The following is a 57,671-nucleotide window of genomic DNA, read 5'->3' on the forward strand; positions in this document are numbered from 1 at the left end:
CACCATTATCATGGGTAGGCAACAGGCAACCAGGATTAGCCAGTTTAATACCCCGTCGGGTTTCCGGGTTAATACTGAAAATAGTACACCCTGCGCCCAGATAATCGTGAATCACCAGATTGATCACTGAAATTTTAACAAAATCCAGATCACACTGATTAAGGATTTCAACAAATGCAAGACAACTCTTTGCCTCAAGAAGCTTATCAGACAGTGCAATAAAGTTATGATCCCACTTCGTGTCCACTTCATTAACAGGCAGCTGCGTCGACTTGTACTTCATTGATTACTTATATCCCAGGGCATGAATCATACCAGTTAAACAGCCAAGGCTGTTTAACTGGTATCGGGAATTGCCCTTAAACGCAGGCTGCTTTCCGCAACTTGGACTTCAGACCGCTGTACTCAACCTGTACATGGTTTTCAGCCCAGCCCTGATCAGCAATCCGCTCCACCTTCACCGCACAATACTTGTACTCAGGTGTACTGGAAATCGGGTCAAGATGCTCAATGGTCAGCTCATTACAAGCGCCTATCCACCACTGGTAGGTCATGTAAACCACACCCTTGTTAACCCGCTCATTCCAGGCAGCACGGCTGATCACCTTGCCACGGCGGGAAGATACCCAGACCAGTTGCTGATCACGGATACCCAGATCCCTGGCATCATCAGGATGCATCTGCACATAACCCGGCTCATCTGCCAGGGTTTGCAGGGCAGAGCAGTTACCGGTCATGGAACGACAGGAATAATGGCCCACTTCCCGGACGGTAGACAGCACCAGTGGGTACTCACTGTCCGGCTGCTCCAGGGGTGGACGCCATTCAGCAGCAATCAGCTTACCCTTACCCGTATCTGTGGTGAACTTATTACCCTTAAACAACCAGGAAGTACCTGGATGATCGTCAGTAGGGCAAGGCCACTGAACTGACTTCAACCCTTCCATCTTTTCGTAGGTTGCGCCTGCATACAGCGGACACAGCGCACGAATCTCATCCCAGATTTCCTTGGTATTGTTATACGACATGGAGTAACCCATTGCCTCGGACATCAGGCAGAAAATTTCCCAGTCAGTCTTGACGTTATCCGGTGGGTTAATCGCCTTACTGAAACGCTGGAAACCACGGTCTGCACTACTATAAACCCCTTCATGCTCACCCCAGCTGGTCGCCGGGAAGATCACATCCGCCATTTCTGCGGTCTGGGTCATAAAGATATCCTGAACAATCACCAACTCCATATCGGAGAGAGTCTTGCGCATAGCTGCCAGATCTGCCTCGGTCTGGGCAGGATCTTCACCAAAGATATAGAACGCCTTACATTCACCGTCGTGAACCTTATGGTTCAGGTTCGTGAGGCGATAGCCGGGCTTGGATGACAGAGGTACACCCCAGGCCTTCTCGAACTTGGCGCGGATAGCATCATCGGCAACGCTCTGGTAACCGGGATATTGATGGGGCAGCATCCCCATATCGCAGGTACCCTGAACGTTATTCTGACCACGAACCGGGCCGCAGCCCACACCCCGACGACCAAAATTACCGGTGAGTAGTGCCAGGCCTGCCAGCCCTCTCACCACATCCACCGCCTGGCCATACTGGGTTACGCCCATGCCCCACAGAATCATGGATTCAGAGGCGGCAGCATAAGTACGGATAGCCTTACGAATATCAGCCGCAGGAACACCGGTGATTTCTTCGGCATATTCCGGTGTGTACTTGGCCACAACCTTACGGAATTCATTAAAGCCTTCCGTATAGTTGGCTACATACTCACGGTCGTATAACCCTTCCTCAATCAGCACATTGGCAAAGGCATTCACCAGCGCCATATTAGTGCCATTCTTCAGCGCCAGCCACTGGTCGGCAGTCCGGGCAGTTTCAATCTTGCGCGGATCACAGACAATAATCTGGGCACCATTCTGACGGGCCTTGATAATATGTTTTGCCACAACCGGATGAGAATCAGCCGCATTGTAACCGAATACGAGCAGACACTTGGTGTCTTGAATTTCAGTAATGGAGTTGCTCATGGCTCCGTTACCTACAGTGGTCTCCAGACCGGAGACAGAAGGTGCGTGTCACACCCTTGCGCAGTGATCCACGTTATTGGTGCCGAGGGCGGCACGGGCAAACTTCTGCATAACGAAGTTAGCTTCATTACCGGGCCCACGGGCAGAGCCGGTGGTCATGATGGCATCGGGGCCGTAGGTGGCCTTAATGTTTTTCAGCTTACTGCTGGCAAAGTCAATGGCTTCTTTCCAGGATACCGGCTCCAGTTCACCACCCTTCTGACGACGGATCATGGGATTTTTCAACCGGGGTGTCAGCAGGTTGGTATCGTTCAGAAAGTCCCAGCCATAGTAACCCTTCAGGCACAACTCACCCTGATTGGTCCGGCCATTGGCAGGCTCTGCACCTACTACCTTGTCGTTTTCCACGAGCAGATCGAGCTTGCAACCTGTCCCGCAATACGGGCACACCGTATTTACTTTTTTCATCAATAATTCCTCAAATGCCTATAGCATCAGATCACGTCAGCCACTGCCAAAGCGGCAGCATCACGTTTTCTGGCATTTGCCTGCTCAACATCAGCAGCCGTTTCGATACGCAGGGCACCCGTAGGGCAAACCCTGACACAGGCAGGACCCTTCGGATTGTCGCTGCACAGATCACACTTGATGGCCTCTGCCCTGGTTTCCTTAACTGTCAGAAGACCCGTGCCTTTTGCAGTACTTTTTGTGACAATCTGCATGGCACCGTAAGGACAGGCAATGGCACAGGTCTTACAACCAATGCACTTTTCCTGCTGTACCTTGATCTGGTTATCTTCACGGTAGATTGCCTTGTTCGGACACACCTGAGCACAAGGTGCATCTTCACACTGACGACACATGACCGGAACAGTAACCTCGGCATTCCTTACCAGCTGCAACCGCGGCGTAAAACTGGCAGAATCAATAGCATTAACAGTATTTGCTGCCTGGTGCGAAACAACGCAGGCTACTTCACAGGTGCGACACCCAATACAGGACTGGGAGTCAGCAAAAATAAACGTATTCATCACCCTTTCCCTGTAGAACCCACAAGACCCAGTCTGTTCTGCTGCGATGGCAATCAATGAGCTGCAATGTCCTGCAACCCTCACCACAGACATCCGGGCCTAACAGATTCCTGTGACCACCTTTTCGGAATAAAACCTGATAAAAATCAAAGGTGGGTGATCAGAATAACCCGACAACAGCGTTGTCAGGCTTGAGTGAGTCATTTAATGCATTTAGCATGCCAATATTTTAAAAGGACGGAATAATCAGGGAAATAGACCTATTTCCCCTTGTCCCCAGCGCCCCCGCCGGGAGTACATACCGGATGCTTCTGAGTAACTTACCCTACAATTCTTAGTTCTACTGTATTGACCTTTTTAAAATCATCGTAAAAAACCCTCTTATTGGGATGAAAGTGACTCATAGATGTTCAACCGCGCGTAATCTGGGGCGCTTCCAGCTATTCCACTCCATCAAGTTTTCAAGTCATCACTTTGAATTAATAGTTGTATCCATTACTACAGCCATAGCTTCTCATGCCACCACCAAAGCTATACTCATGACCAAACTAATAACTTCTGCTCGATTTTCGTCAAAAATGACGAAAATCGTCACGCTCGTGACACACCTCAAAAATAGTAGGAAGTTATTACTCCATCTGGAGCCAGCGAACCTATCATCCAGTCCCTGAGGGAATACTTGATTTAATCTGTGACTACAAACTTAGGGGCTGTTTAACCGTATATATTGTTTCAAGTACACACAAAACAATAAAATAGTGCTATAATCGTGAGAAGTAGGCCAAATAAGACTTTTTAATCTGAAAACCAAGTTTAACCTGACAAGATACCAATAAAGCAATGATCATTGACTTCACTATCGAGAACTTTCGATCAATCAAGACTGAGCAACTACTTAGTCTATTCGCTGAAAATAAGCCTAAGCACCATGCGGGTAATATTGCTTATATTGGCAACGACAATCTAGGCATTCTTAGAACATGTACTATTTATGGCTCTAATGCAGCTGGTAAAACCAATATAATCAAGGCTTTTGAAGCATTGGTCTATCTGGTTTGTGACAGTGGTGACCTAAAAGAAGGGGATCTTATTACGGCCTACGATCCCTACTTATTATCAAACACAACCAAAGACGAACCTATTCGATTTGATATTGAGTTTTATGCTGGGGAGCAACGATATCGTTACCAAGTCACGTTTACCCAGCTAGAAATTTTATACGAAAAGCTTGAGTACTTCCCTAACACCCGTGCAGCAGTACTGTTCGAAAGAAACTCACCCAGTCAATGGAAGAGTGTAAAATTTGGAGAACACTATAAAGGTGGCACCAGGCAAGTACCCTTTTTCTCAAATAGCACCTATCTTGCTAAAGCAGGCAACAGACCAGATACTCCTAATTTAATTAGGGATGTATACGACTTCTTCAGAAAAAAAACGATGACCGTAAGCTTCAATAAGACTGTAGGTGTATTTGACTGGGATCAGGACAAGTCAATTTGTTCTATTATCAATACTTTTTTACAGAAAGCTGATCTTGGCATCAACCGATTTGAATTAGAAAAAAAGGAAGTAGGAGATCTTAGGTTTCCTGAAGGAATGCCGGAAGATATAAAAAAGAAGCTTATTCAGGAGTTTTCCAAAAATTCCTTTTTTCTTCATGAGATGGATAATGGTGAACTAGTCCGATTAGAGAATAAGCAAGAATCAAGCGGCACTCGTCGTTTATTTAAATTACTTCCATTTTTTATCAAAATTTTGCGTGATGGTGCAGTATTATTCATTGATGAAATTGAAAGTAGTTTTCACCCTCACCTAGCAGAACTTATCATCAAACTATTCAACGATCCCCTAGTTAATAAGCAATATGCGCAGCTAATTTTTACTACTCATGACTTAACGTTAATGTCCCCAAACACCATGCGCAAAGACCAAATCTATCTTGTGTCAAAAACCATACAAGAGGGAACAACGATCCAAAGCCTGGATGACTTTGAGTCTTCGTTGAAAGATCAAAGTCCATTTGCAAAGTGGTATAATGAGGGGCGATTAAGTAGTGTATAGATTGCTTTCGAATAATTTAACCATCCAGTCGGACAGTATTAGAAAATGAGATCATATACTCCTCTCCAAATGAAAAAAGCACCCGTTCAACTTCTTTTTCAAATTCCGCAAAGCTCTTGATTGACAAGAGGTTGAGCCATTCATACTTTATTTTCCTCCACAGGATTTCAATCAGGTTGAGCTCAGGTGAATATGTTGGCAGAAAGCAGACCAGCAATTTCTTTTCAATCATCCAGTCATCAATTCTGGCACAAAACTTTTTGCTGGTGTGAATGCTGGCATTATCCACCATAACTACCGTGTAACGATCATTTGAGCTGTATTTTTCATCTGCCATTTTCTCTGCAAAGTCATCAAAGGCCGCAATCACCGTATCGCTATTCACTGAACCCACAACAGGATAATGAAATAGCTCACAGCTTCGGTTCATAAACCCCAGTACGTTGATGCGTTTACTTTTGACTGATGGTATTCTGAGCTGCTTTCCTTTTTCCTGCCAACCGTATGGCACACAAGGTTCCTGGGTAAAGCCGGACTCATCAAAATAAAATAAATTGATTAACCCTTTGCTCTCGGCTTCCTGGGCATCTTTCAGAGCAGTTTTACAGTCATGGAATTGCTCTTCGTCCCGTTTATGTTTGCATGATTTACGGAGTCTTTTGTAAACCAGCCCTGCTTTTTTACAATGTTTGCCAGAGTAATTTTTGATGAAGATTTACCGGTTTCATCCTCGATCTTGGATTTGACATACGATAAGCGACGAGGCTCTTCAGCCACTAATTCTTTTATGCGTTGCACTTCGGATTCGTCATATATGCACGGCCTACCGCCACCATGCCCCTTGTACAAGGCACGAATACCATATTCTTCCCAATCATCAATCCACTGAGAAGCAGTTTGATATCTAATTTCAAGTATTTCGGCAATTTGCTCAAGGGTAAAGCCACGATTGCTCAATAAAAGGCTATGGGCTCTTTCCCTTATACATCTCAGAGGTCCGTAGTGTTTGGCGAATTTCAAAGTTAATAAAACAGCTTCATCAGTGATTGTAGTGACGTACTTCATAGGGAGAGGGATTTAAAGACCAGTACTCTCTTTATAATAGAGTAAATGTATCATTCAATAGCTATCTGATCGTTAGATCAAGAAGTAGATTTCTCGTACTGGCCGAACATCCAGTTTATTTGAAACCAAACTATGACCTACTTAGGGAGAGGGATTTAAAGACCAGTACTCTCTTTATAATAGAGTAAATGTATCATTCAATAGCTATCTGATCGTTAGATCAAGAAGTAGATTTCTCGTACTGGCCGAACATCCAGTTTATTTGAAACCAAACTATGACCTACTTAGGGGCAATTCCCAGCATTAACTACAGGGATATTTCCGAAGCCCTCAAAGGATCGTTTTAACATGCCAAAGCCTAAAAAAAAGCAGAAAAAAAGTCCCGTAAAACCAGTATTTAAAATATACTGTGAAGGGGAAAAGACCGAGCCTTATTACCTTCGAGGCTATATCAATGAGTACCACTCTGGCAGGCGCACCCTCTTTGTCATACCAAAAACCAATAAAAATACTCCAGTACAACTGGTTGATGAAGCAATAGATGAAAAACAAAAGGGCAACACAGGAGATATTTACTGGGTGGTATTTGATCGTGAATCTACAACCAAATATTCTCATAAACTGCACACAGAAGCCAGACGCAAAGCAAAGAAGAATGGAATAGAAATTGCCCTTTCTAATGTTTGCTTTGAGTTCTGGCTACTACTACATTTTGAAAAGACAACAGCTGCTTATAACAGCTATGATGACCTGATAAGAAAAAGCAATCTTAAAAAATATCTTAAAGAAAGAGGTATCGAAAACTACGATAAAGCCTTAACAATCCTTTACAATGAAGTTAGTAAAGAAAATGGCGTTCAAAATGCGATCATTAATGCAGAGCAAGTCAACAAGCAGATTTCCGAAGCTGCTCAACAGGGAGAGGAGGAGCCTCACTTCCTTAACCCTTATACAGACGTATACAAGCTGCTAAGCAGCATGAGAGAGTTCTCGAAAAGTAACTAAATCATCGTCTTCTTAGCAAACCCACCAAAACGTAAGTTCTCAATAACTGCTGGATAGCTGCAAAATTCTGATATACATCTATCCTTCCCTCATGCAACCCCCAATCAATCAAGAGCAAGTGTACTCACCTGCGAGATTACTGAATCTTGTTGCTCAGCAGCAAGGGCAGATTACTCAGCAGCAAGAGCAGATAGCGAAGCTTCAAGCGCTTGTTGAGGCACTGCAAGCGCAGATTCGTCGTCTTAAAAAACTGCCGCCAAAGCCTGATATCAGACCCAATACAAAACCAAAAGATGATGGTAAAAAGGGTGATAATGGTCCCGGTGATGACAACGAACCGCCTGATAATTCAGGGAAACGTAAGGTTGAGAAGCCTGGCGAACGAACACGAAAAAATCGCCAACAGCCTGATAAGCCAGCAACAGAAAAAATCATCACCGTAGAAGTATCTGATGTCCCGTCTGGTTCGACACCAAACGGATTTAGCTCTTTTTCTGTACAAGAGCTGACTATTCAGGCGTTCACGGTCGAGTATCATTTGGAGCAATGGCAGACGCCCGACGGACAAACCATCACAGCAAAACCTCCCGAAAGCCTGCATGGACATCACTATGGACCACAACTCCAGTCCTATTTGTTGTACCAGCATCACGGTTGCTCGGTGACTCAGCCGCAGCTGTTGGACTGGTTGTGGGATATAGGAATCTCAATGTCCGCGGGAGAACTTCATCGGCTACTCACTGAAGGTCATACTGACTTTCATGAAGAAAAAGACGCTTTGCTGGCAACAGGGTTCAAATGCTCCCGCTACATCCAGACCGATGACACCGGAGCTAGGCATAAAGGACAAAATGGCTACTGTACCATTATCAACAATGAGCTATTTGCCTGGTTTGAGAGCACAGGCAGTAAGAGTAGGGAAAACTTCCTGAGCCTCTTGCATCGCCCCTGGAAGACTTATTCCGTCACGCAGGACGCCTTGGACTATCTGGAAAAATTTGATTACCCGGAGAAGTGGCTAAGCATCATCAGGCAATACATGGGCGTTACGTTTTTAAACCGGGAAGCCTGGGAAGCAGCCCTTAACGACCATGGGCTAACGGGAAAGACCCGGCGCAAGCAAGCAGCAGAAGCGCTTATTTACAGCAGCTTAATGGCTCATGGTATGGGACACCTGACCACATTCAGTGATGGTGCTCAGCAGTTCAACGTATTCAACCATGCTCAATGCTGGGTTCATGCGGAGCGGGGATTGGCTAAAGTCCACCCGGTCAATGAGCAGCAAGCCAGTGCACAGTACTGGTGTCGTACATGGTTCTGGGCTATCTACAACGATTTAAAAGTCTTCAAGGCCAGCCCCGATAAAAGTAAAGCTCAAAACATACGTCGCGATTTCAAGGCCCTGACTAATACCCAGGTAGACTTTCCTGATTTACAGGACGCACTGTCAGGGCTGGTCGTTATAGAGAAGGAATTGCTACAGGTACTCGATGCTCCAAGCCTTCCGCTCCATAACAACCTGAGCGAAAGCCAAATACGGGAATACGTGAAACGACGAAAAATCAGCGGCGGCACAAAAAGCAAAGCGGGAAGAAAGTGCCGGGATACGTTTGCCAGCCTGAAAAAAACTTGCCGGTTGTACGGTTTATCGTTTTGGCATTATCTGAAAGATCGAATCATGGGCAGTGGCAGTTTTCCCTGGTTGCCCGACCTGATAGAACAAGCATCCAGCGACTTTTCGTGTGGGTTAACCAGCAGTTATTGAGAACTTACACCAAAACTTAACCAATCTATCGGTATTTTATTTCAATTCAAATTTCTAACTTCGTGTTATGAGCACCTCCAGTAAAGTAACTTTAAATATTCTGAAAAGGTCAAATAACAAACAATAGCTCCTATCATTAAAAACCATTATTTGACCTGTGCAGTAATTTTTAGCATATCAAGTAGGAGGTGAGCCCCCCCGCCTTGCCACCATACGTACTGGAACAGACCGATCATGGTGCTAAGCACCATACTCGGCACAACAAAAAAACCGGGTCGATATAAATATCGCCCGGTTACAAGTAATTAACGACAGTTTTCGTCAGAAGTGACGAAAGTCGACACAGCTGAATATAACTATTTCGCCTTGGCTGACGCCTCAAGCTTCGCCTTCAGATAAGGACCAGGAGGTAAACGGGTATTATCCGTATGAATCACCATCCAGTTAGCCTCTCGGGTGAGTGGCATATAGTTAGGAGCCGCTCGCGTAATTGCAGCATTAATCGCCATACCCACCAGATCCGCCAGCGGATCACCTGTTGACTGATTATCCGGTGAATAGGTCATGGTCTTATGGGCAGTCCATAACTCCTCACCTGAATGTCCATCCATTATTTTGTAGTTAAACTCCACAGTAACCGTGGTATTAATCAACAAATACTGGGCATCCCATCTGTCAATAGTGACATATAAAATGGCATCGGCATCGAACATACCACCAATTTTTGCCGGATCAGCAGCCTGAACCAGGTTGGCATCGTATAACCCCTCAGATTCCAGCACCGTTTTAACCGTATTAACCGGATAAACATAGTAGCCCCGTTCCGCAAGAGGATAACTGATAGAGCTAAGGAAATAACTCGGTGCATCAACATCCACAGAATTGTTAACCACCGGTAATATCAAAATTGATTTTACCCCGGCCACTTCCAGCGGATGAGGCCCACTAACCTTCGGTGCTGTACCGGCACAACCGGCAAGAATAAAACAGATGGCCAGTGCGAAGAGTTTCAAATGGTTCTGTGCGCTTTTTATAACTATCATCCCTATGATCTCTTTTCCAAATTGCTAATCATGGCATTCATGAAATGCCGGCTTTCTGGCCAGAGATCACTCTCTTTTCGGTAGTATGACAAGGCTTCCTTTTTTTTGCCCTGATTCAGCAGAGCCGTACCATACTCCGCATACAATCCCGGAGGCACAGCTCCGGACTGCTCAGCACGAGCTATACTCTCTTGCAAGTGAGCAATGTAAGTCTCCAGCTCTGCCGGGGTTTTATAATACTCATAGGTTGAGTCTTCGTAATCACCCCATTGATACAGGGTGTTTGTTGTCTGGCAGCCTGCCAGCATTAACAGGCAGGCAACAACGGGTATTACTTTGATGCAGTGTTTCATAGTCCGGGAACCCCAAAGACTTTGGCAGCCCCACGGGAAATATAAAACTGCTGTTCCAATAATGGCAGGCCATTACGCACCACTTTCAGCATGTGTGTACCAGGCTCAATAATCAGTGCTGATTGCTCGGCCTTGAAATCCTTGGCAAAACCAAGCTCTACCCCATCAATCAGCACTATATCTTCGGGCTGGGCATTTTCAAACATCACCAATGGCCTGTCATCAAGGACATGGGCCTTTTGGGTCACTGAACAGGCAGCCAAACCAAAAGAGAGCAGTGTTGCAAGCAATATATTCCTGATAGCCATTTTATTTTCCATCTTTTATTCAACCACTTCCAGACTACTGATAGGCAGACCGGCAATATTACCACTGACCACGTGAGCAACACTTCCTTCGGTGGTTTCAGTTTCACCAAAATTACTATCGATCTGTATCCGCGCCACTTCTTTACCGGGCAAGGTAATAGTAAATCCTGTCTGGGCGGACTTCACCTGCTTACCCAGCTGTTTTACTGTCAGCTCTTTACCAGGTCTCAACCCCTGATGATTACCACCACTGATATAAACCAGACCATCTTCAACATGCAGGATACTGGTTTTCCATGGCTGGCTGTTAAGATTGCTAATCATGCCATCAATAACATCACTGATGGCGTTGGAAATAGCCCTGTCGGTCAGGGTTCCGTCATAACCGGCCTTTGCACCAAACCCTAATACGGCACCGGCCTCCGCAGTGGCTTCCCCTGAACCAGTGGCTGAGAAGTAAGCCTGCCCTGTCTTTACATTAACCAGACGCACTTCCACTTTAGCGACGGCAGTCTGTTTTTTAGTGGAACTCAAAAAACCGGACCTTCCGGTGATATTGCGGCCAAACTCAGTGAGGGAACCCACAATTAATGTGTCAACGCCAACCAGCTCACTGTCCGTACCGCTAATTACTCTCTCTTTTTCTATACGGTCAAGATCCGGACGTTCCAGCACAACAAACTGACCAGACTCCACCAGTCGTGCAGACACCATATCCGATACCTGCTTACCCAGTGGATCGCCATGCTCATCCCTCAACAGCGAACGACCATAGGTGGTTTCATTAGTAATTCGACCTATGGCTACCTTTCTCTTCAACCCCACTACGGGTTGTTTTTTGAGCATTTCCTGCTGGGCATGTTTTTGTTCTGCACGAGCTACCGGCGCTTCCTTGACATCGATGTGCGATGATTTAAACACACAACCTGTCATTAATAATACAGCACCTATAATGGCAATTTTCTTCATAATTATCGTGTTACTCCTGCATGGTAGGCTAGCTCACGGTGTTCCTGACCGGGTATTAGCACATCATTTCAATAAGATTATTGTGAAGTACCTTGCATGGTTAGTTGAGTCGTATTTTCCCCATTGATGCAAAACAACACTTCAACACGGGGCTATCAGGCGGATAAATATCAAAGGCGGTGAGCCACATCCTTATATTCCCTGGATGTAGCTCTTTACTAAAAGAAGAAGTTAGCAGCTACACTGCCTCAAAACCACCAGCACCCCGCCAATCTGGCAGAGCCTTGTAAACTGTCTCAACAGCGGCAGTCATCATCTCGGTCATGGGGAATGAAAAAGCGACAATGGCAGGCTGAATACCCACAAAGAGCACTTCAGGAACAAATGTCTTCAGCTCATCAATGACAAAGTTCAGTGGTAGTGTGTGGGTGGACATAATAAACATATCCGCAATGGACTCAGGATCAATAATACGGATAGAACCCGCTTCCAGGCCAATCTCGGCAGCATCCACCACTAACACCCGGTCAGGGTTTAATGCCCTCACCTGATGAATACAGTTTTCCGGAGCCGTACCTGCATCAATCACAGTCCAGGAATCCACTGGTTTCGCTGCCATCATCTCCGCCAGGAGCGGACCAGCACCGTCGTCAGCCATCATGCTGTTACCAACGGCCACTACCACATTCACAGCCTGTTTTACATTGCCACAGCTGGCGTCAGTGATATCGTTCAATGATCTCTCACCATTAAATACATTGTGGGTTCACGATGGATAGCCGCCAGAATTCCAATAAATTCTGCGGTTAGCTGCTGCTCCCTTAATGACAGTTGCGATGCAGGAATGGCATCAAAGGCAGCCGCCAGCATCCGGGTATGCTCTGGAAAAATGGTGATCTCACCAAAGGTAAAAAAGCCAGCCATTTTCCTTCGGGCTTCACCATCCTCAGGTAAATGGCTTAACCATTGCTGATATTCAGTTCCACTACACTGCAGCGATACCTTAAGACAATCTACAATACCCAGGTGATGACCAATGGCCAGGCTGTAATAAAGCACCTCCCTGGCCTCTTCCGGGATATCATAGTTTTCATCCACAAACTTCCGGTGCAAGGTGTAAAACTTCACCTCATCAGAGGGCTGACGTTTTTTACCGTCGTCCCCGCAGTATTCCTTGCTATACATCACCTTTACCCATCACTCCCTGCTGCCAGATCTTCGGGAACAGCCCGGCCGCTTAATTCCGCCAGTGAGACACGATAAAGATTTTCCACGATTTCCCTGAACCGCGGATCGTTCTTGCCATCCAGCCATGTCCTGATTTTCTGATCTACATCCTCCGGAGTACACTCCGCCAGCAAACTCATAAACTCATCAGCAATCACCTGCCCCTGGCGATAACCCGCCAACCTGCGAGCCTCCCGCTCAATAATCACTTTCATTTCCAGGGGAATGCCTGTGTGCTGGAGCGTTACCCGTTCCCCAGGCTGCTCCTCATGACTTTGGGCTTTCAGTTTTTGATCCAGAATGCCCAGCGCCACCGCCAATCCATAGATGGTGGCTGCCGGTGTTGGTGGGCAGCCCGGAATATAAACGTCAACCGGTACGATTTTATCGGTTCCGCCCCAGACACAATAAAGGTCATGAAAAATACCACCGTCGCAACCGCAGGCGCCATAGGACACCACTATTTTAGGATCAGGTGCTGCTTCATAAGCCCTCAGCGCTGGCATTCTCATGGCCCGGGTCACTGCACCGGTAAACAGGAGAATATCCGCATGGCGGGGAGAGGCCACTACCTTGATACCAAAACGCTCTGCATCAAAGACCGGCGTGGTGGCGGCGAAAATCTCGATTTCACAGGCATTACAGCCACCACAGTCAACCCGGTAGACATAGGCTGAGCGCTTGATATCCTCGGCCAGGATGGACTTCATCTTGATCAGATGTTCATCCTGCTCCACCGGTACTGCCGTGGTATGGTCTTTTCCCGCCAGCTCTTTTATACCCTTCATAGCACCACTCATACTCAATATCCTTCCGCCTGGGTTGCCGTGTTCAGGTATCTGCCGTGGAATATATTGTCACTGTCCAGCATATTCTGCTTGCGACGGCACTCGGGACAGCTTTCCAACTGCTGGCGGTAAGATGCCACCTGTTCTTCCGACATACCGGACTGAACCAGCAAGTCCATGGTATAGCGAACGGCCTTCAATGGCGCAAAAGGTGCCTCACAGACCTGACAGTGCGCCAACTTGAAATGGGCATCTTCGTAAAGATCCTGCTTCTTGGTCACCGCCAGTTCAAACTCTTTGGAAAGCTTAATGGCACCAGTGGGGCAAACCTCTTCACAACGACCACAGAAAATACAGCGCGCCATGGACAGTTCCCAGCGACGGCTGCCTTCTTCTGTATCGGTTTCCATAATCAGGGCATTAGCCGGGCAAGCCCGGGTACAGGCTGCACAGGCAATACACTGCTCAGCAGAATAATCCGGTTTGCCCCGAAAATCCTCGCACACCTCAAGAGGGGCAAAAGGATACTTGACCGTGCTCTTACCCGCCCTGGCAATGGTTTTAAATAACTTGAACATGGTGAGTCTCTTACTTCAAAGGAGAGTGCTTCCGTTCGATGCCGTAACGCTCAAACTCTTTATAGGCCACAGTTTTGCTCTTGCCTTTGCGGGTATCAACAATAGTGACCCGATCAGTACAGGAGTAGCAGGGGTCCAGACTACCAATAATCAGCGGCGCATCAGACACCGTATTGCCCCGAAGCATATAACGCAATGGCGGCCAGTTAGCATAGGTGGCTGCCCGGCAACGCCAGCGGAACAATTTCTGGTTATCCCCAGTCATACTCCAGTGGACATTCTCTCCCCGTGGCGCTTCAGTAAAGCCCAGGGCAAACTTATGGGGCTGATAAGTAAAGCCTTCCACCAGCAGGTCACCGCCAGGCAGATGATCCAGACCAAACTCCACAATGTTCAGGGAGTCCAGCACTTCTTTCACCCGCACCAGCACCCGGGACTGCACATCACCGCCATCCAAAGAGTGTAGCTCCATTGGTACACTGCCGTATGCTTCCAGGGTACTACCATGAACGGTTCGGGCATCCCGCTTATGACCACTGGCCCGGATCAATGGCCCCACAGGGCTGAAATCCCTGGCGATTTTATGATCCAGAATACCCACTCCGGCAATACGCTGATCCAGATTCGGAGTAGCCAGCAGCATATCCACCAGTTCGGTGAACTCCTTGCGCACTTCACGAACCAGTTTTATGCCTTTAACCCGCTGCTCCTTGAGAATATCCCGACGTACCCCACCGATCAGGTTCAGGCCGTAGGTTTTCCGGGCACCGGTCAACAGCTCGGCCAGCACCATGGTCTTTTCCCGGAGCCGGAAGAACTGCATAAAACCGGTATCAAAGCCCACAAAATGGCTGGACAGACCGATATTCAGCAGGTGACTGTGCAGACGTTCCACTTCCAACAATACAGTCCGGATCATTTTCGCCCTTGGCGGCACCGGAATTCCCAGGGCATTTTCGATGGTATTACTATAGGCGACACTATGAGTAAAACCACAGATACCACAGACCCGGTCTGCCAGGAAGGCAATCTCATGGTAACCCATACGGGTTTCAGCCAGCTTTTCCATGCCACGATGGACATAGAACATCCGGTAATCCGCATCAACAATGGTTTCGCCTTCTACGAACAAGCGGAAGTGTCCGGGTTCATCAGAGGTAATATGCAACGGGCCTACAGGAACAACATTGTTGCTGTCATCCCCAAGCTGGTTATCAAACTGATAGGTTTCCGTATCAGTAGTGGGCGCAGGGCGCTGGCGATAATCCATGGCATCCTTTTGTAAAGGATGGAGGTTTTCCGGCCAGTCATCAGGCAACACCAAACGACGCTGATCAGGCAAGCCCACTGGGCGAAGGCCAAACATATCCCGGGCTTCCCGCTCACCCCAGACCGCAGCAGGAATAGTGGGGGTAATGGAAGGAAATTCCATGCTAACGGGATCAATCAGAATTTTAACCGTCAGCCAGCTTTTAACAATCCCTTCCATAGACATGGAATGGTATAGGGCAAAGTGTCCATTCAGGCTGCGCTCATCATTACCAAAGGAAACTGCCAGCCAGCCGCCCTGGTCATAGTAAAGCCACTGCATCACCTCAATCAGCGAAGTTTTATTGACCGTAATGGTCACCTGATTTTCAGTTTGCCACTCTTCATCAATCACCGCTCCGGGAAAGCGCTGACGAACACCGTTCACATAACCCTGGCCCACTCTTCCGTAGTTCTGGCCAGAGGCTTCAGTTTTTATATCGTACATTGCAAAAAAATCTCTTTATACTGCTCTTGGCGCTTTAATTACGGGCCTGTCCAGCCATGATTACCTCTGCCTTCTCTGTACCGGCAAGTGGTTTTTCCATTGCTCCGGAAAAAGCTCCGGAAAAAGCTTCAGGGAAAGACAGTGACAACTCATCCATCACGGATGCCTTGTCACTATCCAGCACTACCAGGGCAGCACTATCGATACCACGGGTGACAAAATCAGGTACCCGAACCCCCATCACCAGAGCCAACACCAGAGTGGCAGCGATAGGCGCTACTGTCATAAAGCCCAGCCCCCCACGCTTAACGTTTGCTGGCGCCTCTCCGAAGACACAGTCAGAAATCACTTTGACGAATCCCGCCAGTACCACCGTCAAAAGCAGCATCAAAAGGATAAACAGCACTGTATGACCAGAGCTGATACCTGCCGTCACAATCGAGAATTCACTCAGAAAAATACTGAAAGGCGGTACACCACTGAGGGCCAGCAGACCTCCAGCAAGAATTAAACCTGTTTTGGGTGCCACCTTAATCAGACCTTTCACCACGCCCATATCCCGGGAGCCATATTTCAGCAGGACATTACCGGAGGCACAAAACAGCAGCGCCTTGACAATGCTATGGTTGATCATATGGAATAACCCAGCCACGGCACCTAAGGGTCCAAGACCAATAGCCAATGTCACCAGCCCCATATTTTCCACACTACTGTAGGCAAGCTTCCGCTTGATATCTTTCTGGGTCAGGATAAAGAAAGCAGCAACGGCCACGGACATAACACCAAAGCCCAGCAGCAAATACTGTGGAAAACCGGTTCCCAGCACTTTTACGGTAATAATGTAGTAACGCAGGATCACCAGCAGGGCACAGTTCAGCAAACCCGCAGATAACAATGCAGATACCGGACTTGGCGCTTCAGAGTGCGCATCCGGCAACCAGGCATGCATGGGGAACAGGCCAGTCTTGGTACCAAAACCCACCAGGGCAAAGACAAAGGCCAGCTGCACCAGAACCGGATCAAGCAATACCGCCTGATTACGAATTTCTGTCCACAGAATGGCATGAGCCGGATCACTGATCACCGCCGCCGCATTGGAATAGGTCAGGATTGAGCCAAACAGGCCAAAGGCCACACCCACTGAACAGATCATAATGTACTTCCAGGCAGCCTCCAGAGAAGATCGCTTGCCATAAAAGCCCACCAGAAAAACAGAGCTGATGGTGGTTGCCTCAATACCTACCCACATCATAATGACGTTATTGGAGACAACCGCCAGAATCATGGTGGCCAGGAACAGATTAAACAGTCCGTAATAAGTGGCCACCTGTCGTGCTGTCAGCTCGCCTTCACGGTATTCATGACCTATATAACCAATGGAATAAATACCGGTGATCAGGGCCACCAGCCCCAGCACCCCCAGCACCAGCGCAGATAATCCGTCCAGGTAAAACCATTGGTTGGCAGCCATAACAGAGCCATCAGCCAGTGAAGAGCCACTGGAAGCCACCGAAATGGCCAGGGTCATGGTGATCAGGAAAACCAGCACTGTTCCCAGAGCGTGCACCGTGGTTGAAAAACGGTAACCTGTATTTTCAGAACGGCAACAAATAAACGACAGTAGCGATGCAATCAAGGGCACCGTAATTGCATTAAGGAGCAAAGTTGAAGATGACATTAATTAATTACCCCTTAAGCTGCATCAGCTGCCTGGCATCCAGTGTCTGCAGCTTTTTGTAGATATGACGGGCCAGAATCACCATAAAGCCAACGGCAAATACAGCATCAGTGGTCACGCCGATTTCCACCAGACCCGACGCCTTGTTAGCCAGTAGCGCCAAGGTCAGGGAAGCACCATTTTCCATAAGGCAGTAGCCAAATAACTGCTTGAGTATGTTGCGCTGGGAAACCACGCAGAGTACTCCCAGGAAAAAATGCCCCAGGGACACAGCCAGGGCAGGCTTAAGGCCGGACACCAGAGGTAATTCCACCCCTTCCACCGCTTTAAAGCTCACCAGTACAATGACAATACCCGCCAGCAGTAACCAGCCAAAATGAATTTCTGACTGGTCAGCAACGGTATCCTGCATCTTCCCAAAAGCACGGTAGAGCAACAGTGGCAATGCCACCACCTTGGTGATAAAAGCGGTTGCCGCCCATTCAAACAGCGGTTCCGCCTGGACACTGCTGGCAATGGCAATAAAGGTCAGCACCAGCACTATGGACTGCAGCGAATAAAGGCAGGCGGCAGCCTTGGGCTTGCGGACACCGATAATCACCAGCGAGGTGACAATCAGCAATCCGGCAAGGTTGTTGATTAGAAGTTCTCCAGACATTAGGGTTCCTTCAACATTCCTTCTTGTTACAAAAGACAGCTCCCGGAGCTGCCTTTTTCACCGGTGGCTATTTATGATCAAGACAGCCAGGCCGCTGCAATCACACTGGAAAACAGCGACATAATGGTCAGCACGATTAGTACGGATTTCATAGAGGCTGGCAACGGCTGGGATGAGGCGCAGGCCTCTGAGGGCTCACCCACCACTGCCTTGCCAAACCAGTAGAGAATCCAGCCAAAGCTCATTACTGATTCAATCAGGGCAATCACCAGTATCGGCATCAGCCAGCTATGCTCTGCAGACAGTGCAAAGCCAGAGGCAAACAGTGGAAACTTGCTGAAAAAACCGTTGAATGGCGGTACACCGGTAATGGCCAGGGCAGCCACACAGAAGCCCACACCCAGTAACGGTTGAGCTTTAATAATTCCCTTCAGTTGCGGCAACATACGGGTGCCACAGGTATAGCTGAGGGAACCCGCCACCAGGAAGAACAGGCTCTTGGCAAAGGCATGGTTGAAGATATAGGTAATGCCACTTTCAAAGGCCAGGCGAGAACCCAGGGCCGCCATGGACAACGCCAGAAAGATATACGCCAGCTGGGTTATGGTGGAATAGGCCAGTAACCGCTTCATATCCTTCTGGGGCAGGTACATCACAAAGCCAAACACCATGGTGATAATGGCGCTGATTACACCCACCATGCCCACTATCTCGGGAATATGACCCGCAGACCATACTGCACGGGCAAAGATATACACACCCACTTTTACCATGGAGGCGGCGTGTAAATAGGCACTGACCGGAGTCGGTGCGTTCATGGCATCAGGCAGCCAGACATGGAGTGGCCACTGGGCTGATTTACCCCAGGCCGCCAGCAGCACACCCAGCATTACGATGGTCTTGGTGCTGTCATCCAGCTGAGCCAGGGCACTGACAGCAAAAGAGCCGGTTCCGTGGAACAGAAAGCCCGCAGCAATAAACAGCCCCAGTGAGGCCAAGTGAGTGACCACCAATGCTTTTAGTGCTGCCCGGAAAGATTCCGGCTTCTGGTAATAACCAATCAACGACCAGGAGCAACCACCGGTAATTTCAAAAAACAGCAGTTGTCCCAATACCGTAGACGACAGTACCAGCCCAGCCATGGCACCGATAAACACCAGCAGAAACGCATAGTAGCGAGGCTTACCATCCTGAGGGTGCTCCCGGTTGCCATCGGTCATATAACCCAGGGAATACTGGCAGACCAGAAAGCCCAGACAGACCACAGCCACCGCAATCAGTGTGCTGACCTTATCAATGGTAAAACCAAAAAGCTCCACCTGTCCGGCAGACAGCAAGGTATAATGAACCGGTTCGGCACCATGCCTGAAAAAGCTATAGGCCAGTGCCAGTGTACCCAGCGAAGCCAGCGCCGAAACTATCTGGCCGATTCTGCGGGCCTGTCCCGGCATAAAAATAATCGATATTGCCCCAATAAACGGGAACAACAGGGTAAACAGGGCGATTGATTCCATAGTTCTTGTTTCCTCTCCTTACAGCCCGGTCAGATAGAAAACGAAACCCAGCACCGCCACACCAAAACCGGACCAGGTCAGGTGGTGGGTTTTCACGAACCGTGTCCGTGCAACACTGTTTTCAACCAGGCCTGCAATCAGGAACACCACAAACAGCTTGGCTAACATGGCAAGGGTTCCACCCAGAACCGGAACCAGACCAAAACTTGCCGCCTTGCCAAAGGGAACAAAAATGGATAGGAACAGCATGGCTACCACCAACTGTTTCAGCCCCAGAGCCAATTTCATCAGCGCCAGTCCGGAACCCGCGTATTCAGTCACCGGGCCTTCCTGTAATTCCTGTTCAGCCTCTGCGGCGTCAAAGGGCAACTTACCCATTTCAATAAACACGGCAAAGGCACAGGCCGCACCCGCCATCATGGTAGCCATGGGAGATGTCCAGGGAGCCGTGGCCATAGTGGTGCTGATCAATCCCAGGTCGGTGGTTCCGGCAATAATGGCCATAACAATAATGGCCAGCATCAGAGTCGGTTCCACCAGCACCCCAAGGGTCAATTCACGGCTGGAGCCAATGCCCGCAAACATACTGCCGGAATCCAGACCCGACAGGGAAAAGAAGAAGCGGAAAATGGCAAACAGATAGATATCGGTGATGATATCTCCGGCCACCGGAAATGGAGAGTGGTTGGTCACGGCAGGCAGCGCCATGGCCACCAGCAACATGGAAGCAACCAGCACATAGGGTGTGATCACAAAAATCACACCGGCATTGGCTGGAGCCACCTCCTGGCGTCGGAGCAGTTTGAAAATATCCCGGTAATCCTGCAACACCCCCGGCCCCTGGCGGGAGTGCATTTTAGCGCGGATCTGTCGGGAAAAGCCGGTTGCCAAAGGGGCAAGACCGAGCAATAGCAACGCCTGAATAATGGCAAGCGCCATCATCCCGGCACTGGGCATTTCAAGTCCCTGCATTATTTCACTCCCAGGTCATAAGGAACCATCAACAACAGCACCAGAATAATCACCATATAAAGGCAATAAATGCGGAAGTCACCATGCTGCAAACGGCGAATGGCTTCGCCCACTCGTTGTACCAGTCGGGCCACTGGCAAAATAATCCGGTTATCAAGAAACGGCTCAGCTTGCCGGGCTGCATGGGTAGTAAACGACAACATTCTGGACAGGGCCGGCGATGGATCCAAAACCCTGCGCATGATATAAAGAGGCGCAAACATGGTTCTGAGGGTATGGGTAAAGCCGCCAGCAGTAATGGACATCCGTTGTTCATAGGCATAACCACAGGCCCACGGATCACCTTTATGGCGACGCTGAAGCTTGGGTCCCCTGAACAGGGCCAGAAGAACAACCGGAACCAGTAACATGGCTAGCAAGGCAATGGTAATAACCGGTGCAGAGAGAATCGCCTGGGTTGAATCCGCAGGTATCAGCGCCATGCCCTGATGAACGGCTACAGGTTCTACCTGAACCAGACTGGCCGCAATACCGGAGATTACCGGGGCAATCCAGGGTGAACCCAGTCCCAGAACAATACAGAGAATAGCCAGTAACATGATGCCGAAAATCATCGGCTTTGGCACTTCAGTGGCTTTGGCAGCCTGGTCAGACCTCGGTGCACCACAGAAACAAACACCATAGACCTTAACAAAACACATGCAGGCCAGGGCACCGGTAATAGCCAGCATGATAATGGCTGCCGGCCCTGCTATTGCCTGCCCCATAAGAGCAGTCTTGCTCATACCTAACAAGGACTGGTAAATAAACCATTCACTGACAAAGCCGTTTAAGGGAGGCAATGCTGAAATGGCCATAGTTCCGATCAGGAAGGCAATGGCCGTATAAGGCATCCGTTTCGCCAGACCACCCATTTTCTCCATATCCTTGGTATGCAGCCGGTAGATAACGGAACCTGCACCCAGGAATAACAACCCTTTAAAGACCGCATGGTTGATCAGGTGGTAAAGGCCTCCCAACAGACCCAGAACTGCCATAGTGGTGTTTCCGGTTGCCATGCCAATCATGCCTACACCGACACCCATCAGGATGATGCCGATGTTCTCGACGGTGTGGTAAGCCAGTAAACGTTTAATGTCGTGTTCTGCCAGGGCATAGAGTACACCCAGAACGGAGGAAACAGCTCCCACCGCCAGCACCAGATAGCCCCACCAGAGAACCTGGGCCTGCAGGAAAACAATTCCCACTTTAATAATCCCAAATACCCCGATCTTGACCATGACCCCGGACATCAGGGCAGAGCCATGGGAAGGTGCGGCAGGGTGTGCCTTGGGCAGCCAGCCATGGAGGGCGATAATACCCGCCTTGGCCCCAAACCCGAGAAACGCCAGAATAAAGATCACAGAGGCTTCCCAGACCGGAAGGTCAAGGCCATTAAATTCAGAGAAGTTAAGGCTACCGGAAGCCCGGTATAACAGGTAAAAGGCCACCATGATCAATACTGAACCGGCATGGGCAAACATAAAATACTGCAGCCCGGCAGCCACTGATTTATCGCTCTGCTCTGCCAATACCAGGAAGTATGAGGCCAGGGACATCATCTCGAAGAAGACGATAAAGTAAAAGGCATTGTCCGAAACTACCAGGGCCACCATTGAAGCGATAAACAGGTTCATAAAGAACCCCAATGCCCAGGCACCCTTACCTTCATACTCCTTCATATAGGCAAAGGAATAGAGCGAAGCGGCAATCACCACAATGGAAATCACCAGCACCATAAAAGCGGATAGCGGGTCCAGCCGGAGGGTAAAATCAGCAAAATAAAAGGGACTATAAACTGCAGTAACCAGAGTCTGCCCCTTCAGCAAAACTGGCGCTGAAGCCAACACTCCAGAGATCCCCCCCAGAGTGCTCAGTATTCCCGCGAACCGTGATGCCTGCCGGTCTGAGCGATGACAAAGCAGGGAAATAAAAGCACCTGCCAGATACAGCAGAACCGAGGCCAGTAAGTAATTGAAAGCTATCATGGCTTAACTCTGCGCCTCCAATACAACGGAAGAGACGTCCACAGCCGCTTCTTCAGCACGGCATTTGGCTGTCTCTTTCATAGTTCCTTCTTCCACCAGGACAATAGCTTTGGTGGGGCAAACCTCCACACAGGCAGGGCCTTCCTCACGGGTCTGGCAAAGGTCACACTTGACCGCAATGCTTTTCACCCCCGGTTCCCAGGCCAGAATATCCTTACCAAACACCGCAGGGGATGAGGTGGACGGGTTGCTTGAGCGAACAGTGGAAGGAATATAAGTGTCGTATGAGTTGGCATAATCCAGTGGGCGACTGCCGTTAAAGGCTATGGCTCCAAACGGGCAGGCAATGGCACACAGGGTGCAGCCGACACAAACAGTCTCATTTAGCTGAACCTGACCCTCTTCCCGGGTGATGGCATTGACCGGGCAGACCCTGGCACAGGGTGCATCTTCACAGTGGCGACAGGCAACCGGGGCAGTAGCATTTTCAGCCCTCATCACCCTGAGTCTGGGCTGGCTTTGCAAACCAACCGCCTTATGGGTCGTTGAACATGCGGACATGCACGTACTACACCCAATGCATCGCTGTGAATCCGCAATAATAAAGCGGTTCATAGTACTCCTATAACAGCATTGCAGTTCAAATCATTTCCAGTTTTGCAAAAATCACGCCATCTTTATATATTCTGCCAATAAAAAGCATAACATATTGTTTTATATGTATTTTTTTAATGACGAAAAGAAAAAACTATTGGCTAACAGGAGCTAATATCAAGGTCTCATGCCACAAGTGACGAATATTCTGACAAATCTGACGACCAATGACTAAGGCCGTAAAATGTCATTAAGGAAGTAACAGGTCAGATGCCTACAATTTTTTATCACAAGCCTTCAGCGAAAATAGCCATTAGCGAAAGGCGAAGTTATAAATGAAACGACAATTCACAGTATGCATAAAACAAAAAATCAGCTTTAGTTTAAATTCATCTAGAAATCCAGATAACAACTCCCTGTCCAACAAATTTATGATGAGACCGAGTTTGATAAAAAATGATCATCTGTGGAAAACAAGAAAAATACTCAGTGGCAAGTAAAAAAGTATAAGACTATTATTTGCATGGCCTATTAGTCAACTAAGTAACAAACAATATTCTAGCTCGGATATTTAAGCACAACTGGAGTTCGATTTTGAATCATCACCTAAAACTGCACCCGTTTTTTTGTCTTTCAGTATATTGTCTATTACACATACTATTAACAACAGCGAATGCAGCTATATCAGAAATTACTGTTTCAACAAAGCCTTCTGGTGAAATTATAGTACTAGCACCAAGAGTTTACAGAGCAATGGATGAGCCTGATACCCCCCCCTGCTGCACAGATAATGAAGATGAATTTGAAATAAGAGTTTCTCTAGATCAAAAAAGAAATATACTCGATAATCAAAGAGATGCCCTCAACTACCTTATAAAACACACTGAACTATGCCAGTGGAATAAAAGTACAAGTAAGGATGTTTTTTTAGTGATGTCTTGTGAGACTCCGAGTTTCCCTGATCTATATCTTCAATTGGTTGCCGCAAGTATGTGTGGTTTTTTAAAATCATCACAAAAAAATGAAACAGGACATCAATGGTTACAAACCCTTGAACCTGAAAATGAAATCATAAAATTAGAAGACACATTAGCCATGAATCAATTGATCTCCCAGGGAGAAATTAACAGCACTAACAATCCTTCACAAAGATTAATTGAGAGGAACCATGACGTATATTTAGAATCCCTGGATACTCATGATAACTCACCAGTTCAACTATTACTTAAACAAAAAACCCCCACTTTATATACCCATGAAAATAATTATATTTTTTGCTCAGAATGTGAGCTAACGTATCCATTTAGCAACCAAAGCCAGAGTAAACCTAATAAAAAAGAAAAATTAACCATATATTTAACCTCTTCTTCACCTTTAAAAGTAACTGTTCAAGTTAGTCGTCCACCAATAACACCTCCACCCGCTATGATGAGAATTAATCCACTCCCATGGGTAGAAATAAAGCAGCAAAAAAATCAGGATAAAAATAACAATGTATTTATACCTCTGAATGGTCTTAATCCAGTTTCTACGCCTACAGTGTTCCTGATCATGCTCCCCCAAAAAATGTTTTTCCCTAAAAAACCAGCAGTCAAAGAGATACTCCCTTATCAGGGGAGCACTAACCCCTTAATTCAGCCAAAGGAAAAAGAAGAATCCTGCCTAAAAAGAGTAAAAAGACTCAAATCATTACCTCAAACAGAAAGTGTAACCAGACGCAATAGTCGTGAAAGAGTCAGAGTTGAAAAGATAAACGAACAATTTCAAATACTAAAACAACACGTTCCCAGGAATGGAAAATCAGAAATAAGATCAAAAAAAGATATATTAAATTCAGCAATAGGATACATAAAAGAACTAAAAGATATGCTCAAACAAGATGAAGGCTAAAGGGTCAGATGTGCGATTTTAATCAAATAGTAATCACTCGCTGGCAGAGGTGTTCCAAAAGTACATGATTATGGCTGATCACCAAGACAGCCATTTCTTGCTGCTGCGCATATTGTCTCAATGCACACCAGAGGTTTGCCTGATTAATGGCATCAAGGCTGGCGGTGAGTTCATCCGCAATTATATAGTCAGGTTGAACCGCCAGGGCACGAACCAAAGCCAGCCGGGCCAGCTGTCCGCCAGATAGCTGATGAGGGTAACGGGACAACCACTCCGGGTTAATACCAAACTGTGCCAGCAGCGATTCTGGAACTTCAGCCCCCTCATTAATAATCCGACTCATTTTCCATAAAGGATTCATAGCGGTTTCAGGATGCTGGAATAGATACTGAACAACAGAAGGCTGGTTCCCTACCGATGATATAACAGGCCTGTCATGAAGCGTTACAACACCTTCCACAGGGCTTTCAAAACCACTTAAAAAACCACCCAGTGTCGTTTTTCCAGAACCACTTCTGCCCTGAATACCCAGCCATTGTCCTTTTTCAACAGCAAAACTCAAGCCACGAAAAAGCCATTGCCCAGACTGATAAAAGTGCCCAATATTTTCTGCCTTCAACATGCCCGTATTATTTTCACCCCAGATTTAATCCATTCTCGGGCAAAGCCTGCCACAAAGCACGAGTATATGGATTTCGCTTGCTATCAATAGGATCACAGCCCCCCACAGAAAACTGATCAACGCATCGCCCCTGGTACAACACCGACACCCGATCAGCCACTTTCAAGGTAGCGGGCAGGTCATGACTAATCAGCAACACACCACAACCTTCATCAGCCAGCTGTCGCATCATGGCCAGGGATAGATTAACGGAATCCGGGTCCAGGCCATTGGTGGGTTCATCAGCAATCAGAAACCGGGGAGAGGCAACGGTGGCAGCTGCCAGTAATACCCTGCGAATCATGCCGCCAGATAGTTGATGGGGGTATTTTTTCCAGGCAGATTCCGGTAGCTGAAATCGCTTCAAGGCAGAGGCGGCCGTTTCCTTCACTTTATGCCCGGTCATTCCTGTCCGTTTTGCCGACCGTTGAACCTGGTTAATAATGGTTTTAAGGGGATCAAGCCACTCCACCGATTGAGGGATCAAGGAAAGACAGCGACCAGCAACACGGGTGAACGCTTTTCCCTCCAGAACCTGCCCATTCAATGCAATCTGGCCACTGGCTCGGGCATCAGCTGGCAGAATTCCCATTAACCCAAGGGCAATCAGACTTTTTCCGCCACCGGATTCACCAATCAGGGCATGAATTTCTCCTGGCTGTATCTGAAGGTCGAGACTATTCAGCACATAGTGGCCGGTCTTTGGAAAAAATACAGAAAACTGTTTAAGTACCAACATGGTTATATCTTACTACTGCCGTCTTTCAGTCGGCGGGCAGAATAATCAATCATTAATACAGCACCTAACAGGACCATACCGGGAAACAGAATCCCCCACCAAAAATCACCCACCAGATAGGGCATGGCTTCCGCCATCATAGTGCCAATATCCGGTTGCTCCGGTGACAGGCCAAAGCCAAGAAAAGTCATGGCTGAAGCCTGGATAATGGCATGGGGAATAATCAGGACGATACCCACCAAAAACTGGGGAGCCAGATGGGGAAACAGATGATATCGGCTAACCCACCATCGGCTCTTGCCCATCTTTCTGGATAAGCGAACCCAGTTAGTCCTTCGCACCTGCATAATTTCGGAACGCAACAAACGAAACAGCCGGGGCCAGTGAGTGAGTGCTACCGCAACAATAACACCACGGCGTCCTCCTCCTAAAGCAAAGGAAAGCATAATTAATAGCAAGAGATGGGGAACAGAACACAGAGCATTAACCAACACATTGGTGAGATAATCCATGACCAGGCTGAATTGGCAACCAAGAGCCATTATCAGCGCAATCATACTGCCTAGCAATGCTGACAGAAAGCCCAGCTGCAGGCTGCTGGCAATACCATAAAGGGAGCGATTAAACAGATCCCTGCCAAGCCAGTCAGTGCCAAACCAGTGAAGAGTGGACGGGGGCTGGAATCTCGCCAGTAAATCCAGTCCATTGGCAGGTTGGGTAAAAGAGCCAATGACCACTAGCACCAGACCTGCGATAAAAACGGCAGTGGCCGGTTTCTTTCCCCTGCCCTTCAACATTCCCGGCAACCTTTTTCAGCAACCCTGACATCCATTAATCTATTGATACCATCCGCCAGAAAGTTACCCAGACAAACCACAACACCCGCCAATACAACAATAGCCATTAACAAAGGAATATCCGCATATAACCCAGCCTGAACCGCTGCCTGCCCCAGACCCGGCCAGGAAAACACCTGTTCAATCAACAGGGAGCCACCAATCAACTCACCCAGCGCCGCCAGCTGAAAAGTCAGCACCGGAATGGTCGTATGGTGCAAGCCATGGTAAAACAAAATATCCCACACCCCGGCTCCCTGGGCCCTTGCATATAACAAAGTTTTTGATTCCATCAGGGCCACCATTTTTTCCCGACCATGTAGAATCACAGCTGGCAATGCGGTGAACGTGAGAGCTGCTACCGGCAATATTCTGTACTTTATCGCGGTGACCGTACCCACTGTGGTGGCAAGCATCCCGGGAGGCGCCACACCTCCAGCAGGCAGTATGGGCCAACGCAAGGCAAAAACAAGTAATAACAGCATGGCAATCCAGTAACCCGGCATGGTGACATTGAACCAGCTGAAACCGCGAATTACCTGATCAACCACACGCCCCTGATAAAAACCGGCGGCCATACCCAATAGCAACCCCATCAAAGTAGACAGGCCCCAGGCAGTGGCAATCAGTGGCAATGACAGGCCAAGCCGGTTTGAAATGACACTGGTCACTGGCGCATTAAACGTCAATGACCAGCCCCAATCACCCCGAACAAAGCGCATTAACCAGTCAAAAAAACGGGTAAAAAGCGTCTGATCAAGGTGCCATTGCTCCACGATCAGCAGCCGTTGAGACTCAGAAACCACAGTTTTGCCATAGCCAAGATAGGCACTGACCGGATCAACGGGAGACAAAGCCAGCAGGCTAAAGCAGATGACCAAAATAGCAATAACAGTAAGCGACAGACGGCCAAGTGCCGGTATCATAAACGAGCCTGACAACTATCGTGCCATTCCAGAATATTGGCAGTGATGGGCCAGCCATGCTCATGGGGCTCTATACGACTCTCGCCCAGATCAAGGCAGGGATTCACACGATAAACATGATCCAGATTCACCAGCCATGCCCAAACAGAATCTCCCTTAAAACCCGGCCCACCTTTGCCGTCATACTGGGCTTTTTGAAAGAACCGCCAGGCGTCAGCTTCCGAGCCTGAACTAATAGCCTTATCAAGCCAATGATCTACTTTTGGATTCTGATACCAGGCAGCATTGTAAAAGCCTTTACCGGCATTCCGGCTATGAAACTGCAGGTACAATTCCATGGGATCATGACTACCCCAGCCAAACAGTACCGGCTGGGTCAACATCACCTGTTCAATACGATCCCAACCGGCAGACTTAACCTCCATCTGAATACCCAGGCGTTTGACCCGGTCAGCAACAGCCAGTGCCAGGCCTTGCCGAATGGCATCACCACTGGCATACCAGAGTTCGAACCGGGCAGGAACCCCTTCCTTTACCCGAAGCCCCTTATTGCTGTCATATATCCAACCCGCCTTCTCCAGTAATTTGATGGCAGAACCCACCTGGTTATCCCGAAACCGGTTGGCTTGCTGATCCCAGGGCAAGCCCTCCGCCAGCCCCCAGGCTGGGTGACCATAGTTTTCCAGTAACCCGGATGCCAATAGCTCCCTGTTAACCACAAGATTGATGGCCTTGCGGATGGCAAGGTCGCTGGTTACTTTATTCCCTGCCTGACGATGGTCACCAGTGACAAAAGGCTGTTTTACCGGAAAGCTAATCCCGCGAATATCGACACTTTTTACCACCCACTCCTTCATACTTCCGAAAGGAAGGCGAGCCTGGGGAAGTGGCACTGATACCACATCAACGCCTCCGGCACGTGCCCGCATAACCAGACTTTCCTGACTGCCAAAAAGAAAGGTGATTTTTTCAAAATCACTTTTAGCACCGTAATAATAAGGGTTCGGCTCAACAATCAGCTGCCGTCCCCGTTGCCACTGCACCAGTCTAAAGGGGCCGGAACCCACTGGCCGGACAGCATAGTTTTTATCATAAAGATGTGCCGGGACTATAGCCGTAGTAGCCAAGCGCCCCCAGAACAAACTGGAAGGTTGCTTCAGGGTGAATTGAACCTGATCATCCCCTACGGCCTCAACCGAAGACAACATGGTCAGGTCATTCCTGCCACCGCTGGTCATGATTTTACGAAAAGTAAATACCACATCCCTGCTGGTAAGCGGCTGGCCATCAGAAAAACGTACCCCTTTGCGTAGTCGGGCATGCCAAACCAAACCATTGTCTGATACAGTAATGTCCTCAGCCAGGTCCGGTTTTAAGTTCAGCTGATTATCCCGCTGCAGCAAGGTACTCTGGAAAAGCGGCGCGCCATACACCCCCCACCCCGTCACCGGGTCAAACCCCTGATCAGGCTCCCCCCCCAAAGCCAGTACCAATGGCCTGGCCATCGCCAAACCCGATAATGCCAATAATAAAATAGCCAGGGAGCTGCTACGCCGGAATAACCGTTTTATCAACCAGGACATCTATATACTCGCAGGCATTCCCGACGGGGATGCCGGGAAGGAAATAAAAGGCAAATAATGGCAGCTTACAGAAGTATTACACGACTGTAGCTGCTCATAGCACGGAGCGACGCAGCATATCGGCCTTGATGCACTTTAGCAATCCGGTATCACACCGGACTCTATGGAGCTTACCTGCCTTTCGTAAATCACCTTCCGCCTGCTGGATACTCGCCTCTATTTGCTGAAGCTCCATCACAGACAGGCGAGTTATATCCTCCAATGCTAACTCTGAATGCTGGATGGCCTTGGCTAAAAAACCATAAACAGCCCCTTTGGTCAGTGATAGCTTATCAGCAATCACTGGAATATCCGTTCCTGACTGAATCAACACCTTCACTTCTTCAACAGGATTTTTCTGCTCCTGAACCGGAGCTTCTACTCCCTGATAACGACAAACCAGTTCCAGAAAAGCATCACCGTATTTTTCCAGCTTATACTGTCCAATCCCGGTAATTTTCCCCATACCCTTTCTGTCTGTTGGTCTGACCCTCAGCATTTCAAACAGGGTTTTGTCATTAACAATAATATAGGCGGGTACACCCTGGTCTTCAGCCAGGGAGCGCCGCAATGAACGCAGCTCTTCCCATAGTTTCTTCTCTGACTCCCGGACAACTACCCGACCAGTCTCAACCACAGATCCTGTCTTTTGCTCAAAAACCGGCTGCTCATAGCGGTCTTTCCGAAACTGGATCCTTTCCTCCCCTCTTAACAAAGGACGACAATTACTGTTAAGGCGAAGCACGCCATGACCTTCAAGATCCACATTAATAAAGCTTCTTGCCACCAGCTGCCGGAATACTGACCGCCATTCAGCCTGTCCCAGCTCTTTGCCAATACCAAAGGTTGTGGTGCGATCATGACCGAATTGACTCACTTTCGGAGTTGCCTTGCCCATAAGGACATCCACCAGATGAGCCACACCAAAATGCTGTCCTGTGCGATAGATACAGGACAGTGCCTTGCGGGCCGCTTCAGTGCCATCCCAGGTGGCAACAGGCTCAATACAGAGATCACAGTGACCACAGTTTTTTTCAAGGGGTTCGTCAAAATAATTAAGCAACACCTGTCTTCGGCAACCGGTCACTTCACACAGGGCCAGCATGGCATCCAGCTTTTGCTGCTCAATACGCTGAATCTGCTCACTGGCATTAGAGCGCGTCTGCAACTGCCGCAACAACACCACATCCTGCAATCCATACACCATCCAGGCAGTCGCTGGCAGACCGTCCCGGCCAGCCCGCCCTGTTTCCTGATAATAGGCTTCAATACTTCTGGGCAGATCCAAATGGGCCACAAAACGCACATCCGGCTTATCAATCCCCATCCCGAAAGCAATGGTCGCCACAATAATCAGGCCATCTTCTTTTAAAAAACGCTGCTGGTTCTCCTTGCGATCCTGCGCCGACATTCCTGCATGGTAAGGTAGGGCCTTTCTACCATGATCACTGAGCCATTCAGCCACTTGCTCAACACGTCTTCGGGAAAGGCAGTAAACAATCCCTGAGTCATCCGGATGTTCCTTTTCCAAAAATCTTAGCAACTGTTGCTTTGCCTGTTTTTTCTGGCTGATCCGGTAGAAAATATTAGGGCGATTAAAACTATCCACAAACACCCTGGCACTGCCAAGCCCCAGCCGATCAATAATTTCCTGCCGGGTTCGCCGATCCGCCGTGGCGGTCAGGGCAATTCTAGGGACATCAGGATAACGATTCTGCAAGCGGGATAACTGCAAATATTCAGGTCGAAAGTCATGCCCCCACTGGGAAACACAGTGCGCCTCATCAATGGCAAACAAACTGACATACGCCTGATCCAGCAGCCGCTGCAATGACTCCGTTAGTAAGCGCTCCGGCGCCACATAGAGCATATCTAACTGACCGGTTAATAACGCCTGTTCTATCTGAAGCTGGTACTGGGAATCAATTCCCGAGTGCAAGCATTCAGCCTGAACCCCCAGCTGCCTTAACGCACCTACCTGGTCTTCCATCAGGGCAATCAGCGGTGAAACAACAATACCCACACCCGCTCGAACCAATGCCGGAATCTGATAACAAAGGGACTTCCCTCCTCCAGTGGGCATCAATACCAGTGCATCCCTACCTTCGATAACTTCCTGGATAGCTTCCCCCTGAAATCCCCGAAAGGACTCATAGCCGAAGGTTGTTTTGAGAATATCGAGAGCAGAATCAGACATTGGTATCCCATTTCATTACTTTTACAAAGCCAGAAATAGTATACTGACTTGCAGCTTTTGCTGACACTTTACCTGTGCCCGAGTAAAATGCGCGGTTTTATTACAGGTACATTATTCATGCAGGATATTTGTTCTACTTTTGAGCAGTTGGTAAACCAATACGCAGTGGGAGAAGAGCCTATGTCTTTTCATAATGCCCATGGTTTTTTAACGGCTCTCGCTATTTGCCCGGTTACCATGGGACGCCCTGCCATGGTGGAAATACTGTTGGATGGCGAAGCAGAGCTGTCGACTGATGCAATCAGGCAGTTTGATCATTGCCTATCAACCCTGGAAAATATCATCGACCGCTCATTTAACGAGGAGGAAGGCTTCCAGCTCTCCTGCGAATCAGACCTGGAAACGCCAGAGGATACCGCACTCGAAGAATGGTGTACCGGCTTTATGGAAGGCCACCTTCTGGATGAAGATCGCTGGTTCCAGGAACATGAGCAGGAAGTCTGTGAACTCTTGCTACCATTAATGCTGGCCTCTGGCCTGTTTGATGATGAACCGGAATTCAGGGAGATTCTGAAAGATCCCAAGCTGGCAGAGGACATGTGCAGCCAGATTCCGGAAGTATTGATGGAGCTTTATCTGATGTTTAACTCGCCAGAAGAAATCCGCAATAAAAAAGAGAAAAGAACAATCAATTAAATCTGTATTTTAAATCGCCTTAAATGACTGCATCGTTAAAAACATGCAGTCAAAAATATGACACAAAAAATAAAAACAAGTGATCCCCTATAATCTATAATTAAGTAACCCGACTTGACAAAAATTATTTTTACAATAATACAAGGATGTGAAAAGATGGGATTCAGCATATCAAGCAGCCAGATACAGAAAATTGCCAGCCAGATCGAACAACAGGATGAAGGAACACAAGTCGGGCTATCAAAATCAGGTGAATTAGTTACCGCTTCAGGATCAAGAAAAGTATCAAAAGCCGATACAAAAAGATTAAAAGAAACCCTGGATATTATAAAAAAACCTGACTCCACCTTTACCCCAAGAAAAGGAAAGCCAATAACGGCAAGAGATGTTCGTGAAGTATTTACTGCTCCTTCTTTAAAAAGATTGCATAATGACCATTCACTCAATACTATTACTAAAAACCCGGACTCTTCACAGGGTATTCTAGAATCTAAAATATTACCCGAGCCTGTCAAGAACATATTCAAGAATAGAGGCAGCAAGGATAATAACACCTTCTCTCAGCTTAAAGAACAGTCTAAAAAACTGGCCAGTAAAACTTTAAGTGAGGCTGAAGTAACGCAGATAGGTAGCCGCTATACAAAAAACATTAAAATCCCTGAGCATAGCGCCATAAAATTACGAAGCCATAGCGAAAAAGAGCCTCGCCGTTTCCATGCCAGTATTCATAGCGATAACAAAACTATTACCACCCAGCACGTCAGAAATGACAATAAGAATACCATGCCTGAGTTTTTTGAGGCCATTTTTGATAATAATGTTGGTGTAATAAAAAACCTCACCAACCTTTCAACAACAGGCAAAGGTGATAGAAATCCTGAAAAAAACTCATCAAAACCGGCTTTTGACTATTGGCCACCAAAAGGCGAAATAAAAACGCATGGTTCATTTCAGGTCAAAACAACAAAAATTGATAAAAAAGATGGTTACAGTGTTATTTCCATGCTGGTAAAAGGAAAAAAAGGCAAGCCTAAAAAAACCAAAATATTCCACTTTGAAAACTGGCCAGACCACGGTGTACCCACAGGGCAGTCCCTGGCTCAATATAAAAATTATTTAGCGGCCTGTGATAAATATTCAGCCAAAATGAAAACTACCAGCAAAACAATGATTCACTGTCATGCTGGGGTTGGTCGAACAGGCTCCCAGGCTCTCCTGGATAAAATGAAACAAGATATTGATAACGGCATAACAACTGCAGAAAATTTTGAACAACACCTCTATGAAAATCTGTGGGAGCTTCGCCAGAATGGCGGCTCTGATATGGTTCAACAAGAAGAACAGCTCAAGTTTGTCCGGGATTTCGCATTGAGCCATCTCCAGCAAAAGATGAACCCACAGTTAACCCAAACAATTCAATCGCAACGCCCAATGCCTTCACCAGAACCAAAGGAAACCTCTCAGCAAGTAGAAATAGAAAGCGACAGCGAAGAAGAACACGATTATGTAAACTTTACTCCAGACGTAACACCGCAAGGCTCACCAAAACCTGGTATAAAAACAAAACAGGAAACCCCAGTCCAGCAGGAACAGCATGAAGAAAGTCCTTATGTAAACTGGAATGGGCCAATAAAACCTGAAGAACAAGCTATACCCTCATCAAAAATACCAGAACAAGACCATCCCAAACCTAAAACAACAAACCTTGATGCGTTTGCTTTATACGACGCACTACCAGAAACATTAAAGAATCTTATTGATGGTTTCCTGACCAGAGAGATTAAAGAAAGCCAATTACCGAAAAAAATTTCCCAACTATCCCCTGAAAACCTGGCAAAGTTGAATGCCTGGGTTAATCAAGCGAAAATAGACTCCCCGAATGACAAACCTATACTCGATAAAGCCAGCATACATATAAATTACCATCTAAATAATTCCAACCGACCTGAGAACATTGCCAAAAATCCATGGCGGCGTCCAAATGATCCGGTACAAAGCTAAAGCTGGCTACTCTTGTCTCTGGCCTGATAATGATGATGTGGGAATCCCATCCAAGGTATCCAGCACATCCTCCAGCCCGGCAATGATCTGGCGGATAATTTGCTGGTAGTGCTTGATATCGTATTCCTGCGTTTTTTTCCTGCCTTCTAACTGACAACGGGCTCCATCAATAGTAAAACGCTGGTCGTATAAGAGATTGCGGATCTGGCGGATAAGAATGACATCATTGCGGCGATAGTACCGTCGGTTACCTCGCCGCACCGGGTTTAGCTGTCTGAATTCCTGTTCCCAATAACGCAGTACATGAGTTTTAACCCGACAAAGCTCACTGACTTCACCAATGGTGAAATAGCGTTTATCGGGTATTACCGGAAGTTCACTCGTCCTGAGTTCGTTCTCCAGCATAGGCCTCAACTCTTGCCCTGAGTTTTTGGCCGGGTTTAAAAGTCACAACCCGACGGGGTGTTATGGGTATTTCCTCACCGGTTCTGGGGTTTCGACCTGGCCGGGCATTTTTATCCCGCAGATCGAAATTTCCAAAACCGGACAGCTTAACCTTTTCGTTGTGTTCGAGAGCCTGACGGATTTGCTCGAAAAACAGCTCGACCATGTCCTTGGCTTCCCGCTTGTTAAGTCCCAGCTCTTCATTGAGCCGTTCAGCCATATCGGCTTTCGTCAGTGCTCCCATTATCCTACTTCCTTAAGCTTGCGTTGAAATCCTGTTCCAGCCTGACAACAACCCCCTCTATAAGCTGGTTCACCTCCTCATCTTTTAGAGTGCGGGAAGGATGTTGTAAGGTCAAGCCCAAAGCAAGACTCTTATAACCTTCTTCAATGCCTTTTCCGGCATAAACATCAAAAACACGCACATCTTTGAGGAGCTCAGCGCTCACTTCTCGAATAACCTGACATAAACTATCGGCAGCAACACTGTCTGCTACAGTCAATGCCAGGTCACGGCGAACTTCAGGGAACTTGGACAGTGGCTCAAAACAGGTAACCAGGCCATTAATCACAGCATTCAGGCAAAGTTCTACCAGATACAGCTCTGCCGGAACGCCCATTTTCTTAGCCAGGGAGGGATGAATGGCCCCCATATGACCAATAATTTTATCGCCTTTATAGATCGCTGCACATTGGCCGGGATGCATGGCCGGATGCTCACCCCGGTCAAAACGGAAACCATTCAATGCACCACCCAGGTTAAACAGTGCCTCGACATCGCCTTTCAGGTCATAGAAATCCGCTTTATCAGAAGCACCTGTCCAGCCTTCAGGCTGACGACTACCAGTCATCACCGCAGCCAGTTTCATATCCTGCTTAATGGCATTCTGCTTAAAGGTTTCCCCTTCCTGAATAAAGGTCAGGCCGGTTTCAAACAACCGCACCCGGCTTTGCTGTCGATTCAGGTTATAGGCAACGGTCTTTACCAGACCTGGCAGCAAAGACGTTCTCATCACAGAGAGGTCGCTTGCAATGGGATTTGCCAGCGCAACCGGCTTGTGCTCAGGATCAAACAGTTGATGCAGCTGGGGATCAATAAAGCTGAAGGAAACCGCTTCCTGATAGCCACGACTCACCAATATACGACGAAGATCAGATTCCTGAACCTGCGCCTCATCCACCTGCTTCATCTTTAACAGGGCTGTAGGTGTAGTGACCGGCAGGTTGTTATAGCCATAAATCCGACCCAGCTCTTCCACCAGATCTTCTTCAATAGCGATATCAAAACGCCAGCTGGGAACAGAGACCTTCCATTCCTTGCTTTCAGTACCCGCAATCACCTCCATTTTCAGGCCCAGACGGGTGAGCAGTGCTTCGATATGACTGTCTTCAATGGCCACACCCAGCAGGGAGGTCACTTTTTCAGAGCGCAGCTTAACCTCTCTCAGTTCTGGCAGATTCCCTTCGCTGACCGTTTCGGTAACAGGCCCTGCTTCACCACCACAGATTTCGAGAATCAGTGACGTGGCACGTTCAATGGCCCGATGCTGCAGCTGGAAGTCTACACCACGCTCAAAACGGTGGGATGAGTCGGTGTGCAGACCGTAGGAACGCGCCTTGCCGGCAACGTTGATTGGGCTAAAGAAGGCACTTTCCAGGAAGATATGACGGGTTGCTGCATTGACACCAGAGCCTTCACCACCCATGACACCGGCAATAGCCAAGGCTTTTTGCTCATCAGCAATCACCAGGGTTTTATCATTGAGTTCAACTTCCTGGCCATCCAGCAACACCAGCTTTTCACCGGAATTAGCCATACGCACCTGAATAGAGCCTGAAAGCTTCTCCAGATCAAAGCCATGCATAGGCTGACCCAGCTCCAGCATGACATAGTTGGTGACATCCACCACCGGATCAATGGAACGAATACCGGAGCGACGCAGACGCTCAACCAGCCACAGAGGGGCAGGCTTGCTGACATCAACATTGTTGATCACACGTCCTACATAGCGAGGGCAGGCTTCTTTGGCCACCACATTAACAGCAAAGGTTGCCTCACTGTCTACAGGTACTTCAACAGCCGCTTCTTCAGTAACATCCGCCAGGAAATTAGCACTGACCTCCCGAGCCAGGCCGATAATACCCAGACAGTCACCTCTGTTAGGGGTCAAATCCACATCAATAATGCTGTCATCCAGCTTCAGGTATTCACGAATATCCTGACCCACAGGCGCATCCGCTGGCAACTCCATCAAACCGTCAGAGGATTCGGCCATACCCATCTCTTCTTCAGCACACAACATACCAAAGGATTCAACACCACGGAGCTTGGCCTTTTTGATTTTAAAATTACCTGGCAGAACGGCACCGATAGTGGCAAAAGGTGCCTTCAGACCCACCCGGGCGTTAGGGGCACCACAGACCACCTGAAACTCTTCAGAGCCGGTGCTCACCTTGGTGACCCGCAGCTTATCCGCATCGGGATGCTGTTCACAGGCTACAATTTCACCCACCACGATACCGGAGAAGGGTGCCGCTACCGGCTCAACCCCATCCACTTCGAGACCGGCCATGGTAATTTTGTCCACCAGCTCCTGGGTACCCGCTTCAATATTGACCCACTGGCGTAACCATTGTTCACTGAACTTCATTATTCCTACCTAAAACGCGCTAAACAAAAACCTAAATCGCACTTTTTACAGCGCGTCTTACTTGAACTGATTCAGAAAACGCAGATCATTCTCAAAGAACTGCCTGAGATCATTCACTCCGTAGCGCAGCATGGCAAAGCGCTCAACACCCATGCCAAAAGCAAATCCGGTATACTTTTCAGAATCAATACCGCAATAATCAAAAACCTTAGGGTGAACCATACCGCAACCCAACACTTCCAGCCATTTAACGGAACCGTCCGCATTTCGGCCCCACTCAATATCCACCTCGGCAGAAGGCTCCGTGAACGGGAAATAAGAAGGACGGAAGCGCACCTGCAAATCATCACGCTCAAAGAACACTCTCAGGAAATCACTCAATACGCTTTTCAGATCAGCAAAGCTGACCTTTTCTGCCACGTACAGACCTTCTACCTGATGGAACATGGGACTATGGGTCTGGTCAGAGTCACAACGATAGACCTTCCCAGGGCAGATAATGGCTACAGGCGGCTGCGCCTTATCCTTGACGAAACGTTCCAGTGTACGAACCTGTACCGGAGAGGTATGGGTTCTCAGCACCGTGCTGTCATCAAAATAAAAAGTATCGTGCATGGCACGGGCAGGATGATGCTCAGGAATATTCAGGGCTTCAAAGTTGTGGTAATCGTCTTCGATTTCAGGCCCCTGCTCTACAGAAAAGCCAATACGGCCAAAATAGTCTGAAATCCGTTCCATGGTTCGGGTGATAGGGTGTACAGTGCCCAGGGCCTGACCTCGCCCGGACAAGGTCACATCAATGGTTTCACTGGCCAGTTTCGCTGCCAGTGCCTGCTCTTCAATGCCTGCGCGGCGGCTGTTAATGGCTTCCTGAACCTGCTGCTTGGCAACATTAATACGGGCCCCCGCTTTTGGACGCTCTTCCGGGGATAGTTTTCCCAGTCCCTTAAGCAAAGAAGTCATCTCTCCCTTTTTGCCCAGGTAGCGAACACGAACTTCATCCAGGCCAGCAATATCAGTGGCTTCACTAACAGCACTCAGGGCACTGTCAACAATTGGATTTACAAGGCTATCCAGATTCTCCATGGGTCTCTCGGCTGGCTCTCTGTGGAGGGAATCATCAGTCAAAGCTATTTCTAAAAAGAGCTTTTGGCTGGTTATTCCATGCGTTAAAAATGCAAACCGCAAATTTTAGCGTTTGCAGGCAGGTTTGGGTAGAGAGGGTATGCGGTTTCTTATGAGAAAAACAAAAAAGACACAAGCATTGAGTATCTACTTCTGATAACAAGCACACCTAAAAAAGCAGAAAATACTGTTTTAGCTATAATTGCTGACAGTTAGCCCCAAGCAACCATCAACTTCTTATAGAGGTTATGACTGTATGGTGACAAAAGTAAGTTATGGAGCATATCCATATTCCATGAAAAACAGGCTGATAAAAGTCTATAGGCTCAAAGTACAGTGTTGCCAATTTTTCAAAGCTTCAAAAATAATCTTGTTTATATCTTTTATTTTGAGCACGATATGTTCACCGGTTTTTAGCACAGGCGATTTAAAAGACATAGTATGTGTGAATAGTTCTAATGACCCAATATTGTGCAAAGAGGTTCAAAATGACATTCCTCATAACCTGGAAAAAACAAATGGTGAGAAAAAAAAGCTCGAAGTCTACTGTGAAATGGATGAAAATGGCTCTTTTCATTGTCAACAGAAAAGTCCGCTAGGATCTGCCCCTCCTCAAGCTAGGCAAAATATCACTGTAGTTAACTCTCATACAGGGAACACTACAGAGTGTAAAATTAATTTTGAGGAAGATATATCAAATACCCAAAAGAAAAGGACAAGTGTCAGCTATTCCCGCATGATGAACGTCGATGATCGTTGGTATTGACAATAAGGCAGCAAAAATAATGAAGCCGATCAAAACTGAGCCGCCAATTAACAAAGCGGAGCTTTAAAGAAAAAATGTCACCCCTGAACGTAGCTACGATATGGCCGGTTATGATGTATCGAATGGAATCACCCTTTTCTCTTCAATACCATGAGTTACTGTGTAAAAAAGCCCCTCCCACGTTTTTATCAGCCAATGCAAAAAATAGCCCTGTATCCATTTCCATAATGCTATACGGACTCCTTTTGAGCGGGTTCTTAAAGCTTCCTGAAACTGGGGACAGCACAGTTCCTGTATTTGATCTACGAGAAAAGCAAGCATCGTCAGATAGGCCAGATTTGTGGCTAAGTGCTTCTCACCGTGACCGTAGTTATGTTCGAGATCGTAGCCTTGATTTTTCAGGGTGTTAAACGTCTGGTTCTCAATATGCCATCGGCAGCGCCCTCCTTTCATGACGGGTTCTATGGTTTCTTCGTTAAGCGGAATATCAGTCACCCAGCACCAGATATGCTGTTTACCTTTTTTATCGGTTTCGACAAAATCAAGCACATTAACCTGTTCTGCATATTTTGCCTTGTTCAGCCTGACGTCATTGGCATAGCGAAACCACCACTTAATTCCAGTCTCTTCATTAACTTTTTCAGCACGGTGAACTTTTCCTTCTTTATCCAGCTCATCCATCGCTTCAACCAGCGAGGCATGGTTGCCATCTTTCGCGACAATGATGTAATGCCAGCCATAACTCTTAATCAGTTGGACAGTGGGGTTGTCAGCATAAAGACTGTCCAGAAGAATAACGAACTTTAGACGTGGGTGATGCTCTCGTATGGTGGCAAACAACCGTTTAATGGCATTTTTTTCACAGTCATTTTTGGTCGAACCGTCCTGGCAAACTATGGCTTCCGGTGCCAATGGCAAGACTGTTTTTTGATCCGGGTGAGCAATGCATGCTGCCATTAACTGGTGGTAGTGAGCTTCGTTGGCCTTTCCCTTATTTTTAGTACAGCACTCCTGACAAGGTTTTTTATTATTGCAGGAGTAAAATAGCCCAGTTCCATCGATCGGGAGCAAGTAGTGATTTTTCAAGTTCCCGCAGTGAAATTCGAATGCCTTCAGTAATCCGCCCCTTTGGACGTTAGACAGCAATGTCTTAAAAGGCTTTTTGAACTCTACGGGATCTATTGGATCCAGGATTTCCCGCATACTGGTATCACAGGGAGCACGTTTTTTTATCTGATACAGGTGCTCAAGGTTATGCCTTACTTCTTGCTCTGTTTTATCACGCTCAAACGAGAGGAGCGATGGGTACTTGAGATGCATCATGGCAAAAGCGGACATGGAGGCATCATGTATTGTTATTTTTCTGGAATCCTTGTTTGGTCGGACATCTGGAATTTGCTCATAACTTTCAGAAATCGTAGTAATTAAACTGTTTGCACAAAGATGCTTACGACTTTTTTGGAATGGATAAGCCATGAGAGACAGCCATTGATAAAGTATCCCTATCAAAAGTAGACGTTATTTTGTGCGAAATCACTCCATTTGGAATTTACTGTAAGCCTTGCTGTTGCAGTGATTTAATTGATGTCACGGGAATAGCTGGACAAGTGTGGCTTATGCAACTACAGTGGAAAATACCCACCCTCAAAGAATAGTCACAGTCGAAAATATATCTGTTGGTGATATTGAGCAGTGTAGAATCACAACTCCAGAAACAGAATCTATAGTTAGTATTCATGCAGATGACCAATCAGGGAAAAAGTCATATTTGCTAGAAACCACAAGCATTTCTTCAAGTAAGAAGAGCAAATATTATACTTGTCAAACATGTCATAAAACATTTTCTACAATTTCTGGACTAAAACAGCACCAGTATGTACATGGAGGTGCGAAACCATTTAAATGTGAAGAATGTGGCAAAGCTTATTCACAAAACAGCAACCTTCTTAGGCATTGCCGCTTGACAAAACATAACAAACCCAAAGGTGCAGGACGGACTAATAATAGCCATAAATACCACAACCAAAGGGAAAGCAAGCCTTATATGAATCCTTATATGAATCCTTATATGAATCCTTATATGAATCCTTATATGAATCCTTATATAATGCCTCTTTTTTCAAACTTTCGTTCTATGCAAGCACAAACCTTATTACAATATGGATACCAAACAGCCAATTCAGCAAGCAGTTCTGAAAGGCAAAGTGGTGAGCGTAGTTTTAGTGGCCATTCGCTCTATCTACCAAATCCAGAAAATTAATCACACCTGCACATTCTATTATAAAAATTCTCAGGAAGCGTTCTAAAAAAGATCAGAAACAGGCTCAAGAGAAGGCACCTTATCTCCAAAGGCTCCTAGAAAAAAGCGATGGTTTTATTTAGAATCTCACGTTTTTGAACAAACTCCCAAACCATTAATGCAAATTATTGTGAACGATAAGCCCATGGCTCTGGATAATCCCGTTACCCTGGAGACTCTGCTGGAAAAACTGAACCAGCATAAAACGGGCATAGCCCTGGCGGTAAACAAGCAGATCATTGCCCGCTCACAGTGGATCAGCCACAAGGTATGTGATGGTGACCAAATCACCGTGATTACTGCCACTGCCGGTGGTTAGAGGCGCTTTCATAAAGCCTTCAGCCTTACAATAAAACACCCATATAAACGACACCCGTATGCTGACTATTTCTGACCGATCATTTCAATCACGGCTATTCGTTGGAACCGGAAAATTCCGCAGTAGCAACGCTATGATTGAAGCCATAAAAAGCTCTGAAAGCGAACTGGTCACCATGGCCCTGAAGCGGGTTGACCTGAACCAGCAGCAGGACGATATTCTATCTCCCCTTGTAGCAGAGAAAATTAACCTGCTACCAAACACCTCCGGGGCAAGAAATGCAGAAGAAGCCGTTTACGCTGCCCAATTGGCTCGGGAGGCATTACAAACCCGCTGGTTGAAACTGGAAATACATCCGGACCCTAAATACCTGCTGCCCGACCCAATCGAAACGCTAGAGGCCTGCGAACAACTGGTTAAGATGGGCTTTATTGTTATGCCCTATGTCCATGCCGACCCTGTCTTATGCAAGCGGCTGGAAGAAGTTGGCGCAGCGGCGGTCATGCCCCTTGGAGCACCTATCGGCAGTAACCTGGGTCTGAAAACCAGAGAATTCCTGCAAATCATTATCGAACAGAGCAACGTTCCCGTTGTGGTTGATGCCGGTATTGGCCTGCCCTCTGATGCAGTGCAAGCCATGGAAATGGGCGCTGACGCGGTTCTGGTGAATACGGCTATCGCCGTGGCCAACAATCCCAAAGAAATGGCCATTGCCTTTAAAGAGGCGGTGATTGCCGGGCGGCGGGCCTACAAGGCAGGTCCCGGGGCACGCTCCCTGGTGGCACAGGCCAGCAGTCCTCTCACTGCATTTCTGGATCATTGATCATGTCATTTCTTGAAACCTTCAATACCTTAAGCTGGAATCAGCTGAAACTGACTATTTCAGGAAAGACAGCCGCTGATGTGGAGCAGGCCCTTGGCAGCAACAGGCTGTCCCACGATCAGTTTCTGGCTTTAATTTCTCCGGCTGCCGAACCCTTTCTTGAAGCACTGGCCCGTAAAAGCCTAACCCTCACACGACAGCGGTTTGGTAATACAGTGCAGCTGTATATCCCTCTTTACCTGTCCAACAAGTGCACTAATGTCTGCACTTATTGCGGGTTTAGTATTGGCAATAAAATCCGCCGCAAAACTCTCTCCATGGCAGAGCTTGATCGCGAAGTTGCCGCTATTAAAGCACTGGGCTTCGATCATATTCTGCTGGTGACCGGTGAAGCCCAGGGAACAGTAGGAACACCCTATTTCAAGGAAGTGATCAGACGTATCCGGCCTCACTTTTCCCACATTAGTCTTGAGGTACAGCCTCTTGAACAAGAGGAGTACAAATCACTCATGGCAGAGGGATTGGATGCTGTTCTGGTTTATCAGGAAACTTACAACCGACCGGCTTATGCCCGATACCACCTGCAAGGCTCCAAAAAGGACTTTGACTATCGGCTAGAAACTGCAGACAGACTGGGCAAAGCAGGTATCGACAAGATCGGCATTGGCGCTTTGATTGGACTTGAGGACTGGCGCACTGATGCCGCCTTTGTTGCTGCTCATCTGGACTATCTGGAAAAAACGTACTGGCGTACACGCTACTCCCTATCTTTCCCCAGACTGCGCCCCTGCGAAGGCGAATTTCAGCCAGTGTCCATCATCTCGGATAAACAACTGGTACAGCTGATATGTGCTTATCGCCTGTTCAAACCTGAAGTAGAACTCTCTCTTTCCACCCGGGAATCAGAGCAGTTCAGGGATAATGTGCTGCCCTTAGGCATTACCACCATGAGTGCTTACTCCAGTACTCAACCAGGAGGCTATGCAGACAGGACAAACAGCGCACTGGAGCAGTTCGCCATCGATGACGGCCGTCACCCGGCAGAGATTGCCACAGCCATTAAAGCGAAAGGACTAGAGCCAGTCTGGAAAGACTGGAGCCATTGTTACAGTCATTGATATAGATTTTCCTGGCTGCAACAGGCAGCCGGGAACACTGCTCCTCAGATAATTTCACCTAGAATGATGAATGACTCTGACCTATAGGAATACAACAGTGCATAAATCATTCTCCAGGAGCATTTATCTCTGGCTTCTAATTTTCAGTCACAACGCAGGAGCAAGCATTTCCCACCAATACCAGCTTACAGTGTTGAATCCTGAAACAAATATCATTGCACTGTACCGCCTAATATCTACCGTCAACACGCACCAAAATCACCCAAACAAGACCTCTTTTAGCTATATATTAAAAGAAATCCTGGGGGCAGATCAGTGGGAAGATCCACCTGATTACCTAAAACCCCAGTTAACACCTATCTCAACCTATGTTCGGTATGACTCTGAATCCATCGGAGATTTACTTGAAAAGGCTCGACTAACAGTACCTGACACTATTATCCCATGGGGATACACCATTGTATCATTTGTATGCAAATCAGAACCAATAAAAGGCTTTCAGCGTGCGTTTATTTATCTATCAATGCCTATAAGAACCCTTTTTCACTTTTCTTCACTACTCTCCCATGAAAACAGAGCCCCCCTGCAATTACGGACTGGACAGCCGTCATAAGAGATAACAATCAGCTCGAACATACGCTTATTGTAATAGACAATAAACTACACAGTGCATACGGCCAGCTTTCTCAACGTCCCCGTCTGAAATACCAGTTAATGCCAGCAAATGAACCCTCCTGCAAAGAGATAGTGAGATGCAAACAAAAACACCAGGTTAAACCTATGAATCTCCAGCAATTCCCGCAGACTTGATTAAAGCCCTTAATAACAAGGGCTGTAGCTTGGTAGCCTCTTGCTAAAATCGCAGACTATCCGGTAGAATTTCACCACAATAATAATAACGATGCTCATGTTGTGCCGCTAACGAAACCAAGAACCATTGCTGAAAAACTGCTCAAAATAGTCTCTGATGAAGCGGGTCAAATTCCAGACTTTCGCAAGAAAAGCCAACATGACAAAATTGTCCTTCATGATGCGGTCATGAGTGGCCTGGCAGTCATGCACCTGAAATACCCTTCATTACTGGCTTTTGATCAGGATTGTGTCAATAACCCAGATAGGCTCAAGAACTTAAAGTCGATGTACAATGTCAGCTGTGTCCCCAGTGATACCTATCTGAGGGATCTGATTGACCCTATCGAAACACGCTATTTAAGGAAGTTCTTTACCCGCCTGTTTGCCTTTGTGCAACGATCTGGGCGGCTTAAGCAGTTCACTTATTTTGAGGAAGGGTATCTTGCGCCTATCGATGGTACGGGGCACTTTTGCTCAGGGAAGATTAGTTGTCCTGAGTGTTGTGTAAAAAAGCCAGGCAGCAAAAATCCGCAATACTACCATCAGTTACTGGCCTGCTGTCTGGTAAAGCCGGGCAAGAAAGAAGTATTACCTTTAATGCCTGAACCCATCATCAAACAAGTTGATGCGTCAAAGAATGATTGTGAGAAGGTAGCGCTCAAGCGGCTATTGGCGAATTTATCCAGAGAGCATCCGCACCTGCCACTGGTTCTGACTTTTGATGACCTGTACTCAGATGGACCGACCATCAAGTTGGTAAAGTCCTTTGGCTATAGCTTCATTATGGTGGCAAAGGATTCAACCCATGAGTCGTTATACCAGGCCGTCGATGAGCTGGATTGTGCAGACAAAGTGGTGCGCTATGAATATACCGATGATAAAGGGTTTACGCACTGGTTCCGGTTTGTGAATGGTGCCCCCATTAACAAGTCACACCCGGATGTGCTGGTTAACTTTCTCGAATATATAGAAATTGATCCAGAGGGCAACAAGAAGTACGTCAACACCTGGGTCACGGACATTGAGCTTTCAGCCGAGAACGTGAATAAATTCATGCGAGGAGCACGCGCTAAATGGAAAATTGAAAACGAAACGTTCAATACACTGAAAACACAGGGCTACCATCTCGAACACAATTACGGGCACGGAAAGCAGCATCTGGCCAGCAATCTGGCATGCCTGACTTTTACGGCCTTCCTCATCAACCAGATAGAACAACTGTCTTGCAAGCTCTTCCAGGAAGCGCTCAAGATAAAAAAGTCTAAAAAGGCATTCTGGCATGCCATACGAGGGCTGTTTGACTGGTTCTGCATTGATAACTGGACAGACGTATTTACAGCTATCATTGAAGGGCGAAGTGTGAGCTTGAAGTTGCTGACTGTCGATACGACATAGAGCGTTGATGTTAGCCCTGTGACCTGTGTTACCTGTCATTAAAACCGACTGCCGATATAGCAGCAGTCTGGCTCTGTTCATCCGCGATAAAATCATTTTTAATTAACTGAAAATGTGCCAGCCGGAATCTGGTTTGCGGGAATTGCTGATGAATCTCTTCACTGCTTTATATAGAAAGCTATCGAGCAAATTCTGGCTGATAGCAAACTCCGAACAATAAATCATTCACGAATCATTCTTTATCTGGAAAAATCTGCTTTTACGTCTCCCTAGACTTAAAAAGATAACCATTAAATACTCAGGTTAAAAGAAGTCAGCCATGAACCATGATGACTACACCCTCTTTCAGAAAGAAATGCAGGATACTTTTCAGTTTATTAATGACTGCCAAAAGATGGAGCTGAGAACGATTCTGGTCGTCCATGGGAAAGGAGAAAACAGAGAGAGGTATGCCCGAAAGCATCCCTAAGGCGAAATAAACTTTATCTTCTGTGCAATCTTGGTTCTACAGATAGGGCATTGATTATTATCTTTATTAATTTCCTCACTACATGCCTTACAACAAGCTAAGTGAGTGCACGGCAAAAAAATAATCTCTCGCATCTGATCCATACAAACTACACATTCATTTTTAGAATCATCCGCCCCATTAGCAGCACCATCTTGAGCTTGGGCAGTTGCAGAGCTAGACGTTGATACTAATGATTGAGTTCCTTGGGATAAAGCCTGTGACTTTGCATGCTTTGTCTTCATTATTTGAATTGCCATTCGCACACTACATTCCAGAGGTATATTACTTCGATCAAAATTAAAATTAGAATATAAATCCATATATGCCTCATCAATCTCCATCTGACTATACCCCTGGTTCTCCAGTTCTTCATTAGCATTTTTAGGCTGAGAGTAGGGCTTAGCTGCTTTTTCGGCATCGGCTGTTGCAATAAGCTGCTTAACACCATCAGCACCATAGCGCGCTAATAAAACAGGACACTCAGGAAAATATCTGGCATGCTCTGCCTCAAGCTGGTCTCCTTTTTCAAATGCTATCAATGAGTGCCGACAAGGCATAAATACAACCCGATCATCAACACCGGTATAAATAGCATAACTTTTAGCCATAAATCCTGTATCCTGAATAGCTGCCCACGCCGGCCAATTTTTTTTCCCTGGATAACCCATTGCATCAGGTTTCCCATTGAAGGTTTCTAATCTCAGAGCAAAGGATAAATGGAAGTCTGGTGCTGGACCATCAGCACAACACACTCCTGATTTAGCCAGCAGATCAATTGCATCAGCTGAATTATTTTTTTCAAACTTGCTTTCCAAATATGTGGATCTGATAAAACCTATAGCAATATCAGGATTATCCCATCCGCCTATATCACTCAACCTTTCAATGGGAAAATGATACAGATTGTTTTTCGCAAGCTCCTCCAGAGAACAACAGCAATTATTGTAAGTAAAATCCCTGGCACCGGTGAGCTGTAAACTTTTTAACCTATTATTATAGTCCGACATATCATCCATTACAGTTTTGAACATTTGCCGCTCATTATTAGGAGGCAAACAAACAGGAAACACCCAAACATTAAGAACAGGGGGAACTGGAACCCGACTATAGAGCCATTCGATCCCTGCTTTCCAAAAAAACTCCTCTTTCTTTTCTAAAACAGGCAACTCATCCATAAGAGAGATATCATCTTTCCTGTACTCCGCCACTACGTAAAACGATAGCAAAGACGAAAAAACAAAAAACAAGCTGAAAACTCTTGAATTTCTCATTACTTTATTCTTTTTAAAACCTATGACTGCAACAATCCTAGTACAGCAAAAAAATGTCATAAGCTTTATTCATTATAAAAAAACCTTACCCAAGCGGATAAGGTTTTTTATGTTAACCGGGCTTTTAAAAGCTTAGGCCAGAGCAGCCTTTGCCTTTTCAACCAGCTGACCGAAAACGGCCTTCTCGTGAACAGCCAGATCAGCCAGAACCTTACGGTCGATTTCGATTGCTGCCTTCTTCAGACCAGCAATGAAACGGCTGTAGGACAGGCCGTTGGTGCGAGCACCAGCGTTGATACGGGCAATCCACAGAGCGCGGAACTGACGCTTGCGCTGACGACGGTCACGGTAAGCGTACTGACCCGCTTTGGTGACAGCTTGCTTGGCTACGCGGAATACGCGGGAACGCGCACCGTAATAACCTTTAGCCTGTTTAAGAACTTTCTTGTGACGACGACGTGCAATGACGCCACGCTTGACACGAGCCATGAGTTATCTCCTGAAAAAATGAAAAAAAGCGATTAGTCGCGCAGCATGCGCTTTACGAGACCCACGTCAGCGGGAGATACCAGAGAGGTACCACGCAGCTGGCGCTTACGCTTGGTAGTCATCTTGGTCAGGATGTGGCTCTTGAACGCGCCTTTGCGCTTGTAGCCGGAAGCAGTTTTCTTGAAACGCTTCGCGGCGCCACTGTTGGTTTTCATCTTTGGCATGAAAAACACTCCGCATTTGGGTCATCCCGCAGGATGCCGAAATTTTAAATGGATAGTAATCGCAATAAAAAAACCGGCTACGTGGTCTTTAGCAAGAAGTCCGTAGCCGGTTTTTATACAAACGGATTACTTCTTCTTTTTCGGGGCAATCACCATGATCAATTGACGGCCTTCCATTTTCGGAAACTGTTCAACGGTTCCGATTTCCAGCAGGTCATTCTGAACCCGCTTCATCAGCTCCATGCCCAGTTCCTGGTGAGCCATCTCACGGCCACGGAAACGAAGGGAGACCTTCGCCTTGTTACCCTCAGTCAGGAAACGTACCAGGTTGCGCAGTTTGACCTGATAATCCCCGTCTTCAGTACCCGGGCGAAACTTGACTTCTTTCACCTGGGTTTGAACCTGTTTCTTCTTCGCTGCGGCTTTCTGCTTCTTCAGCTCATACTGATGCTTGCCGTAGTCCAGGATTTTACAGACCGGCGGTTCGCTGGTTGCATTAATCTCAACCAGATCCAGCCCCGCTTCCTGGGCCATGGTCAAAGCGTCTCGCAAATCGACAATGCCGACCTGATCACCTTCGGCGCCAATCAGGCGGACTTCTTTGGCACGGATATTTTCATTAATCGGCGCTTTCTGAGGACGACGATCACGGAAGCTGTTACGTCTGATAGGGGTATCTCCTGTATAAACATCAAGAAGCGAGTCGGGTTAGTAGTGCATGTAATCAATTAACCCGATCCACCAGAGGCCGCAAAAGCGTAGAAGATATGGCCGGTTCCATAAAGAGCCAGCCTTGTTGTGCTACAGCGGCCATTCAAACCTGCCGTCAGCCTTCAGCCGAAATACGGCCACGCTTTGCAACGTCGGCCTTCAGCTGATCAATAAACGCTTCTATTGGCATCACACCCAGATCCTCACCTATGCGGGTTCTTACCGCAACAGTTCGGTTTTCCATCTCCTTATCACCAATAACCAGCAGATAAGGAACTTTCATCAAGGTGTGCTCGCGGATTTTAAAGCCGATCTTCTCGTTTCTCAAGTCCGCGTTTACCCTAAATCCACTTTCTGACAAAGTATTTTGCAATTCACGGGCATAATCACTTTGTCTATCGGTGATATTCAGGATAGCAACCTGGGTTGGAGCCAGCCATGGTGGCATGGCACCTTCAAAGTGTTCGATGAGAATTCCAATGAAGCGTTCAAAGGATCCCAGAATAGCACGATGCAACATGACCGGGGTTTTCCGCTCACCGCTTTCATCCACATACTCGGCACTCAGACGACCTGGCATTGAGAAATCCACCTGCACAGTACCACACTGCCACACACGACCGATACAGTCTTTCAGGGAAAATTCAATTTTAGGGCCATAAAAAGCCCCTTCACCGGGCAGCATCTCCCAGGGCAGTCCTTTGGCATCCAGGGCTTCCGCCAGCGCTTTTTCAGCCTTATCCCAGATTTCATCAGAGCCTACCCGCTTTTCAGGGCGGGTGGAGAGCTTGTAAATCAGGTTGGCACGGTCAAAACCAAAGTCGTCATAAACTTCATGCAGGAAATCGATAAAGGCAGAGACCTCAGACTGAATCTGGTCTTCTGTCACAAAAATATGGGCATCATCCTGGGTAAAGCCCCGAACCCGCATAATCCCATGAAGGGCACCAGAAGGCTCATTACGGTGGCAGGAACCAAACTCTGCCAGACGCATAGGCAGGTCACGGTAACTCTTCAGACCCTGGTTAAACACCTGCACGTGACAAGGACAGTTCATCGGTTTGATGGCAATGTCCTTATTCTCTGAATTGGTGGTGAACATGTCATCCTTGAACTTATCCCAGTGACCAGACTTCTCCCACAGGGTACGCTCTACCAGCTGGGGTGTCTTGATCTCCTGGTAGCCATGCACTTTCTGCTTCTTGCGCATGTACTGTTCCAGCTCTTGGTAGATAGCCCAGCCATTAGGATGCCAAAACACCATACCTGGCGCTTCTTCCTGCATGTGGAACAGGTCAAGCTTTTTAGCCAGCTTACGGTGATCCCGCTTTTCTGCCTCTTCCAGACGTTTCAAATAAGCCTTAAGCGCTTTTTTATCTTCCCAGGCTGTGCCATAAATCCGGGTCAGCATTTCATTGCTGGAATCGCCCCGCCAATAGGCACCTGCTACCCGCATCAGTTTGAACGCTTTCAGTTTACCTGTAGAGGGGACATGGGGGCCACGGCACAGATCCATCCACTGACCCTGACGATACACAGAAATCTCTTCAGAGTCTGGCAGGTCGTTGATAATTTCAACTTTATATTCTTCACCCAGCGCCTTAAATGCACTGACGGCTTCAGAGCGGCTCATCACCACCCGTTCAATGGCCATATCCTGCTTAGCCAGTTCATCCATCCGCTTCTCGATCTTTTCCAGGTCTTCTGGTGTGAAGGCACGCTCATAGGAAAAGTCGTAATAAAAGCCACTATCGATCACGGGACCAATAGTAACCTGTGCTCCCGGATATAAGTCCTGGGTTGCCATTGCCAATAAATGAGCCGTGGAATGGCGGATAATATCAACGCCCTCTTCATCACGAGACGTGATAATGGCCAATTCAGCATTTTCTTTAATCGGGGTGCTGGCATCCACCAGCTGACCATTAACTCGACCTGCCAGAGTTGCCTTGGCAAGACCAGGGCCGATATCCTGGGCGACTTCCATCACGGAAACAGCGTCAGCAAACTCGCGCTTGCTGCCATCGGGAAGCGTAATTACGGGCATACGTAAGGTATCCTTTGATTTCAATAAGGTCAGGTTCTGTTCACAGAACCTAAGTTTCAGTGGCAACCCATACCAGGAGCTGCATGTTTTTCGCTCATTGCAACCCATACCAGGGGCTGCGAGCATTACCAGTGGCACCTCATACCAGGAAGTGCATGGATTTCCTTACCGCTATACGGTATTGAGAGTTCATCTGAAGGTAAGTTTGTGACCCGGGTTCGAGCCAATACCTGTTTCAAACACCCTCTGAGGAAAATCTGGGCTGGACCCTGTATTCTCCAAGGCTGCCTATAGAGGTGTCAAGCTAGGGGCTGTTGATGTTTTATCGCGTGCTCAGCCAAAGCCAGCGTTTTCGTGGCTAGGCGTAGCAGCGCAGGAATAACCTAAAGGTCACACGTGCTCATGCCTTTCAAGCTGCTGCAACGACGGCACGGAAGCGCTGGCTTTGTGGCTCTCCGATTGGCTCGTAAAGCGGCCTTCCGACTGCGTTAAACTGGCTTGACTTAGAATAACTACGCGCTGCACCAGTTCGCCCGGTGTGCCCCATTGGGTATTGCGTAAGGCCGCTTTACGAACCACTGAGCTCGCGATAAAACATCAATAGCCCCTAGCAGGATTATAGACAGATTTTTACTGTAGTTCCTTTCATTGATGAATGGCTATAGCGGCCTATCAAGCCACTAATATCTTCCCCTAAGCAAAATAGATTTAAATCTTTTACAAGCTGCTTTTTCTTTATCACTTCCTTCTTCCATAGTTTATGGAAAAAAAAGCAGTTGGCAGAAAAAACACAACCATCCATTTTAAAAATCGAGCATTAAAAAATAAAAAAAAGACCAAGTATAGAATATAATAAAACAGTAACCCTATTACAAAAGAATAAAATTATCCATCATATCCTTTAAACAATAAGAAAATAATAACCATTAAAAACAAGCAATCTGAAGTATGTAACCACTCACTTCAACCCAATAGAAAAACAGAGGCATATTAAAAGCGGAGAGTCTTAAAAAATAAAACCCGACAGCAAAAAGATAAATCCAAAAACACACTCAATATACATACAGAAAAGTTCTTATTAAATAAACAAAACCCCAACCCTCACTCCATTTAAAAACACCCTAATTAATTATTAATAACAAATATTAAACAGTATCAATTGTTATTTTCATAAACAGTAAATATCCAGCCTTGCAAATCTTTTCAATGAATCCCACACTATACGCTTTCAACTGCCGTACCCTGACTATCAATGACCGGAATCCCCTCTGATACTGAAACCGAAGATTACCTGGGCCTTTTCCTGAACAATATCCCTTTACTGGATGTTCGATCCCCCTTTGAATACAGCAAAGGCACTTTTCCCACAGCAACCAATATCCCCATACTGGATAATGAGCAGCGAATCCTCATAGGAACCTGCTATAAAAAGTATGGGCATGATGCCGCTGTTCAACTGGGACAAAAACTGGCCACCGATGATGTCCGCAAGCAGCGCATGGCTCACTGGATAGATTATGTAAAAGAAAACCCTAGTGGTTATCTTTTTTGCTTCAGGGGTGGCGAGCGCTCACATATTACCCAGGCCTGGCTCAAAGATGCGGGTTATGACTACCCGTTGGTAAAAGGCGGTTATAAAGCCATGCGTACCTTTTTGCTGGAACAGCTGGAAGAATCCATTGAGCGCAGCAAAATCATTATTCTTAGCGGCAAAACCGGTACTGGCAAAACCCGCCTTCTTCACCAACTGGATGACAGCATTGACCTTGAAGGCATTGCCAATCACCGTGGTTCAAGTTTTGGACGGCGGGTGGGTGGTCAGCCCACTCAAATCGACTTTGAAAACCGGTTAGCCATCGCTTTCCTGAAGCACCTGCACCTTAAACCAGGCCGTCCCATTATTCTGGAAGATGAAAGCAAATTGATTGGTCGCTGTAGCCTGCCACAGTCCCTCAGGGACAAAATGCAGCTTGCTCCCGTTATTCTGCTTGAAGAATCCATTGAAAAGCGGGTTGACATTGGTGTCCAGGAATACATTATCGACAACCTGAATGACCTGAAAGGCGTGGATCAGGATAAAAATGCCCCGTTAGAACAACTGGTTAACGGTCTTCGTGACAGCCTGTTCCGCATCAAGAAACGCCTGGGTGGCTTAAGGTATCAACAGCTATCCGAGCTGCTGGAAACAGCCATAGCCCTTCATGGCAGCCAATCAGACACGGCAGGCTATAAACCACTTATAGCCGCCCTGCTGACTGAATACTACGACCCCATGTACGACTACCAGCTCAAACAAAAACAGGGTGAGATTATCTTCAGGGGAGATGGTCAAGCTATCACAGACCATTACTCACAACTCACTCAGGCCTGAAAGCTTGTGGTATCCCCGCATTCGCGGGGATGATGATTCAAAGTAAGCAGTTGGTAGAGTGCATGCACTTCAATAACCACATACGATGTTTTACTCTTTTTTACTACAAGTTTCAGTAATCACTCCACCTGTAAATCTATTGCCCGGAACTCGGATAGAAAGGTAGCTCTCTCAGTAGAAACTCGTCTGGTTCCAGGCGAAGCTCATCCGATCCGGTAACGTCCTCCTCTGTCGTGTTTAATGGAACACTTGAGGATGGCGTTACTGGTATAGCACTTATTCCGTCATCAGGATCATCAAACCCCGCTGTTTCTCCGGTTACGTCAAAGAGTGAGTCGTACTCCGTTGCATCAAAAACAAGTACTTGTACACTGCTAAGGGTGGGATTCGCATCCGTAATGGTAATCCGAACGACTTGCGTGCAATCTTCACTCAGCTGGTAGTCGGTCGTGACATGGGAGGGGTGAGGATCATTGTCAGAATCCCTTTGATGTATCATGTTAGTCTGTTGGTCAAAGACAAAAACTTGATATGCGCCAATTATGTTGCTACTTGTGCTGGAAAGCGAATCAAAAACAGCAATCTGTTCAGGAGCCACCATAGCACCTTGACTGGATTGGTCATTGACCAATTCATTAAAGTAGCGAGCCATCGTCTCACCAAAAAAAAATAAGTATCGAATCTGTTCCGGACTTGTATCATGATTGCTTGCCAAAGCTTGAAGTATTGTCTGTAAAGCAGAACCACGATTAGGGATTGAGGGCGGTTTTTTGCAGTCCATTTCACAATCTGAGTGTTCTTCATGAGGTTCTACGCAGGCTGGGCCTTCATAAACAGAGTGTTTATGTGACGCAGTATGAAAATCGCAGCACATAGAACCACCATTACTATTGCCATGAGCACTACCACATACTAGCAACTCCCTGTCACCATTACTGTTCACATTGACTTCCCTATCAGCGGGGATAGAATGATAAATGAATGGGCGTCTCCAACGATAACCCGCATTATATTTTTTATAAAATTCACTCTTGTAATCTTTCGTTCTCTCCTCACGATGCTTTTCATTAAGATAAATTCTGTATTCTACATAGTCGGTTCCCCTATATTCTTCGTAGTTTTTATTTTCATCACTGAAGGTGTGATGAACTAAAGAGCACTCTGTTTTATTTCGACCTATAAGTCGGCGAATGAACATATACGGAAAATGTGACTGTGGAAGGTCATCATCTATAAGATGCTCATTGTGGATAGGTTGAAGAGGGATATCGCGATTAGTCACGCGACCTTCCTCATCCACAACATGCATTCTAAAGTAGAAAGTAGCATTACTTAAATCACAAAATCGAGTTTGATCAGGAAATATATAACAATCATATTTACTTGGGATTTGCACAGCTATTTTTAGCAAGTTATCTAATGCTTGACGTATGGAATTGTTTACTGCATCAAACGAAACTTGATTTGTTACTTCCATCCATGGATGTTTACTACAAAACCTAAGATAGGCTCCGCTTTCTGTATCTCGGCGTCTATCTCTATTAAAGAATGTTTTCTCTCTCATCCTCCTCAGTCTCTCAAAGGAATATTTTTTCATTAATAGGTATGTCTTTATATTACGCCTTATCCTATTATACTTTTCGCGAGTTTCACCGATATATACATGTCTGGTTCTCGAGATAATCTCATCGACACTTCCATGGATGCCTCTATCTATATTTGCATTTGTAGTAGCAATTATATCTAATGCCACATCATACAGTTGTTGAAATAACTCGACTATATTGTTGTTATCTGAATCAATATTTTCTTCTATATAATCGTATGAGTCAGCACTGTTATCTGATCGCTCTTGTCGTTGAAAAGGAATTTCATATGCTGGAAAAAAACACAACAGCATCTCTTCAAATATCATGATTAAGTCTAAGTATTTCCAATATGTCGACTGATGTTGTTCAACCGTTTTGAGGCTAATTAATGATTCAATGTCATCAATGGTTCTATAACCACTGGGAGATGTTTGAAGGGAATGTTTCATGATATTTTCATAAAACTGAAATACAACTGTATCTTCTTGAATTATATACCTTCTAAGAGTGGCTATTTCATGGCCATTAAAAATCACCTTATACTTATCTTTAAAGGATAATGACTGTGTTTGTGGTGCAAATGCTATCAGAATTAGTGTAAAACTGATAGCTTTTAGAAAATTATTGGTTAATAACTTTGAATATGAATAAATCATTGTTTGACTACTACTTGTTGACAAATTTTTCCGGACATGCATAGACGTTAATTACTACGCGGTTGAATTTATTAATCAGTTAGCCTGAAAATCAGATATTCTCGTATAATAAGCATCGATTGTCGTAAATATTACTAATAAAGTAGCAAAAATAATGAAACCAACCAGGAGCACACCAGCAATTAGCAAAGCGACCTGAGTCAAACATAAGAGCTATCCAGCCACTTCAACCAGTCCTGAGTGTTGAATTTTCAGATAAGGCTTCTTCTTGTGGAACCTTTAGGCTATAAGCCCTGCAAGCAAGTTGACTAGTACCAGTGCGTGAAAGACTTACCCCAGCCTGCTTCGTCCTTAAACACCTTATGGCGAAGTGCCGAACTTTTTTCATAGCCTTTGGAATGAGCCTGTAAATAATTCAGTGTAAACACCATTTTCTGCTCACAGGCATTTGTTATAGGATCAGCCATACCTTATCCAAAATAATTAATAACCCAGGGGAAAAGAGCAGTGAACCCGGATTTCGATACCCTAATTGACCGACGTCATACCTCAAGCCTGAAGTGGGATCGTTATAAAAATAAAGACGTTATCCCTCTTTGGGTGGCAGATATGGACTTTCGCACTGCCCCGGAAATTATTGAATCCTTAGCCCGGCGTATTGATCACGGTATTTTTGGTTACACCGTCCCGGATGAAGAACTGAGTCAACTGGTAGTGGAGCGGCTTCATAATCTGTATCAATGGGATATCCAGCCGGAATGGCTGGTGTGGTTGCCAGGTCTGGTCACGGCATTGAACCTGGCGGTAAGGTCTGTGGCTAAAGAAGGTGAAACAGTTGCCGTTCCCGTGCCTGTCTATTACCCGTTTTTAATGGCTCCCAAGCTGGGAGGCCGACAATCCATCAGTGTTAACTGGCAAAAAATCAATGGAACATGGCGCCTGGACCTTAATGAACTGGAAAATAAAATCACTACAGATACCAAACTACTACTACTTTGCAACCCCCAGAACCCCAAC

General features: G+C 46.8%; 52 protein-coding genes and 1 pseudogene (2 of these 53 cut by a window edge). 14 read left to right on the forward strand and 39 right to left on the reverse strand.

What is annotated here, in order from left to right; all coding sequences use genetic code 11:
* The 3 genes from MJ595_RS21820 to MJ595_RS21830 all read right to left on the reverse strand — a co-directional run.
* Positions 1 to 283, reverse strand: partial view of a sigma 54-interacting transcriptional regulator gene (locus MJ595_RS21820; protein WP_263080243.1) — the beginning only. The gene continues 1,799 nt to the left of window position 1, outside the view; the window shows 283 of its 2,082 coding nt (coding positions 1-283); it begins with the start codon at positions 281 to 283; its stop codon lies off the left edge, out of view.
* Between the two features lie 76 nt (positions 284 to 359).
* On the reverse strand, positions 360 to 2,501 hold the full coding sequence (gene fdhF, locus MJ595_RS21825; protein ID WP_263080244.1) for a formate dehydrogenase subunit alpha: 2,142 nt from the start codon (positions 2,499 to 2,501) through the stop codon (positions 360 to 362).
* A 26-nt stretch (positions 2,502 to 2,527) separates the two neighbouring features.
* On the reverse strand, positions 2,528 to 3,064 hold the full coding sequence (locus MJ595_RS21830; protein WP_263080245.1) for a 4Fe-4S dicluster domain-containing protein: 537 nt from the start codon (positions 3,062 to 3,064) through the stop codon (positions 2,528 to 2,530).
* An 840-nt stretch (positions 3,065 to 3,904) separates the two neighbouring features.
* Here MJ595_RS21830 and MJ595_RS21835 point away from each other — a divergent pair.
* Positions 3,905 to 5,125, forward strand: a complete 1,221-nt coding sequence (locus MJ595_RS21835; protein WP_263080247.1) for an ATP-binding protein — start codon at positions 3,905 to 3,907, stop codon at positions 5,123 to 5,125.
* Positions 5,126 to 5,141: 16 nt separating this feature from the next.
* Here MJ595_RS21835 and MJ595_RS21840 read toward each other — a convergent pair whose 3' ends face one another.
* On the reverse strand, positions 5,142 to 5,795 hold the full coding sequence (locus tag MJ595_RS21840; protein ID WP_263322427.1) for an IS630 family transposase: 654 nt from the start codon (positions 5,793 to 5,795) through the stop codon (positions 5,142 to 5,144).
* Positions 5,717 to 6,190: a helix-turn-helix domain-containing protein gene (locus MJ595_RS21845; protein ID WP_263078037.1), complete on the reverse strand. Its 474-nt coding sequence runs from the start codon at positions 6,188 to 6,190 to the stop codon at positions 5,717 to 5,719. The genes MJ595_RS21840 and MJ595_RS21845 overlap by 79 nt, the downstream gene beginning before the upstream one ends.
* A gap of 348 nt (positions 6,191 to 6,538) precedes the next feature.
* Here MJ595_RS21845 and MJ595_RS21850 point away from each other — a divergent pair, with 348 nt between their 5' ends.
* On the forward strand, positions 6,539 to 7,195 hold the full coding sequence (locus MJ595_RS21850; protein WP_263080248.1) for an RloB family protein: 657 nt from the start codon (positions 6,539 to 6,541) through the stop codon (positions 7,193 to 7,195).
* A gap of 91 nt (positions 7,196 to 7,286) precedes the next feature.
* The gene (locus MJ595_RS21855) at positions 7,287 to 8,960 is read left to right on the forward strand and encodes a transposase (protein ID WP_263078486.1); all 1,674 of its coding nucleotides are present in this window, start codon (positions 7,287 to 7,289) and stop codon (positions 8,958 to 8,960) included.
* A 356-nt stretch (positions 8,961 to 9,316) separates the two neighbouring features.
* On the opposite strand, the gene MJ595_RS21860 is transcribed toward MJ595_RS21855, so the two are convergent.
* From MJ595_RS21860 to MJ595_RS21930, 15 genes and pseudogenes are all read right to left on the reverse strand, one after another.
* Positions 9,317 to 10,003 carry a DUF799 domain-containing protein gene (locus MJ595_RS21860; protein ID WP_263080250.1) on the reverse strand — a complete coding sequence of 229 codons (687 nt, stop codon included), beginning with the start codon at positions 10,001 to 10,003 and terminating at the stop codon, positions 9,317 to 9,319.
* Positions 10,004 to 10,005: 2 nt separating this feature from the next.
* Positions 10,006 to 10,356, reverse strand: a complete 351-nt coding sequence (locus MJ595_RS21865) for a DUF4810 domain-containing protein (RefSeq protein ID WP_263080251.1) — start codon at positions 10,354 to 10,356, stop codon at positions 10,006 to 10,008.
* Positions 10,353 to 10,664, reverse strand: coding sequence for a hypothetical protein (locus MJ595_RS21870; protein WP_263080254.1), 312 nt, complete (start codon positions 10,662 to 10,664; stop codon positions 10,353 to 10,355). The genes MJ595_RS21865 and MJ595_RS21870 overlap by 4 nt, the downstream gene beginning before the upstream one ends.
* A gap of 15 nt (positions 10,665 to 10,679) precedes the next feature.
* Complete coding sequence (locus tag MJ595_RS21875) at positions 10,680 to 11,633, reverse strand: CsgG/HfaB family protein (protein ID WP_263080255.1); 954 nt, start codon at positions 11,631 to 11,633, stop codon at positions 10,680 to 10,682.
* Between the two features lie 238 nt (positions 11,634 to 11,871).
* Positions 11,872 to 12,369, reverse strand: a complete 498-nt coding sequence (gene hycI, locus MJ595_RS21880) for a hydrogenase maturation peptidase HycI (protein ID WP_263080256.1) — start codon at positions 12,367 to 12,369, stop codon at positions 11,872 to 11,874.
* Positions 12,366 to 12,818, reverse strand: coding sequence for a formate hydrogenlyase maturation HycH family protein (locus MJ595_RS21885; protein ID WP_263322562.1), 453 nt, complete (start codon positions 12,816 to 12,818; stop codon positions 12,366 to 12,368). Before MJ595_RS21885 ends, hycI begins: the two co-directional genes overlap by 4 nt.
* 5 nt (positions 12,819 to 12,823) lie before the next feature.
* A complete protein-coding gene (locus MJ595_RS21890) occupies positions 12,824 to 13,648 on the reverse strand; it encodes an NADH-quinone oxidoreductase subunit B family protein (protein WP_263322563.1) in 825 nt (274 codons plus the stop codon).
* Between the two features lie 14 nt (positions 13,649 to 13,662).
* Positions 13,663 to 14,226 carry a hydrogenase 4 subunit H gene (gene hyfH / locus MJ595_RS21895; protein ID WP_263080257.1) on the reverse strand — a complete coding sequence of 188 codons (564 nt, stop codon included), beginning with the start codon at positions 14,224 to 14,226 and terminating at the stop codon, positions 13,663 to 13,665.
* A 10-nt stretch (positions 14,227 to 14,236) separates the two neighbouring features.
* Entirely contained in the window at positions 14,237 to 15,982 is a 1,746-nt protein-coding gene (locus MJ595_RS21900) for a hydrogenase large subunit (protein ID WP_263080258.1), read from the reverse strand.
* 34 nt (positions 15,983 to 16,016) lie between these two features.
* Positions 16,017 to 17,660 (reverse strand): hydrogenase 4 subunit F, encoded by a 1,644-nt coding sequence (locus MJ595_RS21905; protein WP_263080259.1) that lies wholly within the window; start codon positions 17,658 to 17,660, stop codon positions 16,017 to 16,019.
* A gap of 7 nt (positions 17,661 to 17,667) precedes the next feature.
* Complete coding sequence (gene hyfE / locus MJ595_RS21910) at positions 17,668 to 18,318, reverse strand: hydrogenase 4 membrane subunit (RefSeq protein WP_263080260.1); 651 nt, start codon at positions 18,316 to 18,318, stop codon at positions 17,668 to 17,670.
* 77 nt (positions 18,319 to 18,395) lie between these two features.
* A complete protein-coding gene (locus MJ595_RS21915) occupies positions 18,396 to 19,832 on the reverse strand; it encodes a hydrogenase 4 subunit D (RefSeq protein WP_263080261.1) in 1,437 nt (478 codons plus the stop codon).
* An 18-nt stretch (positions 19,833 to 19,850) separates the two neighbouring features.
* A complete protein-coding gene (locus MJ595_RS21920) occupies positions 19,851 to 20,804 on the reverse strand; it encodes a respiratory chain complex I subunit 1 family protein (protein ID WP_263080262.1) in 954 nt (317 codons plus the stop codon).
* Positions 20,804 to 22,831, reverse strand: coding sequence for a hydrogenase 4 subunit B (hyfB, locus tag MJ595_RS21925; RefSeq protein WP_263080263.1), 2,028 nt, complete (start codon positions 22,829 to 22,831; stop codon positions 20,804 to 20,806). Before hyfB ends, MJ595_RS21920 begins: the two co-directional genes overlap by 1 nt.
* 90 nt (positions 22,832 to 22,921) lie before the next feature.
* Positions 22,922 to 23,446: pseudogene (locus MJ595_RS21930) on the reverse strand (4Fe-4S dicluster domain-containing protein); the annotation flags it as partial.
* Between the two features lie 573 nt (positions 23,447 to 24,019).
* Here MJ595_RS21930 and MJ595_RS21935 point away from each other — a divergent pair.
* The gene (locus MJ595_RS21935) at positions 24,020 to 25,315 is read left to right on the forward strand and encodes a basic helix-loop-helix domain-containing protein (protein ID WP_263080264.1); all 1,296 of its coding nucleotides are present in this window, start codon (positions 24,020 to 24,022) and stop codon (positions 25,313 to 25,315) included.
* 22 nt (positions 25,316 to 25,337) lie between these two features.
* Here the strand turns inward: MJ595_RS21935 and MJ595_RS21940 are convergent, their stop codons facing one another.
* The 6 genes from MJ595_RS21940 to recQ form a co-directional block, all read right to left on the reverse strand.
* A complete protein-coding gene (locus MJ595_RS21940; protein WP_263080267.1) occupies positions 25,338 to 25,937 on the reverse strand; it encodes an ATP-binding cassette domain-containing protein in 600 nt (199 codons plus the stop codon).
* 13 nt (positions 25,938 to 25,950) lie between these two features.
* A complete protein-coding gene (locus MJ595_RS21945; protein WP_263080268.1) occupies positions 25,951 to 26,715 on the reverse strand; it encodes an ATP-binding cassette domain-containing protein in 765 nt (254 codons plus the stop codon).
* Positions 26,716 to 26,717: 2 nt separating this feature from the next.
* Positions 26,718 to 27,512, reverse strand: coding sequence for an ABC transporter permease (locus MJ595_RS21950; protein ID WP_263080269.1), 795 nt, complete (start codon positions 27,510 to 27,512; stop codon positions 26,718 to 26,720).
* Complete coding sequence (locus MJ595_RS21955; RefSeq protein ID WP_263080271.1) at positions 27,506 to 28,477, reverse strand: ABC transporter permease; 972 nt, start codon at positions 28,475 to 28,477, stop codon at positions 27,506 to 27,508. The genes MJ595_RS21950 and MJ595_RS21955 overlap by 7 nt, the downstream gene beginning before the upstream one ends.
* Positions 28,474 to 30,060 carry an ABC transporter substrate-binding protein gene (locus MJ595_RS21960; RefSeq protein WP_263080272.1) on the reverse strand — a complete coding sequence of 529 codons (1,587 nt, stop codon included), beginning with the start codon at positions 30,058 to 30,060 and terminating at the stop codon, positions 28,474 to 28,476. The genes MJ595_RS21955 and MJ595_RS21960 overlap by 4 nt, the downstream gene beginning before the upstream one ends.
* 94 nt (positions 30,061 to 30,154) lie before the next feature.
* Positions 30,155 to 32,296: a DNA helicase RecQ gene (gene recQ, locus MJ595_RS21965; RefSeq protein ID WP_263080273.1), complete on the reverse strand. Its 2,142-nt coding sequence runs from the start codon at positions 32,294 to 32,296 to the stop codon at positions 30,155 to 30,157.
* Between the two features lie 117 nt (positions 32,297 to 32,413).
* Here recQ and MJ595_RS21970 point away from each other — a divergent pair, with 117 nt between their 5' ends.
* Entirely contained in the window at positions 32,414 to 32,992 is a 579-nt protein-coding gene (locus tag MJ595_RS21970) for a YecA family protein (protein ID WP_263080275.1), read from the forward strand.
* 35 nt (positions 32,993 to 33,027) lie between these two features.
* Here the strand turns inward: MJ595_RS21970 and MJ595_RS21975 are convergent, their stop codons facing one another.
* Complete coding sequence (locus MJ595_RS21975; RefSeq protein ID WP_263322574.1) at positions 33,028 to 33,534, reverse strand: hypothetical protein; 507 nt, start codon at positions 33,532 to 33,534, stop codon at positions 33,028 to 33,030.
* Between MJ595_RS21975 and MJ595_RS21980 the strand changes: the two genes are divergently transcribed.
* Complete coding sequence (locus MJ595_RS21980; RefSeq protein ID WP_263322564.1) at positions 33,416 to 34,993, forward strand: hypothetical protein; 1,578 nt, start codon at positions 33,416 to 33,418, stop codon at positions 34,991 to 34,993. The two genes, MJ595_RS21975 and MJ595_RS21980, sit on opposite strands and share 119 nt — an antisense overlap.
* Before the next feature lie 6 nt (positions 34,994 to 34,999).
* Here MJ595_RS21980 and MJ595_RS21985 read toward each other — a convergent pair whose 3' ends face one another.
* The 4 genes from MJ595_RS21985 to pheS are packed head-to-tail and all read right to left on the reverse strand — an operon-like array spanning position 35,000 to position 39,174.
* Positions 35,000 to 35,398, reverse strand: coding sequence for a MerR family transcriptional regulator (locus tag MJ595_RS21985; RefSeq protein WP_263080276.1), 399 nt, complete (start codon positions 35,396 to 35,398; stop codon positions 35,000 to 35,002).
* Positions 35,370 to 35,681 (reverse strand): integration host factor subunit alpha, encoded by a 312-nt coding sequence (gene ihfA / locus MJ595_RS21990; protein WP_263080277.1) that lies wholly within the window; start codon positions 35,679 to 35,681, stop codon positions 35,370 to 35,372. Before ihfA ends, MJ595_RS21985 begins: the two co-directional genes overlap by 29 nt.
* Before the next feature lie 4 nt (positions 35,682 to 35,685).
* Positions 35,686 to 38,088, reverse strand: a complete 2,403-nt coding sequence (gene pheT / locus MJ595_RS21995) for a phenylalanine--tRNA ligase subunit beta (protein ID WP_263080278.1) — start codon at positions 38,086 to 38,088, stop codon at positions 35,686 to 35,688.
* A gap of 57 nt (positions 38,089 to 38,145) precedes the next feature.
* A complete protein-coding gene (gene pheS / locus MJ595_RS22000) occupies positions 38,146 to 39,174 on the reverse strand; it encodes a phenylalanine--tRNA ligase subunit alpha (RefSeq protein WP_263322565.1) in 1,029 nt (342 codons plus the stop codon).
* A gap of 295 nt (positions 39,175 to 39,469) precedes the next feature.
* Here pheS and MJ595_RS22005 point away from each other — a divergent pair, with 295 nt between their 5' ends.
* Positions 39,470 to 39,979, forward strand: a complete 510-nt coding sequence (locus MJ595_RS22005; protein ID WP_263080279.1) for a hypothetical protein — start codon at positions 39,470 to 39,472, stop codon at positions 39,977 to 39,979.
* 108 nt (positions 39,980 to 40,087) lie between these two features.
* Here the strand turns inward: MJ595_RS22005 and MJ595_RS22010 are convergent, their stop codons facing one another.
* The gene (locus MJ595_RS22010; protein WP_263078002.1) at positions 40,088 to 41,455 is read right to left on the reverse strand and encodes a transposase; all 1,368 of its coding nucleotides are present in this window, start codon (positions 41,453 to 41,455) and stop codon (positions 40,088 to 40,090) included.
* 133 nt (positions 41,456 to 41,588) lie between these two features.
* Between MJ595_RS22010 and MJ595_RS22015 the strand changes: the two genes are divergently transcribed.
* The 5 genes from MJ595_RS22015 to MJ595_RS22035 all read left to right on the forward strand — a co-directional run bounded on the left by MJ595_RS22015 (position 41,589) and on the right by MJ595_RS22035 (position 46,785).
* Positions 41,589 to 42,239, forward strand: coding sequence for a C2H2-type zinc finger protein (locus tag MJ595_RS22015; RefSeq protein WP_263080280.1), 651 nt, complete (start codon positions 41,589 to 41,591; stop codon positions 42,237 to 42,239).
* Positions 42,240 to 42,408: 169 nt separating this feature from the next.
* Entirely contained in the window at positions 42,409 to 42,597 is a 189-nt protein-coding gene (gene thiS / locus MJ595_RS22020; protein ID WP_263080281.1) for a sulfur carrier protein ThiS, read from the forward strand.
* A 58-nt stretch (positions 42,598 to 42,655) separates the two neighbouring features.
* Positions 42,656 to 43,420, forward strand: a complete 765-nt coding sequence (locus tag MJ595_RS22025) for a thiazole synthase (RefSeq protein ID WP_263080282.1) — start codon at positions 42,656 to 42,658, stop codon at positions 43,418 to 43,420.
* A gap of 2 nt (positions 43,421 to 43,422) precedes the next feature.
* Positions 43,423 to 44,538 carry a 2-iminoacetate synthase ThiH gene (gene thiH / locus MJ595_RS22030; RefSeq protein WP_263080284.1) on the forward strand — a complete coding sequence of 372 codons (1,116 nt, stop codon included), beginning with the start codon at positions 43,423 to 43,425 and terminating at the stop codon, positions 44,536 to 44,538.
* A gap of 912 nt (positions 44,539 to 45,450) precedes the next feature.
* Positions 45,451 to 46,785 (forward strand): transposase, encoded by a 1,335-nt coding sequence (locus MJ595_RS22035; RefSeq protein ID WP_263078000.1) that lies wholly within the window; start codon positions 45,451 to 45,453, stop codon positions 46,783 to 46,785.
* Positions 46,786 to 47,250: 465 nt separating this feature from the next.
* Here the strand turns inward: MJ595_RS22035 and MJ595_RS22040 are convergent, their stop codons facing one another.
* The 5 genes from MJ595_RS22040 to thrS form a co-directional block, all read right to left on the reverse strand.
* On the reverse strand, positions 47,251 to 48,567 hold the full coding sequence (locus MJ595_RS22040) for a hypothetical protein (RefSeq protein WP_263080286.1): 1,317 nt from the start codon (positions 48,565 to 48,567) through the stop codon (positions 47,251 to 47,253).
* A 132-nt stretch (positions 48,568 to 48,699) separates the two neighbouring features.
* Positions 48,700 to 49,056, reverse strand: a complete 357-nt coding sequence (gene rplT / locus MJ595_RS22045; RefSeq protein ID WP_263080288.1) for a 50S ribosomal protein L20 — start codon at positions 49,054 to 49,056, stop codon at positions 48,700 to 48,702.
* Positions 49,057 to 49,088: 32 nt separating this feature from the next.
* Positions 49,089 to 49,280, reverse strand: coding sequence for a 50S ribosomal protein L35 (rpmI, locus tag MJ595_RS22050; RefSeq protein ID WP_263080290.1), 192 nt, complete (start codon positions 49,278 to 49,280; stop codon positions 49,089 to 49,091).
* A gap of 126 nt (positions 49,281 to 49,406) precedes the next feature.
* Positions 49,407 to 49,949 carry a translation initiation factor IF-3 gene (gene infC, locus MJ595_RS22055; protein WP_263322566.1) on the reverse strand — a complete coding sequence of 181 codons (543 nt, stop codon included), beginning with the start codon at positions 49,947 to 49,949 and terminating at the stop codon, positions 49,407 to 49,409.
* A gap of 157 nt (positions 49,950 to 50,106) precedes the next feature.
* Complete coding sequence (thrS, locus tag MJ595_RS22060; RefSeq protein ID WP_263080291.1) at positions 50,107 to 52,038, reverse strand: threonine--tRNA ligase; 1,932 nt, start codon at positions 52,036 to 52,038, stop codon at positions 50,107 to 50,109.
* Positions 52,039 to 53,290: 1,252 nt separating this feature from the next.
* Here thrS and mnmH point away from each other — a divergent pair.
* Positions 53,291 to 54,409, forward strand: coding sequence for a tRNA 2-selenouridine(34) synthase MnmH (mnmH, locus tag MJ595_RS22065; protein ID WP_263080292.1), 1,119 nt, complete (start codon positions 53,291 to 53,293; stop codon positions 54,407 to 54,409).
* 136 nt (positions 54,410 to 54,545) lie between these two features.
* Here the strand turns inward: mnmH and MJ595_RS22070 are convergent, their stop codons facing one another.
* Together MJ595_RS22070 and MJ595_RS22075 are read right to left on the reverse strand one after the other, a co-directional pair.
* Positions 54,546 to 56,654, reverse strand: a complete 2,109-nt coding sequence (locus tag MJ595_RS22070) for a hypothetical protein (RefSeq protein ID WP_263080293.1) — start codon at positions 56,652 to 56,654, stop codon at positions 54,546 to 54,548.
* A gap of 308 nt (positions 56,655 to 56,962) precedes the next feature.
* Positions 56,963 to 57,121, reverse strand: coding sequence for a hypothetical protein (locus tag MJ595_RS22075; RefSeq protein WP_263080294.1), 159 nt, complete (start codon positions 57,119 to 57,121; stop codon positions 56,963 to 56,965).
* A 40-nt stretch (positions 57,122 to 57,161) separates the two neighbouring features.
* Between MJ595_RS22075 and MJ595_RS22080 the strand changes: the two genes are divergently transcribed.
* Positions 57,162 to 57,671: the 5' portion of a PatB family C-S lyase gene (locus MJ595_RS22080; protein ID WP_263080296.1), read on the forward strand. The gene runs 642 nt beyond the window's last position; 510 of the gene's 1,152 nt are visible here — the first part of the coding sequence; it begins with the start codon at positions 57,162 to 57,164; its stop codon lies beyond the right edge, outside the window.

The organism is Endozoicomonas sp. Mp262 (assembly GCF_025643335.1).
In the GTDB taxonomy this organism is placed as follows: Bacteria; Pseudomonadota; Gammaproteobacteria; order Pseudomonadales; family Endozoicomonadaceae; genus Endonucleibacter.

What these genes read in the sequence shown, in the direction of transcription:
- MJ595_RS21830 (WP_263080245.1), bottom strand. Translation starts at nt 3,064, where the DNA reads ATGAATACGTTTATTTTTGCTGACTCCCAGTCCTGTATTGGGTGTCGC.
- MJ595_RS21835 (WP_263080247.1), top strand. Translation starts at nt 3,905, where the DNA reads ATGATCATTGACTTCACTATCGAGAACTTTCGATCAATCAAGACTGAG.
- MJ595_RS21845 (WP_263078037.1), bottom strand. Translation starts at nt 6,190, where the DNA reads ATGAAGTACGTCACTACAATCACTGATGAAGCTGTTTTATTAACTTTG.
- MJ595_RS21850 (WP_263080248.1), top strand. Translation starts at nt 6,539, where the DNA reads ATGCCAAAGCCTAAAAAAAAGCAGAAAAAAAGTCCCGTAAAACCAGTA.
- MJ595_RS21855 (WP_263078486.1), top strand. Translation starts at nt 7,287, where the DNA reads ATGCAACCCCCAATCAATCAAGAGCAAGTGTACTCACCTGCGAGATTA.
- MJ595_RS21860 (WP_263080250.1), bottom strand. Translation starts at nt 10,003, where the DNA reads ATGATAGTTATAAAAAGCGCACAGAACCATTTGAAACTCTTCGCACTG.
- MJ595_RS21865 (WP_263080251.1), bottom strand. Translation starts at nt 10,356, where the DNA reads ATGAAACACTGCATCAAAGTAATACCCGTTGTTGCCTGCCTGTTAATG.
- MJ595_RS21870 (WP_263080254.1), bottom strand. Translation starts at nt 10,664, where the DNA reads ATGGCTATCAGGAATATATTGCTTGCAACACTGCTCTCTTTTGGTTTG.
- MJ595_RS21875 (WP_263080255.1), bottom strand. Translation starts at nt 11,633, where the DNA reads ATGAAGAAAATTGCCATTATAGGTGCTGTATTATTAATGACAGGTTGT.
- MJ595_RS21885 (WP_263322562.1), bottom strand. Translation starts at nt 12,818, where the DNA reads ATGTATAGCAAGGAATACTGCGGGGACGACGGTAAAAAACGTCAGCCC.
- MJ595_RS21890 (WP_263322563.1), bottom strand. Translation starts at nt 13,648, where the DNA reads ATGAAGGGTATAAAAGAGCTGGCGGGAAAAGACCATACCACGGCAGTA.
- hyfH (WP_263080257.1), bottom strand. Translation starts at nt 14,226, where the DNA reads ATGTTCAAGTTATTTAAAACCATTGCCAGGGCGGGTAAGAGCACGGTC.
- MJ595_RS21900 (WP_263080258.1), bottom strand. Translation starts at nt 15,982, where the DNA reads ATGTACGATATAAAAACTGAAGCCTCTGGCCAGAACTACGGAAGAGTG.
- MJ595_RS21905 (WP_263080259.1), bottom strand. Translation starts at nt 17,660, where the DNA reads ATGTCATCTTCAACTTTGCTCCTTAATGCAATTACGGTGCCCTTGATT.
- hyfE (WP_263080260.1), bottom strand. Translation starts at nt 18,318, where the DNA reads ATGTCTGGAGAACTTCTAATCAACAACCTTGCCGGATTGCTGATTGTC.
- MJ595_RS21915 (WP_263080261.1), bottom strand. Translation starts at nt 19,832, where the DNA reads ATGGAATCAATCGCCCTGTTTACCCTGTTGTTCCCGTTTATTGGGGCA.
- MJ595_RS21920 (WP_263080262.1), bottom strand. Translation starts at nt 20,804, where the DNA reads ATGCAGGGACTTGAAATGCCCAGTGCCGGGATGATGGCGCTTGCCATT.
- hyfB (WP_263080263.1), bottom strand. Translation starts at nt 22,831, where the DNA reads ATGATAGCTTTCAATTACTTACTGGCCTCGGTTCTGCTGTATCTGGCA.
- MJ595_RS21940 (WP_263080267.1), bottom strand. Translation starts at nt 25,937, where the DNA reads ATGTTGAAGGCAGAAAATATTGGGCACTTTTATCAGTCTGGGCAATGG.
- MJ595_RS21945 (WP_263080268.1), bottom strand. Translation starts at nt 26,715, where the DNA reads ATGTTGGTACTTAAACAGTTTTCTGTATTTTTTCCAAAGACCGGCCAC.
- MJ595_RS21950 (WP_263080269.1), bottom strand. Translation starts at nt 27,512, where the DNA reads ATGTTGAAGGGCAGGGGAAAGAAACCGGCCACTGCCGTTTTTATCGCA.
- MJ595_RS21955 (WP_263080271.1), bottom strand. Translation starts at nt 28,477, where the DNA reads ATGATACCGGCACTTGGCCGTCTGTCGCTTACTGTTATTGCTATTTTG.
- MJ595_RS21960 (WP_263080272.1), bottom strand. Translation starts at nt 30,060, where the DNA reads ATGTCCTGGTTGATAAAACGGTTATTCCGGCGTAGCAGCTCCCTGGCT.
- recQ (WP_263080273.1), bottom strand. Translation starts at nt 32,296, where the DNA reads ATGTCTGATTCTGCTCTCGATATTCTCAAAACAACCTTCGGCTATGAG.
- MJ595_RS21970 (WP_263080275.1), top strand. Translation starts at nt 32,414, where the DNA reads ATGCAGGATATTTGTTCTACTTTTGAGCAGTTGGTAAACCAATACGCA.
- MJ595_RS21985 (WP_263080276.1), bottom strand. Translation starts at nt 35,398, where the DNA reads ATGCTGGAGAACGAACTCAGGACGAGTGAACTTCCGGTAATACCCGAT.
- ihfA (WP_263080277.1), bottom strand. Translation starts at nt 35,681, where the DNA reads ATGGGAGCACTGACGAAAGCCGATATGGCTGAACGGCTCAATGAAGAG.
- pheT (WP_263080278.1), bottom strand. Translation starts at nt 38,088, where the DNA reads ATGAAGTTCAGTGAACAATGGTTACGCCAGTGGGTCAATATTGAAGCG.
- pheS (WP_263322565.1), bottom strand. Translation starts at nt 39,174, where the DNA reads ATGGAGAATCTGGATAGCCTTGTAAATCCAATTGTTGACAGTGCCCTG.
- MJ595_RS22005 (WP_263080279.1), top strand. Translation starts at nt 39,470, where the DNA reads ATGGTGACAAAAGTAAGTTATGGAGCATATCCATATTCCATGAAAAAC.
- MJ595_RS22010 (WP_263078002.1), bottom strand. Translation starts at nt 41,455, where the DNA reads ATGGCTTATCCATTCCAAAAAAGTCGTAAGCATCTTTGTGCAAACAGT.
- MJ595_RS22025 (WP_263080282.1), top strand. Translation starts at nt 42,656, where the DNA reads ATGCTGACTATTTCTGACCGATCATTTCAATCACGGCTATTCGTTGGA.
- thiH (WP_263080284.1), top strand. Translation starts at nt 43,423, where the DNA reads ATGTCATTTCTTGAAACCTTCAATACCTTAAGCTGGAATCAGCTGAAA.
- MJ595_RS22040 (WP_263080286.1), bottom strand. Translation starts at nt 48,567, where the DNA reads ATGAGAAATTCAAGAGTTTTCAGCTTGTTTTTTGTTTTTTCGTCTTTG.
- rplT (WP_263080288.1), bottom strand. Translation starts at nt 49,056, where the DNA reads ATGGCTCGTGTCAAGCGTGGCGTCATTGCACGTCGTCGTCACAAGAAA.
- rpmI (WP_263080290.1), bottom strand. Translation starts at nt 49,280, where the DNA reads ATGCCAAAGATGAAAACCAACAGTGGCGCCGCGAAGCGTTTCAAGAAA.
- thrS (WP_263080291.1), bottom strand. Translation starts at nt 52,038, where the DNA reads ATGCCCGTAATTACGCTTCCCGATGGCAGCAAGCGCGAGTTTGCTGAC.
- mnmH (WP_263080292.1), top strand. Translation starts at nt 53,291, where the DNA reads ATGACCGGAATCCCCTCTGATACTGAAACCGAAGATTACCTGGGCCTT.
- MJ595_RS22070 (WP_263080293.1), bottom strand. Translation starts at nt 56,654, where the DNA reads ATGATTTATTCATATTCAAAGTTATTAACCAATAATTTTCTAAAAGCT.
- MJ595_RS22075 (WP_263080294.1), bottom strand. Translation starts at nt 57,121, where the DNA reads ATGGCTGATCCTATAACAAATGCCTGTGAGCAGAAAATGGTGTTTACA.